The sequence below is a fragment of the Citrobacter sp. Cf072 genome (genome assembly GCF_030334485.1).
GTDB classification, from domain to species: domain Bacteria; phylum Pseudomonadota; class Gammaproteobacteria; order Enterobacterales; family Enterobacteriaceae; genus Citrobacter; species Citrobacter freundii.
This window is the reverse complement of record NZ_JAOWDX010000046.1, coordinates 288,490-337,688: the sequence shown is the minus strand read 5'-3', so window position 1 is coordinate 337,688 and position 49,199 is coordinate 288,490. Positions and strand designations below refer to the sequence as shown.

Sequence of the window (49,199 nt, the reverse complement as noted above, 5' to 3'; positions counted from 1 at the left end):
AAAAACTGGGCATGAAATACGAATGAACATTTGTTTGATATCGCGATATCAAGCGCAATAAACAGAAATGAAGCAATGGAGTAGTTATTGTGAATGTAAATTTCTTTGTCACCTGTATTGGTGACGCACTGAAATCACGGATGGCACGAGACTCCGTATTGCTGCTGGAAAAACTGGGTTGTCGCGTTAATTTCCCCGAGAAGCAAGGGTGTTGCGGTCAGCCAGCCATCAACAGCGGTTACATCAAAGAGGCGATCCCCGGGATGAAAAACCTGATCGCCGCCCTGGAAGACAACGACGATCCGATTATCTCCCCGGCAGGCTCCTGCACCTACGCGGTAAAAAGCTACCCGACGTATCTGGCGGATGAGCCCGCATGGGCGCTGCGCGCCGAGAAGGTTGCCGGACGTATGCAGGATCTCACCTCTTTTATCGTCAACAAACTGGGCGTGGTGGACGTGGGTGCCAGCCTGCAGGGCCGCGCTGTGTATCATCCTTCCTGTAGCCTGACCCGCAAACTGGGGGTGAAGGAAGAGCCGCTCACGCTGCTGAAAAACGTGCGCGGACTGGAGCTGTTGACGTTTGCCGATCAGGACACCTGCTGCGGCTTTGGCGGGACGTTCTCGGTCAAGATGGCCGAGATCTCCGGCGAGATGGTGAAAGAGAAAGTTTTACATCTGATGGATGCGAAGCCGGAGTTTTTGATCGGCGCTGACGTCAGCTGCCTGCTGAATATTGGCGGCCGACTGCAACGCGAAGGCCAGCCGGTCAAAGTGATGCATATTGCTGAAGTGCTGATGAGCCGCTGAGGGGAAAGAGATGTCGATAAAAACCAGCGATGTAGAATTTAAACTGCGCATTCGTCAGCAGATCGAAGATCCGATCATGCGCAAAGCCGTGGCCAACGCGCAGGAGCGTATTGGTGCGAATCGGCAGAAAATGGTTGATGAGCTAGGCCACTGGGAAGAATGGCGCGATCGTGCCAGCCAGATCCGCGACCACGTTCTGAGCAACCTCGATGCTTACCTGTATCAACTCTCCGAGAAAGTGACGGAAAACGGCGGCCACGTTTATTTCGCAAAGACCAAAGAAGACGCTACCCGCTACATTTTGCAGGTCGCGCAAAGTAAAAATGCGAAGAAGGTGGTGAAGTCCAAGTCGATGGTGACCGAAGAGATCGGCGTCAACCATGTGCTGCAGGATGCGGGAATTCAGGTGATCGAAACCGATCTCGGCGAATATATCTTGCAGTTGGATCAGGATCCGCCTTCGCACGTTGTGGTCCCGGCTATTCATAAAGATCGCTATCAGATCCGCCGCGTGCTGAACGAACGTCTGGGGTATGACGGCCCGGAAACGCCAGAGGCGATGACCTTATTCATTCGCCAGAAGATCCGCGAGGATTTCCTCAGTGCCGAAATCGGTATTACCGGCTGTAACTTTGCCGTGGCGGAAACCGGCTCTGTTTGCCTGGTGACCAACGAAGGCAACGCGCGTATGTGTACCACGCTGCCGAAAACGCACATTGCGGTGATGGGCATGGAGCGTATCGCGCCGACCTTTGCCGAGGTGGATGTGCTGATCACCATGCTGGCGCGCAGCGCCGTGGGCGCACGTCTGACGGGCTACAACACCTGGCTGACCGGCCCACGCGAGGCGGATAACGTCGACGGCCCGGAAGAGTTCCATCTGGTGATTGTCGATAACGGCCGCTCACAGGTGCTGGGCTCTGAGTTTCGCGATGTGCTGCGCTGCATCCGCTGCGGGGCTTGTATGAACACCTGCCCGGCGTACCGCCACATTGGCGGACACGGTTATGGTTCTATCTATCCCGGCCCTATCGGCGCGGTGATCTCTCCGCTGCTCGGCGGCTATAAAGATTTTAAAGATCTGCCATACGCCTGTTCATTATGTACGGCCTGTGACAGCGTTTGTCCGGTTAAGATTCCGCTGTCAAAACTGATCCTGCGTCATCGCCGGGTGATGGCCGAGGAGGGCATTACGCCGAAAGCCGAGCGACGGGCGATCAAAATGTTCGCCTACGCCAATAGCCATCCGGGGCTGTGGAAAGTCGGGATGATGGCGGGCGCACATGCGGCGAGCTGGTTTATCAATGGCGGCAAAACGCCGCTCAAGGTTGGCGCGATTGGTGACTGGATGGAGGCGCGCGATCTGCCTGATGCCGACGGCGAGAGCTTCCGTAGCTGGTTTAAGAAACATCAGGCGCAGGAGAAAAAGAATGGATAACCGTACCGCGTTTTTAAATACCATCGCCCAGACGCTGGGTCGCCCGCTGCGCTTCGAACCGCAAGCGGATGTCGCACCGGTTAACAACTATGCTAACGAGCGCCTGACCGAACTTAGCCCGCAGCAGCGCTGCGATGCGTTTGTCCAGTTTGCCAGTGAAGTGATGCTGGCTCGCTGTGAGCTGACTCGCGAAGACCAGGCCGCAGATGCGGCGCTCCGTCTGTGCGAAGAATTGGGCCAGCAGCCGGTGGTGCTGAGCGGCGACAGCCGGCTGGCGGCGCTGGGCATTACCGAACGCTTGCAACAGGAATGCAACGCCGTGGTCTGGGATCCGGCGCGTGGCAGCGAAAATATTACCCAGGCCGAAAAGGCGAAAGTGGGCGTGGTGTATGCCGAGTATGGCCTGACCGAGTCCGGCGGCGTGGTGCTGTTTTCCGCGCCGGAGCGCGGGCGTTCCCTGAGCCTGTTGCCGGAATCCTCAATTTTCGTGCTGCGTAAAAGCACTATCCTGCCGCGCGTGGCGCAACTGGCAGAAAAACTGCATCAGAAGGCGCAGGCCGGTGAGCGTATGCCATCGTGCATTAACATCATTAGTGGGCCCAGCTCGACGGCGGATATTGAGCTTATCAAGGTGGTTGGGGTGCATGGCCCGGTGAAGGCGGTGTATCTGATTATTGAGGATTGTTGAGGCAGGATGGATAACCGCTCTGGCGCTGCCGGCCAGAGCGGTATCGACGTTATGCAATCATGCTGATGATCAATACGATAATCAGGCCAACCACGGAGTTCACCAGCTCCAGCAGACCCCAGGTTTTCAGCGTATCCTTCACCGACAGGTCAAAGTAGCCTTTGAACAGCCAGAACGAGGCATCGTTGATATGGGTCAGGGTGTTGGAGCCCGCCGCCGTTGCCAGTACCAGTAACGCCGGATCGACGCCTACCAGTTGACCGGTTGCCGGGTCGAGAATGGCGGCGCTAATAATCCCTGCTGCCGTCATGGCTGAGACTACGCCCTGACCCGTTGCCAGACGAATCAGCACGGTTATCAACCACGCCATGATGTACGGAGAAATATTGCCGTGCGACATCAGCATGCCGATGGTATCGCCAATGCCGGTATCAATAATGGTCTGCTTCAGTACACCGCCCGCGCCGATGATCAGGATCACCATGGCGATGCTTTTCACCGCGTTTTCAAAGGCATTCATCACCCACTGCATGTCGTGACCACGCGCAGTACCAAACAGCACGAAGGCGACAACCATAGCGATAAACATTGCAATCGGTGAAGAGCCTAAGAAGTTGACCACTTCCCACGCCTGCGTCCCTTTCACCAGCCAGATGTTGGCGATGGTGGTGGAGATCATGATGATCGCCGGGATCAGCGGCACCAGGATAGAAACACCGAAGGATGGCAGGTTATTCTGGTCAACCGGTACGTCGGCCTTCATGAATGACGGCGTTGGGCGATCGAGGTTGCCGAGGAATTTCGGCAGGATAAGTCCGGCGCAGATCACGCTCGGAATGGTCACCAGAATACCGTAGATGTAAACCATGCCCATGTCCGCACCGTAGGCGTTAACCAGCGCCACCGGACCCGGCTGCGGTGGGAACAGCGAGTGAGCGGTGGTGGCGGCGGCAACGGCGGGGATCGCCAGCTTGAGGAACGGGATCTTCGCCTCCGCGGCAATGACTATCACCAGCGGCGCCAGCATAATAAATGCCACTTCATAGAACATCGCCAGGCCGAAGATCAGACCAATAATGATTACCGACAGCTGCACATAGCGCAGGCCGAGGCGCGCCAGCAGCGTATGGGCAATCTGATGCGCCGCCCCGGAATCAACCATCAGCTTACCGATGACCGCCCCGAATACCACGATAATCGCCAGTTCACCCAGCGTGCTGCCAAAGCCGGATTTCATGGTGTGCAGCAGCTCCATTAAATCCATACCCGCCAGCATACCGACCGAGAGCGCCGCCAGCAGCAGGGCGACCATCGAGTTTATTTTGAATCTTAGATTGAGCACCAGCATCAGACCGATGCCGAATACGACCCACAGAATATTGAGAACGTGCATATAACGTCTACCTTTATTGGTTGAACTATTATGATTTTGGTTGAGATGTTACATATATTGGTTAACCATTGATGCGATGAATGTCACATTGCGTTACATGTTTACATTATTACTGAGCAACAGGGCCGTAAAATGGCGATCTCAATAGAATAAATCGTGATTTGGTTAACCAATTTTAAGCTTCAGGTTGACATGTCATACCAAAAGGAGGAATTTATGTGCCATATCGTCGAGTCCATAACGTAACGAGGAATAAAACATGGAACAGACATGGCGCTGGTATGGTCCTAACGATCCGGTCACCTTAGCGGATGTACGTCAGGCGGGTGCCACAGGCGTTGTCACCGCCTTGCACCATATCCCGAACGGGGAAGTGTGGACGGTTGATGAGATCCTAAAACGCAAAGCCATTATTGAGCAGGCGGGCCTGGTCTGGTCGGTCGTCGAAAGCGTGCCGATCCACGAAGACATTAAAACCCGTTCCGGCAACTATCTGCAGTGGATCGCCAACTACCAGCAAAGCCTGCGTAACCTGGCTCAGTGCGGTATTCGTACCGTGTGCTACAACTTCATGCCGGTTCTCGACTGGACCCGTACCGACCTGGAATACGTTCTGCCGGACGGCTCCAAAGCGCTGCGTTTTGACCAGATTGAGTTTGCCGCCTTTGAGCTGCATATCCTCCAGCGTCCGGGCGCGGAAGCGGACTACACCGCCGAAGAGATTGCTCAGGCAAATGAACGCTTCGCCAACATGAGCGATGAAGACAAAGCGCGTCTGACCCGCAACATCATCGCCGGTCTGCCGGGTGCGGAAGAGGGCTACACGCTTGACCAGTTTCGCCAGCATCTGGCGCGCTATAAAGATATCGACAAAGCCGCGCTGCGTGAGAATTTTGCCGTCTTCCTGAAGGCGATTATTCCGGTGGCGGAAGAAGCAGGCGTACGCATGGCGGTACACCCGGACGATCCGCCGCGCCCGATCCTTGGCCTGCCGCGCATTGTTTCCACCGTGGAAGATATGCAGTGGATGGTCGATACGGTCAACAGTATGGCGAACGGTTTCACCATGTGCACCGGCTCCTACGGCGTGCGGGCGGACAACGATCTGGTCGACATGATCAAACAGTTTGGCCCACGCATTTACTTCACCCATCTGCGCTCCACGCTGCGTGAAGATAACCCGAAAACCTTCCATGAGGCGGCGCATCTTAATGGCGATGTCGACATGTACGAGGTGGTGAAAGCGATCGTTGAAGAAGAACAACGCCGTAAAGCCGAGGGTAAAGAGGATCTGATCCCGATGCGTCCGGACCATGGCCACCAGATGCTGGACGATCTGAAAAAGAAAACCAACCCAGGCTACTCCGCGATTGGTCGACTGAAAGGGCTGGCGGAAGTGCGCGGCGTTGAGATGGCTATCCAGCGCGCTTTCTTTAGCCGCTAAAGCGAGTTGCCGGCCACCTGTCTGGCCGGCTTTTTCTTTTCTCATCCGTTGGCCTTTCAACGGGTTCTGGAGTTCACGATGACAACGACAATTGCCAATAGCGACCTGCCGGTTGCGCGCCCTGCATGGGACCGCTCGCGCCTGCAATCCCGCATTGTTCACCTGGGATGTGGCGCTTTTCACCGCGCGCATCAGGCGCTGTACACCCATCATTTGCTGGAAACCACTGACAGCGACTGGGGGATCTGTGAAGTTAACCTGATGCCGGGTAACGACTGCGTACTGATTGAAAATCTGCGCAAGCAGCAACTGCTGTATACCGTGGCGGAAAAAGGCGCGGACAACACCGTGCTGAAAGTGATCGGGTCAATGAAAGAAGCGCTGCACCCGGATCTTGACGGCTGTGACGGTATTTTACAGGCTATGGCGCGCCCGCAGACGGCAATTGTTTCGCTGACGGTCACCGAAAAAGGCTACTGCACCGATGCGGCCAGCGGTCAGTTAGATCTCAATAACCCGCTGATTAAACACGATCTGGCGAATCCGACCGCGCCGAAATCGGCGATTGGTTACATCGTACAAGCGCTGTACCTGCGCCGTGAGCAGGGGCTGGCGGCTTTTACCGTGATGTCCTGCGATAACGTGCGTGAAAATGGGCATGTGGCGAAAGTCGCAGTTCTGGGGCTGGCGCAGGCGCGCGACCCGCAGCTGGCGCAGTGGATTGAAGCTAATGCGACTTTCCCGTGCACTATGGTCGACCGCATTGTTCCGGCGGCGACGCCGGAAACGTTGCAGGAGATTGCCGACCAGTTGGGTGTTTACGATCCGTGTGCTATCGCCTGTGAACCGTTCCGTCAGTGGGTAATTGAAGACAATTTTGTCAACGGTCGTCCTGACTGGGACAAGGTTGGCGCACAGTTCGTGGCCGACGTGGTGCCGTTTGAAATGATGAAACTGCGCATGCTCAACGGCAGCCACTCTTTCCTTGCGTATCTGGGCTATCTCGGCGGCTATGAAACCATCGCCGATACCATGACCAATCCGGCGTACCGCAAAGCGGCGTTTGCGCTGATGATGCAGGAGCAGGCGCCGACGCTCTCGATGCCGGAAGGCACCGATCTCAACGCCTACGCGACGCTGCTGATCGAGCGTTTCAGCAACCCGTCTCTGCGCCACCGTACCTGGCAGATTGCGATGGACGGCAGCCAGAAACTGCCGCAGCGCCTGCTGGATCCGGTGCGTCTGCACCTGCAAAATGCCAGCAGTTGGCGTCACCTGGCGCTGGGCGTGGCGGGCTGGATGCGCTACACCCACGGTGTGGATGAGCAAGGGCAGGCCATTGATGTTGTCGACCCTATGCTGGCTGAATTTCAACACATTAACCAACAGTACCAGGGCGCCGAGCGCGTGACGGCGCTGCTGGGGCTGTCTGGCATTTTTGGTCATGACCTGGCGGAAAACGCTGGCTTTGTGGAGACCATTATCGCGACGTATCAACAGCTATGTGAACACGGCGCACGTGAGTGCGTTGCGGCATTAAGCGCTGACGCATAACCTCCGAACTATGACGGGTCAATCAAAATATTGGTTTGGTTGACCCGTTTTCTGTTTTTGCCCTCCCGCAAATGCTATAGTTCGATACCTATTCCCCGTATCTGATTACACGCATCTGACGGACATAACACGATGAAATCGAACACTTCTCAGCAAAGACCCTACCAGGAAGTGGGTGCCATGATCCGCGATCTGATTGTCCAGACGCCGTACCAGCCCGGTGAACGCTTGCCGCCAGAGCGTGAAATTGCCGAGATGCTCAATGTCACTCGCACGGTAGTTCGCGAAGCGTTAATCATGCTGGAAATTAAAGGCCTGGTGGACGTGCGCCGCGGAGCCGGGATCTACGTGCTCGACAATGCGGATGCGCAGACTATCGACAGTACGGATGCAAATCATTGCAATGATGCGGGCCCGTTTGAACTGTTGCAGGCGCGACAGCTGCTGGAAAGCAACATTGCCGAATTTGCCGCGCTGCAGGCTACCCGCGAAGATATCGTCAAAATGCGCCAGGCGTTGCAACTGGAAGAGCGGGAGCTGGCTTCCAGCGAGCCGAACGGTTCTGAAAGCGGCGACATGCAGTTCCATCTCGCCATAGCTGAAGCCACGCATAACAGCATGCTGGTGGAGCTGTTTCGCCAGTCATGGCAGTGGCGTGAGAACAACCCGATGTGGATCCAGCTCCATAGCCACCTCGACGATACCCACTACCGGAAAGAGTGGATGGGCGACCATAAACAGATCCTGGCTGCATTAATCAAAAAAGATGCCCGCGCGGCCAAGCTGGCCATGTGGCAGCATCTGGAAAATGTCAAACAGCGTCTGCTGGAGTTTTCAAATGTCGATGACATTGATTTTGATGGTTATCTGTTTGATTCCTGGCCGCTGGATAAAGTTAACGCCTGATTTTCCTTCCTCTCATACGCGGGCTATTGCGGCCCGCACCGCGTTTTCCGCATCCTCATTCATTGCCCGGCAGGGCCGCTTTTCACGTTCTGAAAGTCACGTAAAAAATTGTTTCCATCGCCTCGGATGAACATTTTTTCGTCCCCTTTGTGCGGTGCAAATTGATTTAAATCAATTAAAAACAACTTATTTTCGCATGCGAAAAAATGTGTCATTTACCTTATTTTTACCTTTCCATGCTTATTTTTAGACAAAACGGATCTGGGTCAAGTGAGAATCAACGCGATCTCTGCAGTAATCAGGATAAGGTTTACCGGCATAACTACACATAAAAACAAGCGGTTCGCGTAAATGTAGACATTAATAACGATGCGTAACTTATTGGTCATAATGATGTTTTGATTGGTGATATGGTTGATGTAAATGTTTCATGCTTTTTTAATCAAATGAATAAAAGCCAATATACGTAAAGTTAGCATTACACATTATTCCATAATCAAGTTATCTTTCATTTGAAATATCGTTCCATTTTTCTGCTTTTTATTAACAGTTTCATTACTATTACGCCTGTATTTTGCCGTTGACATGTTTTTACACTAACTGCATATTTCATCGCCATAAGCGTGTTATTACGTTCAGGAGTTGAAAATGCCATCTCGAGACTATCCCGATATTCGAAAACCCAGAGGGACCCGATCAAAAGATATGGTTCTTTTAAGTGCCCGTGTCGATACCTCTTTGTGGGAATATGTGCGAACGCTGGCATTTGAAACCCGTAAAAGTAAACAAGATATTATTGCTGAAGCATTAATGTTGCATCGCTCAGTTAATGAGAGTCAAAGTCTCGAGTAATTATCGCTGTCCGGTTTTGATTGAAAATCCAAAAATGAATTATGTCTTGCCACTTCATTATTACCTTCATTGGTATTTTTTTGGTGTGTTATTGGTATTGCCCCTTAATCCATAGCTGTAATGGCATTAGGGGTAACCTCCGTTCATGCAGCGGAAATTTATAATAAAGATGGCAACAAGCTGGATCTCTACGGCAAAGTAAAAGCAGCCCATTCCTGGACTGATGGTACTAATGCTGATGAAACCTACGCACGTCTGGGTTTTCGCGGTGAGACGCAAATCAACGATCAACTGACCGGTTACGGGCAATTTGAAAGTCAGTTTGATGCCGCTAAAGCAGAAGGTTCTCAGAATGGCGTTAATACACGTCTGGCGTTTGCTGGCCTGGATTATGGTCATGACGTCAGTTTTGACTATGGTCGCAACTATGGTATCGCTTACGATGTGGGAGCTTATACTGATACTCTCTCAGAGTTCGGCGGTGACTCCTTTGAAAATACTGACCGCTTCCTTACTACACGCACTTCTGGCGTTGCAACACTTCGCACCAAAAATCTGTTTGGTGCCGTTGATGGTCTGAACGTCGGGGCGCAATATCAGGGCCAGGATGACACCAATTCTGATCCGTCGAAACAGCATGGCAATGGCTACGGCTTCTCCCTGGGTTATGACAACATTGCGGATTCTGGCATATCTGCAATTGCGGCCTATACCAACAGTTCTGTTACTGCTCAGCAGAAACAAAAAGGTTGGAATGGCGAAAACGCAGAGTTCTGGGGCGCGGGTCTGAAATATGATGCTAATGCTATCTATGTAGCGACTATGTACGGAGAGTCCCACAACCTGATTCAGGATGCGGACAAAGCTGAGCACTTTGAAGCGATGGCTGCGTATGTGTTTGATTTTGGTCTGCGTCCGAACGTGGCTTACGTCCACGCGCGTGATAACAACAATAATGACCTGACCGAATACGTCGCGCTGGGTACAGACTACTACTTCAACAAAAACATCGTGGCTGATGTAGGTTACAAAATTAACCTGCTCGATGGTAAAGACAGCGATAACCAGGTTGCTGCGGGTCTGACCTACCAGTTCTAACTTTTTGTTCTGGTATGAAAAAGGCGTCCTGGTTAAGACGCCTTTTTTATATCTGCCGGCGTTTAAACCGGCTGACTCTCTTCCTGCTGTACACCGCTAAACCGCCATTGCCAGATGCCCATTGCCATAAAAATGTTGTTGATAATAGGAAAATAATAAACAATCCCAGTGCGCCAAACAGGCCAAAGTCTTTATAATCCTTTAGCGTGCCAATTAAACCCACTAAAATAATCAACCCCAGTAATATTATTTTAAACCACGACATGTATTTTCCCGAAGATAGTGTTGATGTTGAATTAATATGTCCATTTTTACGCATTTTAAATTGAGTTTATAAATGAACGGACGGGAATTATAAATTGTCTGGTGGGTAATTACCGATTATTTGCGGTTTATTAAATGTTGACATTTAATTGCGGACTAATCCGAATATACCTTCTTTAGAAGGTTGCCGGTTATACCCTTTTTGGCGAGGCGAAATGCTGTTTGTATAATTGCGTGAGGCTGATAAGTGCCGCAATAAACAACGCGACGGCGCCGCACACCGTGGCGTTAACGATCGCCAGTGCGCCGCTTCCCAGCAGGCTGGTTAATAGCGGACCAAGTATTTGCCCAATGCCGTAAGTCAGAGTGACCAGGCCCAGCAGATTAATATTGCGCGGTACGCTAAGTTGTCGCGCAAGCGGCATCACCAGTGAAGTGGTTCCCATAAACGTTGCGCCAAAACCCATGCTGCTTATCACCAGCAGCGGCAAAGAGCCGCTGGCGAGCGTCATGAGCACGCAGGCGCTTTGAATCAACAAATTCGCCGTCAGGCATTGCAATACTCCCCAGCGTCGGGCGGCCCACAGCCAGGCGAAACACCCCGGAATTATTGATATGCCGACCAGCGACCAGAGATGGGCAGTCAACAGCGGCGAGCCGGCGCTTTTCGCCATTAGCGGCAGGTAGGTGGCGACAATGATGTAGCCAAATCCGGCCAGCCCGTACAGCAGCGCCAACAGCCACCAGGACATAGGCTGATGCTCTGTTTTTACCGGGGCCGCGGCGGGGAGCACGTGGTCGCGAGATGGCAGGAGTATAACCAGTAGCACAAAGAACAGAGCCGAGGCTGCCGCCGCGCCCAGCCAGAGCGTGTGCGAGGACAGCGCAAAATGCAGCCCGCTAATGACATATTCATTGCCCAGCAAAATGCCTGCGCCAACGCCGGAGAACAACGCCGCGATCACGAAGGGATGCCGGGTATGATGCAGAACGATCATCGAGCCAAAGATCATCATACCGGCACTGGCGACGCCCGCCAGAAAGCGGATCAGCATCACCAGCGCGGGCTGCGTAAAGCTGGCCATCGCCAGAATCAGCCCTGCGGTAGCGAGCGCGGACGTTAGCAACATCGGACGTAAGCGTGAGGGGAGATGAAAGAGCCCAAAGGAGAAGAGCAGGCTTCCCGCCAGATACCCGGCGTAGTTGGCGCTGGCAATCCACGAGAGTTGGTCAAACGTAAATTGACCTTCCGACAGCAGCACCGGCAGCATTGGCGTATACAGAAAGCGCCCAATTCCCATACCCAGCGTTAAGACCAGCATGCCAAAGAGCGCGACACTGATGGCATGGCGATTTGAATCTGGGCTTCCCTGGGACATACGGACTCTCATTTCGCGCTGTTAGCTGGTAATTGTTATATTACATGCGTAAATGATAATGAAAAGTAAAAATAAAACCGCGTAACGCTGAATGCCATCAAAGGTTACGGCTGTAGACCCGCGAGACTTCCCCCCACGGATGATAGCCCGGCCCGTTAAAGTAAAACCCTGCTTTCTCGTATAAACCTTCCAGGTCAGTACACAGATGGAGCTGCGTAAAACCCAGCTGTCTGGCCTGCTGTGCAATATGTTCGATCAGGCGAAACGCCAGACCGTGACCACGATAGCGAGGATCGATATAGAGCGCGCATAGCCACGGCCACAGTTCGCCGCGACTAATAAAATCATTGGTGATCAATCCAGCACAGCCAACAATGCTGCCACCATCCTGTAGCCAGTACCACTGCGGTAGCGGATTCTTTGCGCCAATACAACGGCGCAATGCATCCTCGTATACCGCCATGGAGTCTTCTGAGGCCCATTGCTGCTGAAAGTAAGCGGTGATCTCGTGCAGCTTTTCTGGCGTCTCGCGCAGGGAAAAAATGCGGATGCTCATCGTCATTGAATCTTTCTCCTTAAAAATTCGCCAGCGTCAGCAGGGACGGAATTTGCGACAACAGATATAACACCAGCCCGATTGAACCGCCAACCAACGTGCCGTTGACGCGAATAAACTGCAAATCTTTACCGATGTTTAACTCAATTTGCTGCGACATATCGCGTGCATCCCAACTTTTCACCGTGTCGCTAATATGGCGCGTCAGGAAGGTGGCGAACTCTGGCGCTACCTTATGCGCGGCCTGCTCCAGATGCCCATTTAGTGAGGCACGCAGGGCGCTGTCGGCTACCAGCGTTTCGCCGAACCACTGTCCGGCGCTGGCGATGCGCTGCTTCACGCGGGAATCATCTGCGTTAATGTCGGTTTTCACCCACTGACGCAGGTCTGCCCACAGCTCGCCAAGATAACGGTTGAAGGCTTCATCTTCCTTCAGATAGCTTTTCAGGCTTTCGGCACGCGCGGCCATTTCCGGATCGTGTTTGAGCTTATCGATGAGCTTAAATGTAGCGCGATCGAAGGCATGGCGGATCTGATGCGCGCGATCGTGGCTGATGTCATCCAGCAAGGAGTTAACGGCATCAGACACCAGCTCGGCGCTGTGCTCGCCCAGCCATTCGGTTGGCAGGATCTTCGCTTTCAGCGGATGTTCGGTTTCCAGCCAGTGCACTATTTGTCTGGCGATAAACGCTCGTGAGCTGTCGCGCTGTAGCAGGGCGATCAGTTGGGCGATCAGCGTATCGAGCAGCACCTGATGGCGATTGTTTTTGGTCATGCTTTCCAGCATCAGTGCGCTGGTTCCGGAGAGATCGACCTTGTCGATGGCCTTGTGCACCGCCCGCTTGATCAGCCGCTGAATGCGCGAGTCGTCGGTCAGTTCGAGAAAACCGCTCATGATCTGCAACAGATGCTGGCCGATGCGCTGGGCGTTTTCCGGCTGGCTGAACCAGTTGCCGATCAACAACGCCGGTTCATGGCGGCGGATCAGGGCTATCAGCGACTGGGTATCGAGGAATTTCTCTTGTACAAACTGACCAAGATTTTCGCCGATCCGATCCTTATTGCGCGGGATAATAGCCGTGTGTTGCGAGATAAACGGGATCGGCACCCGGCGAAAAAGCGCCACCACGGCAAACCAGTCCGCCAGCGCGCCGACCATCGCCGCTTCGGCGATTGCTTTGATCCCGAGCACCCAGAAGTTGGGTGGCAGAAATAGCGTGATGACGAAGGTCGCGGCAGCGATCAGCAGCAATGAGAGCGCCAGTCGCTTGGCACGTTTGAGTTCAGCAATTTTATTCATAGGCTTAAGGATAGAGCCAGACGGGGGGATCGCGCAAAAAATGTGGTGCGCCTCCCATTTTCAGGTGGGCTGGGTTTACTCCGGGATCCAGTTATCCCACGCCGGTAAGGGACCAAGTTCTGCGACCAGAAAATCGATAAACGATCGCACCTTCGGATTGCTGTACTTGCTGGGAAAGTACAGCGCATACAGGGCATGAGTTTCACAGGTGATGGTGCCGTCGAGCATCAGCGGCGTGATCTCCTCTTTTTGAATATGATCGCCAATCAAATAAGTGGGCAAATATGCCACCCCCTGATCTTCTAACACCGACTTCAACAGCACCAGACTGCTGTTGGCCTGGATCGGCATATGTAGTTTCAACTGATGCAGTCGATCCTGTTCATCTGCCACCTTCAGTACCGGCGTGAGGCCCGGGTAAACCAGGCAATCATGATCTACCAGATCGCTGCGACGCTGGGGCATGCCTTTTTTGGCGAGGTAGCCGGGTGAGGCACAGTACGCCCAGCGAACGGGCACCAGCTTGCGCATCGCATAGTTTTGCGGCGGCGCGGTGGAAATTCGCAGGGCAATGTCGAAATCCGTTTCGTTCAGATTGACGAAGTTATCGTTGAGATCGATATACAGATTCACATCCGGGAACTGGGAGCGATATTTATCCACCAGGTTCACCAGCCGGGAATAACCAAACGCAATTGAGCAGGTTATACGTAATTCACCCTGCGGGTTATGGTAATAACCGGAGGTGGTATTCAGCGTTTCATCGAATTCTTTCAACAGCTTATTAGCGCGGTTGAAGAGATATTGCCCGGCGTCGGTCAGGGTAATACTGCGGGTGGTGCGTTTAATTAATGTCGTGCCTAACGTATCTTCCATCGCTGCCAGGCTTTTGCTGACCGCAGACGGCGAGACGTTGAGCTGCGCCGCGGCTTCTGACAATCCTCCGCAGTCGACGATTTTAGTAAAAAACTCCAGATGTTTGAGTGAAATCGGCGTACTCATAATTTCCTTTAATTCACAAGTGATTTGCAAAAACGGTACGAATAGGCCGTTACATTCGCCTTTTAAACATGCAACTATTGAATCACAGGAAACAACTTGCTGGCAAAATGAAAAAATAACAACTTAGGTGAGTTACGTCACAAATTAAAAGGAGGCGAAACGGAAACTCATCACATTGTGAATTTAATCTCATTAATTATTATTCTAAAGGTACCGATTATGTGGTCACGACTCGAACCCTACAGATCGTCGATTATTTTATTAGTTGCTCTGGTGATTGGCGGCTTATTAGGTATTTATGCCCCATCGTTTGCAAGTAAACTCCAGCCAATAGGTCAGATATTCTTAAACCTGTTATTTATGATTATTGTGCCGCTGGTGGGGATCAGCGTCATGTCTTCGATCGCCAGTATGACCGACCTGAAAAGGTTGGGGCGTATTATGGCGATTATCTTTATTGTTTCGATCGCGATGGCCTTTATTCCGGCGGCCGGGATCGTCGCGCTGGCGCTCTGGTATAACCCGGCGCAGGGCGTCACTATCGATCTCTCGCAGTCGGTGCAGGCGGGCAGCGGCAAGATGGATTTTGTCAGCATGATCACCACCAGCGACTTTATTGGGCTGTTCTCTAAGTCCAATATTCTGGCACTGATCGTAATGGCGATCATCGCCGGTGTGGCGATTGGCCAGTCGGATCAGGCCGGTAAACGTATTGCGTCGCTGCTGGAAGACGCCAATACCGTGATCATGAAGATCGTTTCGATCATTATGAAGGTCGCGCCGATTGGTCTGGGCTGCTACTTCGCCGCCACCATGGCCAGTCAGGACTCTGCACTACTGTTAACCTTTGCCCGCGCCATCGGCCTGTTTATGGTTGCCACGCTGGTCTATTTTGTTTTTGGCTCGATTCTCTATTCGTATATTGGCGGCGGTATTCCGGCGGTCAAAGCCTTCTGGCGTAACGCGATTGAACCGTCTGCGACTGCGCTGGGGACCTGCTCTTCGCTGGGGACGCTCCCGGTGACGCTGCGTGCCGGTAAGGCGATGGGGATTAACCCGGAAATCGTTGATGTTTCCATTCCACTGCTGGTTAACCTGAACAAAGGCGGTGTGGCGATGATTGCCGCGCTGAAAATCGTCTTTATCTATTCCGTGCTGGGCATGGAATTCACCACCGAAACCTTCTTCCTGACGATGCTGATTGCGGTGCTCTCCGCCATTATCGTTGGTGGCGTGCCGGGCGGGGCGTTCCTCGGTGAAATCTTTATCGTCACCACGTTGGGCCTGCCGATGGAAGCAATCCCGATGCTGGTGGTGCTGGGCACCATTACCGATGCGCCGGCCACACTGATTAACGTTATCCATGATTTGAATGCGGCGCAGATTGTTGAACGGTTCGCTGGAAAAAAGCAGACCAACACTGAAATAAACTCTACTGCTGCGGTGGTATAGGTTTCACACGGATTAAGAACAGGAGATGTTATGAAAGACGCAATGAAGCTTGAGACGCAACTGGTTGTTGCTGGTCGTGACAAACGCTACACCCAGGGAGCGGTGAATCCGGTTATCCAACGTGCCTCTTCACTGGTATTTGATACCGTGAAGGACAAGAAATTTGCTACCGCCAATCGCGCGAACGGCGAGCTGTTTTACGGTCGTCGCGGAACCTATACCCACTTTGCCTTCCAGAAGGCAATGAGCGAACTGGAAGGCGGCGTTGGCTGCGCGCTGTACCCATGTGGTGCTGCGGCGGTGACCAATGCGATTCTGGCGTTTGTTCAGGGTGGCGATCATATCCTGATGACCGGCGCGGCCTACGAGCCAACCCAGGATTTTTGCAATAAGATCCTGAGTAAATTCAATGTTGAAACAACGTATTACGATCCGCTGATTGGTGCAGGTATCGTCGATCTTCTGCGTCCGGAAACGAAGGTTGTATTCCTTGAGTCACCAAGTTCTATCACCATGGAAGTCCAGGATGTGCCGGGGATGGTGAAGGCTATCCGCGCGGTGAATCCGGAGATTGTCATTATGATCGACAACACCTGGGCGGCGGGCGTGCTGTTCAAAGCGCTGGATTATGGCGTGGATATTTCCATTCAGGCGGGAACGAAGTACACCATCGGTCATTCGGACGGCATGCTGGGCACGGCGGTGTCTAACGCCCGTTGTTGGGATCGTCTGCGCGAGAACTCCTATCTGATGGGGCAAACGCTGGATGCCGATACCGCCTACAACGGCAGCCGCGGATTGCGTACCCTGGCGGTACGCCTTAAGCAGCATCAGGAAAGCAGTATCCATATTGCTCGCTGGCTGTCGGCAAGACCGGAAGTGGCGCGGGTGAACCATCCGGCGTTACCGGAATGTCCGGGCCATGAGTATTTTCAGCGTGATTTTACCGGAAGCTCAGGCCTGTTCTCATTTGTGCTGAAAAAGAGACTCACCGACGAACAGATGGCGAATTTCCTCGATAATTTCTCGCTGTTCCATATGGCCTATTCGTGGGGTGGATTTGAGTCGCTCATTCTGGCGAACCAGCCGGAAGAGCTGAACAGCATCCGCCCGGCTGGAGAGGTGGATTTCAGCGGCACGCTGGTCAGGGTGCATATTGGCCTGGAGGATATTGGCGACCTGATTGCCGATCTCGAAGCGGGATTTGCACGCATTGCGTAAGGTGATGTGAGCGTAGCCGGATGCGGCGCAAGCGCCTTATCCGGCCTACATAGTTGTCGTAGGCCGGATAAGCGGGCAGGTTAGTTTTCAGTGACTAACGTCGTTGCCTCATGTTGGCGTACCCGTTTGAGTAAGCCTGCCAGCGTGAACACGACAGCGATCCCCGCCGCAACCGCCAGCAGATGAAACGAAATCCTGCCGCCGTTAAACCATAACCAACGCCCAATTTCGACAGAAACCGCCATCACCGTCAGGATCACAATATTCAGCGATGCCGAGACCGTTCCTTTAGGTAAGTTGTTGGAAAAAAGTGTAAAGCGGAACAGCGTCGGGAAGATCATCCCAATACCAAACGCATACAGGCTGGTTCCCAGCACCGACCACAGCCAGACGTGCGGCCACAGCAAATTACCCGCGATCAGCACCGCTAACCCGCTCAGTTGAACAGGTGCGGCCCGCCAGATAAAGCGTGGTCGGGTCGGATCTTTCACGAAACGAACTACCACCATATTGGCGACGATCACTGCGCCAAACACCGGCGCCTGCGCCCAGGCAAACTGTGATGTGGTCATGCCGCCCGCATCAATCAGGATCACCGGCGAGACCGCCACCCAGCTCATCATCGGGATATAGCTTAGCGATAGCGTGGCTGCGCCAAACAGGAATACCCGGTTGCGGAAAACGTCGCGAAAATCGCGCAGTACGCCACGCGCGCTAAACGGCACCGTGCCGCGCTGGACGGTTTCTGGCATGGCTAACGCTAGCCCAATCAGGGCGATAAGCCCCATGACGGCGATAATGGCAAACAGAAACTTCCAGTGCACAAAGTGCATTAGCGCCGCTCCGGAGAGCGGGCCGATAACCGGTGCAACCAACACAATGGAAGTGATTATCGCCATTAACTTAATGGCCTTCGTTTGCCCAAACGCCTCCTGTACCGTGACATAGCCAACGGTCGCGATAAAGCAAATGCTGGTGCCCTGCACAAATCGGGCGATCAGAAATTGCGTCATTGAAGTAGTAAACAGCGTGGCAGCGCAGGCGAGGGTAAAGATTAACGCCCCCGCAATCAGCACGGGTCGACGGCCAATCCGGTCGGAAAGCGGCCCCAGCAGCCATTGCAGCGCCATGCCGCCTGCCAGATAGAGGCTCACCGCAGCGGGCGCCAGGCTGACGTCGGCGTTGAAATCGCGTACGACATTAATGATGCCGGGCTGAATCAAGTCCGTCGACAGATAGGCGGCGAAATCATACAAAATCAACGCAATAGGAAAAAATAGCGTCGTAGCGCGTTGGGAGAAAAACGCGAGAATCCGTTGCATAAAACAGCTCCTTGTCGGAGAAAACCCTCAACGGGAATAGCGAAATTCAATACCGTCTTTGAGACGTCAGGCCGATGACAGAATAAAAGCAGACTGCAAATGTACTGAATTTCATGTAATCAAAAACACTGCCTGCGTGAAGCGCAAACAGGAGAAACGCTCACTAACACGGGGTCAGAAAACGTAACGATTACAGGTAACAATCAGCACATCGCACCTCAGGAAGAGTAAGTTGAACGGGTAATAACCATCCGCAGTGTAATGCGGATTGGATATTAATTAAACGAGTTTATCCTGTTTATGTGTAGAAAATCGCACCGCAAATCAGACTACGATGCTCTGCAAAAACCGCAGCGCGATAGCACAGCCGAAGATAATCAATACACCGCCAGCGATACGCTCTACCCACAAGATCCCTATGGTTAACCGCCGCTGGATCTGCGGTAAACCGATGAACATCACGATCAGCAGATCCCAGCACAGCACCACGCTGGTCATCCAGATCCCGCTCATGGTTTGTTGTAGCAGCGTCACTGACGGGCCGAGCAGGGCGGTCATTAGCGCCAGATAGAACAGTGCATTTTTTGGGTTAAGCAGTGACGAACCCAATCCCAGCAGCAGCTGTTTACCAAATCCTGGACAGGTAGACCGGGCATCTGTTCCGGTCAGAGTTTGCGGGCGACTGCGTATCAGCAGGCTGCCTATCCACAATAAATAGAGCGCGCCCAGCAGCTCAATAATGGTAAACAGCAGGGGAAGCTGGCGCAGGATCCCCCAACCGATAATTGCCAGCAGGATATATAGCCCATTGCCGACGGCGATACCCACGCACAGCCCGGTGCTGCCGCGCATCCGGTATCGTACGGCATAACCGACCAGTAAAAAGAAGTCCGGACCGGGGCTGAGTAGTGCGACAAAATGTGCCAGCGCCAGCGCGGGAAAAGCAGACGGAAAAAGGACAGAAAGCAGCGACATAGCGACCTCAGACAATGAATCTGAGATCACCATACGCCTGACGCAGCGCTAATTATTGTCTGATATTGATCGCCCCAACGCGTACTGGCGCGGTGTGGCGGCGGTGTAGCGAACAAAGGTGCGATGGAAATGGCTCTGGTCGGCAAACCCGCTCTGATAGCCGACATCGGCAATTTCGTCCCCGGCCCGCAGCCGCTGGCGGGCATAGTCAATCCGTATGATGTTCAGATAACTTCCTGGCGTCAGCCCGGTGTCCTGCTTAAAAGCGCGGATCAGCGTCTCTTTGCGCATGTGACACTCATGTGCCAGCTCATCGAGTGAGGGCGGAGCCTGCAGGTTGGTCTGCAACCGTTCGCGCAGATACTGGCTGGCGGCGCTTAGGTTTTCCGGTGCTACCGATTGCAATGGCAGCGAACGCAGCAATGCTTGCGCGGCATCCGTTACCCGCGTCGTTTGCCGTTGCTGCATAAGTGCCACGAGGTTTACATAGTGCTGGAACAATTGCCGATCGCGGATAACGGGATCGCGCGTGCAAAGCCGCTGATTGTTGTTCTGCGCAGGCAGATGGGCAAGGCACCACCGGGCATCAAGATAAAGCATGTGATAGCTGCGAAACTGTCCGTTAACAGGATTACAGCTGTGAGGTGCCAGCGGTGGGATCACAATCAGATCGCCCACCTGCAGATGGTATTCCTTGCCATCGCACAGGCAGCACGTTTCCCCCTCGAGAATTGCTCCAATCGAGAGCTGAGAGTGGTGATGCCGCTTATAGGCCTGCTGGCTTTGCCAGGTGCTGCGCAGTTCCAGCCACGGGAGCTGTTCATCACGCCAGAACGATTGTGGAATATCCCGGGTGTGCGTCACATCGCCTCCTCCCTGAAAGTAATGATTCGTTATAGCACAGGCCGAGTGGTGAAAAAGCGGGAATGTGCATTGAGGTCGTGATTCTGCGTGACGGGTTCCAGACAAATGCAGACGTTACATAGGGACGTTTTTATCCCGGAAATCGTCTCGCAAACAGAGAAAGTTGCAGGTGAGGGTGTGGCTTCCTTATGGGGCTTGTTGAGCAAATTGTTTCCCTGCTACTTACTGGAGTGACTAATGACAGCCAGATAAAGACGCTGTTTAATTATATTTTACGCACCGGCGATGCACCTCGATTCAGTGAGTTTATTCGCGGGGTTGCCGAACGTTCACCGCAGCACAAGGAGCATTTGATGACGATCGCAGACAGATTGCATGAGGCTGGATTTCAAAAAGGGTGGCTTGAGGGTCAGCAGGAAGGCGCGCAAAAAGGCAAGCAGGAAGGTCTTATTGAGGGGCAACGTACTGAAGCGTTGCGTATTGCCCGCACCATGCTGGCCGACGGTACTGATCTCAGCACGGTGCAAAAAATTACCCGACTTTCCGTTGAAGATATTCAGGGCGTAAGCCATTAGAAATGACTTAATCCGTGCTATCGCCAGCCCGGTAGCACCGGGCGGTCTGATTTACTCTATCGCCACCTTTACCGCCTCGCCGAGCTTCTGCATCACTTCCCGATGCTTCTCGTTTGGCGGCAACGCGCAGTTGATGCGTACGCAGTTGCGATACTTTCCTGATGCGGAGAACAGCGAACCCGGTGCAACCTGGATTTTGAGGCGACAGAGCTGCTTAGCGACACAGACCATATCGACCTGGTGCGGCAGCTCAACCCACAGCATAAAGCCGCCTTTTGGTCGGGTGACGCAGATCCCGCAGGGGAAGTATTCCCGTACCCAACAGGTGTAGATCTCCATATTGCGCTGGTAGATCTGACGCATACGGCGAACATGCCGATGATAATGCCCCTCACGCACGAAAGCGGCGGCCGCCAGCTGCGTAGCAGGAACGTTAGTGCCGATGACGGCATATTTCATATGCAGAAATTTATCGTGATAACGACCGGGAATAACCCAACCGACGCGCAACCCCGGCGCCACGGATTTGGTAAATGAACTGCACAGTAGCACCCGACCATCGCTGTCCCAGGAGTGTATTGTGCGCGGACGGGGATATTCCGTGGCAAGCTCTCCGTACACATCATCTTCAAAAATAACAATATCGTGCTGCTGGGCGAGGGCGAGCACCGCCCGTTTACGCGCATCCGGCATAATAAATCCGAGGGGATTATTGCAGTTAGGAACCAGAATCACCCCTTTAATCGGCCACTGATCCAGCGCCAGTTCCAGCGCTTCAATGCTGATCCCTGTATCCGGATCGGTTGGGATCTCTATAACTTTGATCCCTAATCCGCGTAGCAGCTGCATCGTGCCGTAATAGGCGGGCGATTCTACGGCGACGATATCCCCTGGCTGGCAGACTGCCAGCAGCGCCAGTGACATCCCGCTCTGACTCCCGCTGGTGATCACAATATCATCCGCATTGATGACCGAACCTCCGTCCAGCATGAGCCGGGCAATCTGTTGACGCAATTCGCGACAGCCTGGTAATTCATCGTAGCCCAGAACCGCCTTGAGATTATGCTGCGCCACGCGGCTTAGCTCGCGCCAGAGCGGTTTCAGGCTGGGTTGATTGATATCGGGCACGCCACTGCTAAAAGGGATTATCGATTTGTCTGCATGACCTGCAAGCATGTCCAGCACCTGATCCCACTGGGTTATCTCGACTGGACGTTGGACCGGGCGCGACATCAGCGGCACCGGCGGCTGTGCTTTTTGTGGTGCGACAAAATAACCGGAACGCGGCTGCGGCGTGATCAGCCGTAGTTGTTCCAGCGTCTGATATGCCTGCTGGACGGTGCTGATGCTGACCCCGTGCTCCTGGCTCAGGCTGCGTACCGAAGGCAGTTTTTCGCCATGGCGATACAGACCTTGCTCAATGCGTTCGGCCAGCAGATTGGCCAGATGTTGGTAACGCGTCATGCTGTATCCCTCATGGGTACCATACAGATTAACAAACCGGTACAGATTGGCGTGAAAAAAGCGATGCAGAACTCTTTTTAACCAATCTGTATGTTAAATAAAAGTACTTTGTGAGTCTGTATTGTTTTGTGCCAAATCCGTGAAGATAAAGCCTCTGGCAAGGCGGGGAGGCAAGGTATGGAATTTCACGAGAATAAAGCAAAACAGCCGTTTATTGGGTTTGTACTGATCTGGCGGGCATACAAGGCGTGGCGACTGCGAGCGCAAACGCGGCGCCTGTTGCAACAGATGAGCGACGAGCGGCTGCGGGACGTCGGGCTGCGACGCGATCAGGTGGAGTGATTTTCTTTCATCGGCAGAGGCTGGGGGTTATCGCCCGGCCTCTTTTGTATTCATAGTATTTATCAATTCATGCTTCTGAATGATGTGTTTCTTGATACTTACCATGATAAGTATTATTTTCTTCTCAGCGATGAGGGGAAGGATACATGACTGAAGATGAACTGTTTGCCCGCCGTCCGATGGGGATGCGCATGGCAATGGTGGTGCGCCAGTGGCGGGCCATTATTGATGCAGCCATTACCGACACTGGCCTGACGCAGTCAAGCTGGACGGTATTGATGCAGCTGTATCAACTGGGAGACAACGTCTCGGTCAGTGAACTGGCGGAGGTGCAGGGTATTGAACTGCCGCCGCTGATGCGCACTCTCTCACAGCTGGAAAAGCACGGCTATCTGTTGCGTTCCACATCGCCTTATGACAAACGCATTCGCCTGCTCACGCTGACCGAGCAAGGCCGCGCAAGGCTGGAAGAACTAAACCGGGTGATTGAGAACTACCAACATCGCGTCACGTGTACCATCCCCGAAGCGGAGCTTGCCGCCTTCAGCTCGACCTTAAATCAACTCGCCTGCAATTTGCGGACAATCCGCGAAGAAGACAATCAACACTAAAAAACTATGATGACCCCAGAACAAAAATTTGCCCGTTGGGTAAGGGTGAGTATTGCCGCTTTCCTGGTAATATTCGCCTGGTTTATCGTTGCCGATATCTGGATCCCGCTAACACCGGACTCCACGGTGATGCGTGTAGTAACGCCCGTTTCCTCACGCGTATCCGGCTACGTCTCGCAGGTGCATGTACATAACAATAGCCAGGTGAAAAAGGGCGATTTGCTGTACGAACTGGATCCGACGCCATTTATCAATAAGGTCGAGGCTGCGCAAATCGCCCTTGAGCAAGCAAAGCTGAGCAACCAACAGCTGGATGCGCAGATCGCCTCTGTGCGTGCCAACCTGCGTACCGCGCAATTCAACGCCCGGAACGACAAGACCACCTTTGACCGCTATCAGCGCCTGAGCGCCATGCAGAACGTGTCGCAAGCCGATCTCGACAAGGTGCGCACCGCCTGGCAAACCAGCGAGCAGTCGGTGTCGGCGCTCAATGCCAGTATTCAGAACCTGCTGATCCAACGTGGCGAGCGCGATGAAAACCGCAACGTGACGCTGCAAAAATACCGTAACGCGCTGGAAGAGGCGCAACTGAACCTCGGCTGGAGCAAAGTATATGCACAGACCGACGGCACGGTGAGCAACCTCCAGCTTAGCCCCGGACTTTACGCCACTGCCGCCACGCCGCTACTGGCGCTGGTCAGCCACCAGACCGATATCGTGGCCGACTTTCGCGAGAAAAGCCTGCGCCACACCCGGGTGGATACCGATGCCGCCGTAGTGTTCGACGCCATGCCGGGCAAGGTTTTCTCTGCCCGCGTCACCAGCAGTGATGCCGGTATTCTGGCGGGTCAGGAGCAGGTTAACGGCCAACTGTCGCAACCAGAACAGTCTACCCGCTGGGTGCGCGACGCCCAGCGTATGCGTATTCACGTCGCGCTGAACGAACCGCTCGACACGCCGTTGCCGACCGGGGCACGCGCCACGGTACAGCTGTACAACAGCGAGGGGATGTTCGCCCGCACCTTTGCCGGAGCGCAGATCCATCTCGTTAGCTGGCTACATTATGTCTATTAACACCCTGGCTCACGTCTTTACGCCGCACGGGAATATTGTCTACACCGCCAATGATTTTCGCCAGACCCTGCGTATCTCGGTTGCCGGGACAATCGCGCTGAGTATCTCGACCTTTTATAACGTGCAGTACGGCGTGTTTTTTGTGGTTTATCCGCTGATGCTGTTGTCGCTGGTGCCGGTGTTCAACCGCCATGTGGCCAAGCAATTTGTGTTCAGCGCGGCAGTGAACTGCGTCGAAATGGTACTGATTGTCGGCTATCTCTCACAATGGCCGCTGATTATGACGCTGGTGGTATTTGGCCTGTACGTGGTGCGTTTTCGTTTGATGAGCAAAGGACCGCTGTTTCTGTTCGGCTCAATGGGCGTGGTGTGCCAGAGCACGATGCTCAATTTTATGAGCTATCCCACCACCAACTGGCATACGCTGATGTTCTCCAATATGGAAGCCTGCGTCATGGCGGTGGCGCTGAGCGCGTTGCTGCATTATCTGATCCCGGACGTGGAACCCCGCCAGCCGCCGCCGCGCATTGAGAAAGATGACGCCCGGGTGCGCCACGAGCCGCTGCTTTCCGGCACGGTGGCGACGATGATTTTTGTTGTCTTCCAGATCTGTGACTTGAGTGATTCGCTGTCGGCGCTGATGGCGGGCATTTTGATCCTGTTTCCGATGCATTATCGCGGCGCGGTGTTGAGCTCTCTCTGGCGCGTGGTCGGTGTGGTGCTGGCTTGTCTGTATATTCTGCTGGTGCAACTGCTTATCTATGATTTCAGCAACCATATGCTGTTGATGATGCCGCTGATTGGCCTTGGACTGGCGTTCAGCGCCCGCCTGCACGTGATGGAAAAAGTCGGTGCGGGCGTGGGTTTTGCCAGTATCACCACCATCGGCATTATGTTCGGCCAGAACCTGCATCCGGATCAGGACCTGGTGTTCAGCGATCTCTATCGCATCACTTCCGTTACCGTCGCGCTGCTGGCCACGTTAACGATGGTATTTCTGGTGCACCGCGTTTTGAACTGCTTTGCGGCGACACGATTTGTGATCACCGAGTGAGTGGGGGGCCAGTGCCGGATGGCGGCTGCGCCTTATCCGGCCTACAGAAGAAGGTTTGTAGGCCCGGTAAGCGCAGCGCGCGGGGATTATCCCTGTCTGCGTGTCTTGGCTGAAATTACGTCGATTAACTCCTGCACCTGCTGTTGCTTACGCGCGGACAGCTTGCACACCCGACGCAGCGACTGCAATAACGCCGATTCTTCCGGCTCCGGCAGTTTTGCCGTCAGTACAATGCAGCCTGGCATCACTCTGACATCGAATGGGGTTCCGGTGGTAAAACCGGCAGCTTCCAGCCACTGGCCTTTCATAATAATTGCCGGAACATGCGTGTAATCCGGATAACGACTCGCATAACTGACGGTAGCGGTGCGGTTATTTGCCGGGGAGACTTCTGGATCGGTGAATTCTGCAATAGAATGCGGGGTAGTCATGATGGCTATTTCCTATGAATAGTGATTGTGATTAGCGAGGCGCTCGTGTTGCAGCACGGGCGTCTTGCGAAAAATACCTGTATATATCATCAGGGAATAGAAGGAAAGTCCAGCTGAAAATGAATGAAAATAACGGCGTGGATGCGGGGATGGATTATTTTTGGTGATGGGAATAAAGCGGCTATTTAGCCGCTTTATTGGTTTCTGGGGGTGGGTTAATTGATGGCGGCGTCGGTGAGGGCTTCGGCCAGGTGGACTTGAGTGTTTTTTATTTTATCCATGCAATATTTTACCTGATCTAATAATGATAGAAGCAAATTAACTTTATCTACAATATTTTTTTGTTCAATGCTAGGTGGTAGAGGAATTAGTAGTTCGGTTATTTGCTGCTGATTAATTGATGCTTGGCTGATGGCTTCTTTGGCATAAAGAGATAGTTCTTTTTTTATATATTCACTTTGAAATAAAGTGTTTATGTAATGTGAACTTATAATCTCTTTGAATAAGCATGCCCTCATGTTCATACTTTCAAAAAGAAGTGGTTCGTTTATCTCTGGTATAATAGCAGTTTTTCCAACTAATTCTTTGCTGTTTACTCTGTTTATTAACAGATCGCCTTCTTCAAGAATATATTTGTATTTCTCAAGTTCAGTGACTTTAACTCGCCTAACATCGGCAAAGTCAATGATTCCATTTTGGATGTTATACATTCTTAAAGAAATTATCCCATCGTTGGAATAATGACTTTCGGATTTATATAGGCCATTTGACAAACTTTTAACGATATTACCAAACCGACACCACACCCAATTTTCTGGTAAATTAAATGGCATATTTTCACAACTGATCGGCGGTAACGATTTTTGCTTTTTCATTTTCCCGTCTTTCACCAGTTGCGCTTTTTCCTGCGCAATACGTTTGAGCAGTTCAGAGGCTGGCTCATCGCTCGGATCCTGTGGTACCAGTTTGCCCATCACCGCCAGTTGCAGAATGGTCTGTTTTAAGGCATCAATGCTGGCTTCGGTGGTAAACAGCGTGTCGAAATGCTCGCTGATACGCGCCCAGCTTTCGGCCAGTTCATCGGCGTTCTGGCTGTCGGTTAGCGTGGTTAGCAGGGTTTCAACTAGCTGTTGATGGGCGTCCAGACTGGACAGGGAGTGCTGTTCCAGTTGGTCGCAGAGGGACATGAGATCGTTTATTCTAACAACAATTTTAGATTGTTCTTTCTCTGATAAAACAGGGAGTAACTTTTCGGCAATGTCTGATTTATTAAAACCATCCTGCGCGGAACGAGATATTCCGGAAAATAAACTTTGGCCCAATGGACTTTTTAATAACCAAAACAGAAATTGATTATTATAAAGATTGTAAGAATTATCTATTTTGATTAATGCAACATTATATGCCCCATTTTTTCCCCAGAAAACTTTACCAACAGATGCACCATAGCGGCCAATCAATATATCTTCTGAAGTGCAAAGTTTAGTTACTTTATTTATAGGGACATAAACAGGTTGTGGGTATTCCCCCAAATCTCTGATTTGAATCAGTTGAACATAGCCTTCTTTTGGCTCTTCAATAAAAAATGATTTCGGTGGTTGACTCCCTCCGCTGAAATCTAGAGCTGTTTCAAATCTAGCCCATTCCCACCCCCCCGGCAGCTCAAACGGTTTCTCCTCCTCGCTAATCTCCGGCAGCGGCTTGGGCTTTTTAATTTTCCCCTGCTTCACCAGCTCGGCCTTTTCCGCCGCAATACGCTCCAGCAGTACTGACGCCGGTTCGTCGTTCGGATCCTGCGGCACTAGCTTGCCGCGCACCGCCAGTTCCAGAATCAGCTCGCGCAGCTTCTTGATGCCGTACAGGTCAATCTTGCCCGAGCTGCCACGCCCGGCCGTGGAGCGGGTTTGCAGCGCCGTGGTCCAGGTGTCGATATGGTCGACAATTAGTTTTTCCACCGCCATCAATTGGCCTCCTTACCGGAGAGCGCCGCGCCGAGGATATCGCGCAACTGGTGGCGCAGGGTCTGGATCGCTTCCTGCTGCTTCGCGTACTGTGCCAGCAGTTCATCCGGGTCGTGGCTGATGGTTTCCGCCTGGTGCGGGTTCTTGATATCGAGGTTAAAGTTGCGGGCAATCACCTCGTCGATGCTAACCTTCCACGCCTGCTCGTTCTCGACGCGGCTGGCGAAGCCGTCGGCCTCGTTGCCCCACCAGGCGATCTCGGCCTGGAATTCCTCAAATTTCATCGGTTTGGTTTTGCTGTAGTTCTTCACACCTGCAGGGTACGGGTGCTCGTAGAACCAGATTTCTTTGGTCGGCTGGCCTTTGGTAAAGAACAGCAGGTTGGTTTTGATCCCGGTGTACGGGTTAAACACGCCGTTCGGCAGACGCACGATGGTGTGCAGGTTGCACTCCTCGGTGAGCAGCTTTTTGATCTTGGTTTTCACGCCTTCGCCAAACAGCGTGCCGTCCGGCAGCACCACCGCCGCGCGGCCGTTTTTCGCCAGCACTTCAATAATCAGTTGCAGAAACAGATCCGCCGTCTCGCGGGTCTGCATCTCCGCCGGGAAGTTCTTCTCAATGCCGTCTTCTTCGGTGCCGCCGAACGGTGGGTTGGTGACGATGACATCCAGCTGTTCATCCCACGACGACAGCGGTTTGTTGAGGGTGTTGTCGTGACGAATTTGCACCGGCACTTCAATGCCGTGCAGCAGCATATTGGTGGTCGCCAGCAGGTGCGGAAGCTGTTTTTTCTCCACGCCGTGGATCTGCTGTTGCAGCGTCTGGTGATCGGCCACGCTTTTTACGTATTTGTTTTTTACGTGATCGAACGCGCAGGCGAGGAAGCCGCCGGTGCCGCAGGCCGGGTCCATAATCGACTCGCCAAGCTTCGGATCGACGCGATCGACCATAAAACGGGTGACGGCGCGCGGGGTATAGAATTCACCGGCATTGCCCGCCGATTGCAGATCTTTGAGGATCTGTTCATAAATGTCGCCGAACAGGTGGCGTTCGCTGGCGCTGGTGAAGTCGATTTCGTTCAGCTTGTTGATCACCTGACGCAGCAGGGTGCCGTTTTTCATGTAGTTATAGGCATCGCTGAACGCCTGTCTGACCACAAAGCCGCGCGGGTTCTTATCGATAGGCGCGGTGAGGTTTTTCAGCGCCGGGAACAGGTCGTCGTTGACGAACTCCAGCAGGGAATCACCGGTAATGCCTTCGGCGTTCGCCGCCCAGGTGCGCCACAGGTAGCGCTGCGGAATAGGGTACTGGTAGTTATCCTGCTCCAGTTCCAGCGCCTCTTCCTGGGCGTCGAAGATTTTCAGAAACAGCAGCCAGGAGAGCTGGCCGAGGCGCTGCGCATCGCCGTCCACGCCGGCGTCTTTGCGCATAATGTCCTGTAATGACTTGATAACTGAGCTGATTGACATGATGTGTTCCATGTTTCATTAACAATAAGGCCTTCTGCTACGCGATGGCAGCAGAAGGCGCAAAAGGGGAGTGGTTACGCGGAGCGGGGCGGTAAGTGGTAGATTTCGCTCTCCAGCTCGCTGATGGCCTGATTATACCCGTTACGGTCGCCGAATCCGCTTTTAATGATCTCCGGCAGCGTACCCATGCTGTCGAACGGCTTGAGCTTCAGCACCTGAATACTCTCTATTTCCTGCACGCCCGCGTCGGCGTATTTATCCAGCAGCGTATTCAGCACCGCCTGCGCGGCGTCGGAGTATTTGGTGAAGTAGTTGCGCTTACGCACGTTCTCCGCCCGCTCTTTGCGGGTTAACGGCGGCTGACCATACACCACGTGACACAGCATGTCGAACGGGTCGAGCTCTTTACCGACCTCTTCCGCCAGCACTTCCCAGATAATCCCCTGCTGCTCCAGTTCCTTGATGATGGCCTGTTTGCGCTCGGCGTCCTGCCATTTGCGGGTGAAATCATCCAGCGAGGCGTACTCTTTAAGCAGCGTTTTGCGGGTGTAGTCTTTGAAGGATTCGGTGACCAGCTTGCCGTCGGCATCGTAATACTGCACACGCTGGGCGATCACGCCGACGGCCACGCCGTTGACGTGGAACTTGCGCACTTTGTTCTCGTCGTCTTCCGGCAGCGGGCCGACATCGTCTGTACCGGTAACGGTATACGGCGCGGGATCTTCATCGGCACCGGTAACAACGTCCTCAACTTCTTCGTCGTGCTCATCGAACTGCTCTTCAAAATCGGAGTCCGGGTCGGCGATATCTTCCGGCGTGGTGTCCATCACCTTTTCCGGGATGCCGTCAAAGCGTTCGTCGGCGAACAGCTCGGTGGCCTTTTTGAAGTCGAGGATGGTGAACCATAGCTTGCCGTAGCGTTCATCGATGCGGGTGCCGCGGCCGATGATCTGCTTGAATTTGGTCATCGACTGAATGTTTTGGTCCAGCACCACCAGTTTGCAGGTTTTGGCATCCACACCGGTGGTCATCAGCTCGGAGGTGGTGGCGATAACCGGATACTCTTTTTTGGGATTAATAAAGTTATCCAGTTGGGCTTTGCCGATGTCGTCATCGCCGGTGATTTTCATCACGTACTTGTCGTTCTTCTTGACCTGTTCCGGGTTGAGATTGACCAGCGCGCGGCGCATCCGCTCCGCGTGATCGATGTCGTTACAGAAGATGATGGTTTTATCCATCGGGTTGGTGCGCTTGAGGTAATCGGTAATGGTTTTCGCTACCAGTTCGGTGCGTTCATCAATCACCATCGTGCGGTCAAAATCTTTCTGGTTGTAGATGCGGTCGTCGATCAGCTCGCCGTTTTTATCCGTCTGACCTTTGGTGGGACGCCAGCCCTGGAGATCGACGTCGATGTCGACGCGCACCACTTTGTATGGGGCAAGGAAGCCGTCTTCGATGCCTTCTTTGAGCGAGTAGATATACACCGGGTCACCGAAGTAATCGGTGCTGGAGACTTCATGGGTCTCTTTCGGCGTGGCGGTTAAGCCAATCTGCGTGGCGGCGCTGAAGTAGTCGAGGATTTCGCGCCACGCGCTATCTTCCGAAGCGCTGCCGCGATGGCATTCGTCGATCACAATCAGGTCAAAGAAATCCGGGGCTACCTGTTTAAAGGCTTTTTGATCTTCTTCCGGGCCGGTGATGGCCTGGTACAGCGCGAGATGGATTTCAAATGCCGGATCGATGGTGCGGCCGGTGACTTTGGTCATCGCCGTGCCAAACGGCAGGAAGTCATTATTTTTGGTCTGATCGACCAGAATGTTGCGATCGGCGAGGAACAGGATCCGCTTCTTACTTTTCGCTTTCCATAAGCGCCAGATAATCTGGAAGGCGGTATAGGTTTTTCCCGTTCCGGTCGCCATCACCAGCAGAACGCGGTTCTGCCCGGCGGAGACGGCTTCAATGGTTTTGTTGATGGCCTGTAGCTGGTAATAACGCGGTGCTTTGCCGCTGCCGTCGTCGTAGTAGTCCTGAGTAATCACCGGAAGTTGAGCTTCGGTGTAGCCTTTTGATAAGCACAATTTTTGCCACAGTTCCGAGGGAGAAGGGAATTCGCCGAGGGTAATCGGTTTTTCCATTAATTCGCCGTCAGCAACCGTGGCATCGCGGAAGATAAAGCCATCGCCGTTGGTAGCAAAGACAAAAGGAACGTCCAGCAGGCGTGCGTACTCTATGCCCTGTTGCATCCCTTTGCCGATTTCGTGTTTGTTGGCTTTGGCTTCAATGACCGCCAGCGGAATGCCCGGCTTGTAATACAGCACGATATCGGCGGATTTCACCGTTCTGCGCGCTGCGACTTTGCCGCGCACGATGACCTTGCCGTCCCGGAGTTTGACCTCTTGTCTGATTTGCGTTGTGTCGTTCCAGCCAGCATCAAGGATGGCGGGCATAACGCATTTGGTGATGATGTCTGCTTCCGTCAGGGTACTCAGGTTCAGGTCAGCCATGTCCGTTCTCTACCGATAATGGGATTGCTCTGATTTTACACAATATTGTTATGCAAGCCATGAACAGAAATGGCTTTGCTACTGCGTTTTGCACGTTACTCAATCTCCAGCTCATCAAACAGCTGTAAATCCACGTCCAGCAGCTCCACCGCATTGCTGCGTCGAATCCCGACGTTATTTTCTATCAACATTTCCAGCAGGCGGTCGCCATCAATCAACGTGATAGGGGCGGCCCCCGGAAACAGCGCTGCTTCCGCGCATTTGGCGGCAAATTTGCCAGTAGTGATCAGCGTGCCGCGAATGGCTTTGTGGTAAGGCAGTGCGCCGCGTAGCTGGTCGATATACGGACGCGTGATGGTGTTCTGCATCCGTTTTACCTGTACTACTTCGGTGATGGTGGTAATGCCAACCTGTACCTGACCAATCACGTCCACACCTTTATCGCCGGAGGCTTTGGTCACTTCAACCTGTTCGTAGCCCATGGCTTCCAGCAATTGTCCGACTAGATGCTCAAACTTGTACGGATTCATGGTGCTGATTTGCTCGCGCAGCAGCTCTTTTTGCTGCTCGTTGTAGCGCTTCACGGCGTCCAAAAGCTCTTTACGCGGATCGCTTTTTCGGGCTGGTAGCGCTTTGCCAAGCCAGCCGCGTCCGGCATCGGTGATGCGATAGCTCATGCCTTCGCGGTTCACCATCTCACGGTCGATCAGGTTATTGAGGCGAGAGTAGAGCGTGCTCTTAACGGAACTGGCAGAAGCGAATTTAGAGTGCTGGTGCAAAAAGGCTTGCCATTCGGGAAGTAAATCCGCGCGACGCGACATTTCTCGGCCTGCCAGTAGTTCCAGAAGCTGCAGGATGCCTTCCTGATCGTCAAGCGAACGCAATGTCTTTTCGTCATCATGCAGAAATTGTTGCCCACGAGGAGTGGGTTGCCAGGCATCATCTGGCGTGCTTTTCATCAGGTCGAACTGCGGGTAGTTGAGGAATAAATAGCAGCCGTAGCTGTGGCGTGGGTTCAGAATATGGTTATCGCTATCCCAGATACGGCGGGCGATTTCGGCATCTTCACCTGACAAGCGCTCGCTGATCCAGAGATCCGGTTCGGACCAGTCAACGGGTTGTTGCGGTGTTCCTGTTTGCTCGTGAATGGCGGTAATCATATCGCGCACGGCTTTCAGGGAATAGCCTGAAACGGCTTTCATCATCGCTTTTACCTGGGCGTAGGTCGGAAAAAGCGGGGTAATCACTTTGTAATTTTTCACGTTGGTCCCTTAACGAGTGCAATGGCAATAGCTTGCCACACCAGGTGAAAAATTCCATGGGATGAATCACTTATCGGAATGAAAACTGCCTGTGCCGGATGGCGGCTACGCCTTATCCGGCCTACTAAAGTTCATCCTATCAACAGCAAAATGTGATGTTATTTCCAACAATTTCGCTATAATCATAAGATAATTGTAGATACATTTTTGTATATACAATTAGGGATGAAATACATGCCAATGGAGTTTGAATGGGATGCAAACAAGGCACAAAGTAACCTGAGAAAACACGGTGTCCGGTTTGAGGATGCGGTGCTGGTGTTTGACGATCCCCAACATCTTTCGCGGCAGGATCGGCATGAGAACGGTGAGTATCGCTGGCAGACCATCGGCCTCGTTCATGGCATTGTGGTTATTCTGGTTGCCCATAGCGTTAGGTTTGAAAGTGGCTTTGAAGTCATTCGTATCATCAGTGCCAGAAAAGCAGACAGTAAGGAGAGGAGTCGTTATGAACATGGTTAAGCATAAACGCGGCAGCATATCTGCGCTGAGTGCTCAGCATGAGGCTGAACTGAAAGCGCTGGCGAATAAACCGGACGATGATATCGATTACAGTGACATTCCCGTGACCGAAGATAAGCAGTGGTCAGAGGCCACACGCGGTAAGTTTTTCCGTCCGTTAAAAACGCAGGCCTCGGTGCGTATTGATGCCGATGTGATGGAGTGGCTGAAACGTCCAGGAAAAGGATATCAGACGCGCCTTAATGCCATTTTGCGCGAAGCGATGCTGCGCGAGCAAAATAAGAAATAGTCAGAATATACTGGGGCAGTGAATGCCGGATGGCGGCTGCGCCTTATCCGGCCTACAAAAAATCTACTTCTTCAACCCCGCAAACGCGGCGCGGATCTCGTTTTCCGGCAGGTTAATGCCGATAAACACCAGTTGGCTGTACGGTTGTTCGTCGCCCCACGGGCGGTCCCAGTCGGCGCTGTACAGGCGCTGGACGCCCTGGAACAGCAGGCGGTTTGGCTCGCCTTCAATCCACAGCATACCTTTGTAGCGCAGCAGCTTCTCAGCGGATTCCAGCAGCAGGTTTTCCATCACTCGGGACACGTCGCTGATGTTCACCGGGTAATCCAGCTCGACGACGATCGAGGAGATATCGTTTTGCTTGTCGGCGATAAAGTGGAAGCGCGGTTTGGTGCTGACCACGTTCTCTTCCAGCATGAAACCGTTGGTGTCGAACAGCAGAGAGAGGTCGATATCGCCATGCGTGACGGTATACACCGGGGCGCGGGCGTTGATGCGCGCCAGGCGCTCACGCAGTTTTTCGCTTTCACCTGCTACGTCGGTTTTGGTCAGCAGGATGCGGTCGGCGTAGCCCACCTGAGACTGGGCAATGGTGAACTGGTTCATCTGCTCGTCGGCATGCACCGCGTCAACCAGCGCAATCACGCCGTCCAGCAGGTAGCGTTCGCAAATTACTTCATGGGAGAAAAAGGTCTGAATAATCGGGCCGGGATCGGCCATGCCGGTGCATTCGATCACCAGACGGTCGAAATTGATGGTGCCTTTGTCGAGGTTGTCGAGCAGATCGAGCAACGCGTCTTCCAGTTCGCTCGAACGGGTGCAGCAGATGCAGCCGTTGGTCAGGGTTTTGATCTGTGTTGCGCGATCGCCAATCAGCTGATCGTCCACCGAGACTTCGCCGAATTCGTTTTCGATAACGGCAATCTTGTAACCGTGCTGCTCGTTAAGAATATGGCGCAGCAGGGTAGTTTTACCCGCGCCAAGAAAACCGGTGAGTAGGGTAACTGCAATCGGGGTCATTCACTTCTCCTTCTAACAGCAACTGCTTCCGCCGCTACCGTAGCGGGCTTCCTGGCGCTCGCGGAAGAATTCTTCGTAGGTCATGTAAGGCTTATCGGGATGGTTGGTCTTCATGTGCTCGACGTAGTTGTCGTAGTCCGGAATGCCAATCAGCATCTTTGCCGCCTGACCGAGATATTTTTTTGCCTGACCTAAAGTACCAAACATTCTGCCGTCCTGTTAATGAATAAAGCCGGATGGCGGCTTGCGCCTTATCCGGCCTACATACTGCACATTTTGTAGGCCGGATGAGCGCAGCGCCATCCGGCAATTACGGCTTAATGATGTGAAGAGGTTTTCACGCCGCCTTCCGGCACAGGTACATACGGTGTCTCTTTATCAGAGCGACCGTTGATGGTACGGGCTTTCTGCCAGGTACGGAACCCGTAGAAAATGATGCTGTACACCACCACCAGGAACAGAATACTCAGGCCTGCGTTGGTGTAGTTGTTGATGACGATATGATTCATGTTGGCAATCTGCTGAGCGGTCAGTTCGCCGCCGTTAGCAATCTTCTCTTTGTACTGATTCGCCATGAAGAAGAAGCCTTCCATCTGCGGGTTGGTGCTGAACAGTTTCAGACCCAGCGCCCAGGTGGTGCAGATAAGCAGCCATACTGCCGGAACCACGGTAACCCAGATGTATTTGGTGCGTTGCATTTTAATCAGCACCACGGTGCCGAGAACCAGCGCCACGGCAGCCAGCATCTGGTTAGAGATACCGAACAGCGGCCACAGGCTCTTAACGCCGCCCAGCGGGTCAACAACACCTTGATACAGCAGGTAACCCCACAGGCCTACGCAGCCCGCAGTACCAATGATACCCGCAACCAGAGAGTCGGTTTTCTTCAGGAACGGAACGAAGTTACCCAGTAAATCTTGCAGCATAAAGCGGCCAGAACGGGTACCGGCGTCCAGTGCGGTCAGGATGAACAGCGCTTCGAACAGGATACCGAAGTGGTACCAGAAGCCCATGTCAGCCATCGGCAGCACTTTATGGAACACGTGGGCGATACCAACGGCCAGCGTCGGTGCGCCACCTGCGCGGTTCAGAACAGACGGCTCGCCGATGTCTTTCGCGGTTTGCAGGATCTGCTCAGGCGAAATCACAAAACCCCAGGAGCTGACGGTTGCCGCTGCGTGTGCGGTAACGTCTTTCAACTGCGCCATAATCAGCGGGGCGTTCTCACCGCTCATTTCATGCAGGTTCGGCATGGTGATGCCAAGGCCCGCAGGCGGGGTGTTCATTGCGAAGTACAGACCCGGTTCGATGATGGACGCAGCAACCAGCGCCATAATCGCCACGAAGGATTCCATCAGCATCGCGCCGTAACCAATGAAACGCGCGTCGGTTTCACAGGCCAGCAGCTTCGGTGTAGTACCGGAAGCGATCAGCGCGTGGAAGCCAGATACCGCACCACACGCGATGGTGATGAACAGGAACGGGAACAGAGCGCCTTTCCACAGCGGGCCAGTACCATCAACGTACTGGGTCATCGCCGGCATTTTCAGTTCCGGGTTGAGGATAACAATCCCCACCGCCAGACCGACGATAACGCCGATTTTCAGGAAGGTAGCCAGATAGTCGCGCGGGGCAAGGATCAGCCATACCGGCAGCAGCGCGGAGATAAACGCGTAACCGATCAGGGTGAAGGTAATGGTGGTGTCTTTAAAGGTCAGCGCCGGGCCCCAGTACGGGTCGTGCGCAATCACGCCGCCGAAGTAGATGGAGGCAACCAGCAACACAATACCAATCACCGACACTTCGCCCACGCGTCCTGGGCGCAGGAATCGCATGTAGATCCCCATGAACAGCGCGATAGGTACGGTTGAGCAGACGGTGAACACACCCCACGGGCTTTCAGCCAGTGCTTTCACCACGATCAACGCCAGTACCGCGAGGATGATGATCATGATTAAGAAGCAGCCGAACAGCGCAATGGTTCCCGGCACCGGGCCCATCTCTTCTTTGATCATCTCACCCAGAGATGCGCCGTTACGGCGAGAAGAGATAAACAGCACCATGAAGTCCTGTACCGCACCGGCCAACACTACGCCCGCCAGCAGCCACAGCGTACCAGGCAGGTAGCCCATCTGCGCGGCCAGTACCGGCCCAACCAGCGGACCTGCACCTGCGATAGCAGCAAAGTGGTGACCAAACAACACGTTACGGTTGGTTGGAACGTAGTTCAGACCATCATTATTGATGACCGCCGGCGTGGCGCGCGTCGGGTCAAGTTTCATCACCTTTTGGGCGATGTACAAACTGTAGTAACGATAAGCCACCAGATAAACAGAAACTGAGGCGACTACGATCCACAGGGCACTGATGTGCTCACCCCGACGTAATGCCACTACCGAGAGGCAGAATGCACCGATGATTCCGAGAATCACCCAGGGTATGTGCTTGAATATCTTTTTCGTATCCATAGTAAAACCTGGTATCTAATTAATAATTGGCCGAAGCCGCGTGGGTTAGATCTTGTGTTTGAGGAGGTTATTTGACTGCTATGTTGGGGGGATCTTGCCAGAGAATTACGCGCGTAAAGTAAGGTAAATAAGTGAGCGGTTGTATGTCAGCTTAAGCGGTCCCAAGTGTCAGCGAGCGGTAAGCGGTGGGGACTAACGGGTATATTTATGTGATTGAGATCACTAATAAACCCGCTTAGCGCTTTGGCAGACGGCGTAGATCGACGAATCGTCGATGCTGAGATCGATTCAACTAGCACAAATTTCATAAAGTTTTCCCTTTCCAGGCCGAAAATTCTGACATCTGTCTAGCGGAAAGAGAAAACATGTTAAAACGTATGAAGATTGTTACCAGCTTACTGCTGGTATTGGCGCTATTTGGCCTTTTACAGCTCGCCTCGGGCGGCTTGTTTTTTAACTCACTTAAGAATGACAAAGAGAACTTTACCGTTCTGCAAACCATTCGCCAGCAACAGTCTGCGCTGAACGCCACCTGGGTTGAGCTGCTGCAAACGCGTAACACCCTGAACCGGGCAGGCATTCGCTACATGATGGATCAGAGCAATATCGGCAGCGGCGCGACCGTTGCCGAGCTGATGCAGGTGGCGAGTACGGCGCTGAAGCTGACGGAAAAAAACTGGGCGATTTACGAGTCGCTCCCGCGCGATCCGCGCCAAAGCGAAGCCGCTTTCCAGGAGATCAACCGCACCTATGACATCTATCACGGTGCGCTGGCGGAGCTGATCCAGTTACTGGGTGACGGGAAGATCAACGCGTTCTTTGATCAACCGACGCAGAGTTATCAGGATGGTTTTGAGAAGCAATATATCAATTACATGCAGCAGAACGATCGCCTGTATGACATCGCGGTGGAAGATAACAACAGCTCTTACAGCCAGGCGATGTGGGTGCTGATCTGCGTGCTGATTACCGTACTGGCGGCGATTATTGCGGTGTGGTTTGGTATCAAACTGACCCTTATCTCCCCAATGAACCGTCTGATTGACAGCATTCGTCATATCGCCAGCGGCGATCTGGTGAAGCGCATTGAAGTGGAAGGTTCCAACGAGATTGGGCAACTGGCGGAAAGCCTGCGTCACATGCAGGGTGAGCTGATGAATACCGTGGGTGACGTGCGTAACGGCGCCAACGCGATTTACAGCGGGGCCAGCGAGATTGCGATGGGCAATAACGATCTCTCCTCCCGTACCGAACAGCAGGCGGCCTCTCTGGAAGAAACCGCAGCCAGCATGGAACAGCTGACGGCAACCGTGAAGCAGAACGCCGAAAACGCGCGTCAGGCCAGCCATCTGGCGCTGAGTGCGTCGGAAACCGCGCAGAAAGGCGGCAAAGTGGTGGACAACGTGGTGCAAACCATGCGTGATATCGCTTCCAGTTCGCAGAAGATCGCCGACATTATTAGCGTCATCGACGGCATTGCCTTCCAGACCAATATTCTGGCACTCAACGCCGCGGTAGAAGCCGCACGTGCGGGCGAGCAGGGCCGTGGATTTGCGGTGGTTGCGGGTGAAGTGCGTAACCTGGCCCAGCGTAGTGCGCAGGCCGCGCGCGAGATTAAGAGCCTGATTGAAGACTCGGTCAGCCGTGTGGATGTTGGTTCAACGCTGGTTGAAAGCGCCGGTGAAACCATGGATGAGATCGTCAATGCGGTAACCCGCGTGACCGATATCATGGGTGAAATCGCCTCTGCTTCTGATGAACAGAGCCGCGGTATTGATCAGGTTGGTCTGGCCGTTGCCGAGATGGATCGTGTGACGCAGCAGAACGCCTCGCTTGTGGAAGAATCCGCCGCTGCCGCTGCCGCGCTGGAAGAGCAGGCCAGCCGCCTGACTCAAGCCGTTGCCGTGTTCCGTATTCAGCATGACCAACAGCGCGCGCGTGACGTTGCGGCCGCTAAACCGGTTTCAACGGTCCAGCCGCGTAAAGCCGCGGTAGCGGATGCCGGGGATAACTGGGAAACGTTCTAAGACTGTGATGCCGGATGGCGCTATCGCTTATCCGGCCTACGGGAATGTTACGTAGGCCCGATAAGGCGTAGCCGCCATCGGGCAATTAGCGCAACATCAGGCGCATGGCGCAGCGCGATTCATATGCCAGTCCATGCGCCGCTTCCTCTTCTCTTTTCTGGCGCAACTTTGCAGGCAGCGTCTCTTCAGCCAACATTTCAAATCCCAGACGCGCGTACCATGGCGCATTCCACGGCACATCGCGGAAGGTGGTCAGCGTGAGCGACGTGTAACCTTTCTCGCACGCCTGTTCGGCAACATAGCAAATGAATCGGCGGCCAATTCCTTTTCCCTGCCACTCCTGATGCAGCGACAGTTCTGCAATGAACAGCGATGAATCCAGCGTTTCGGCGACTAAAAAGCCGACCGGATGCTCATCGGCCTGCGCCAGCCAGCTCAAGCCAGTGGCGGCAAATGCCTGATGCTGAGCAGCCGATATAATCTGGTCATCAGCAATCCACGCCAGTTCCGGGATCTGTAAAAAACGTTGCCCCGCAGATCGTTCGATGGCGGGAAGAGCGGCTGTGTCTGCCAGAGTAGTAGCGCGTAAGGTGATGTTCATACGAGGAGCATAACATGCCCGATAAGCACGGTGTTATCGGGCATCTGGAGGATTAATCTTTACGTGGATCGCTAATGGGCTGGCGAACCAGGAAGATGTAGGCAAGGGCCCCCACCATGGTGACGCAGCCACAGATGATCAGCGCCAGGCGGAAAGAGTTGGTGGTATCAACAATAAATCCGGTGACGATCGGCGCAAACGACGCGCAGATAAAGCTGGCAAAGTTCTGGATACTGCCCACGGAAGCGGTCATGCGTGAGGCGACGGCGACGTGGATCAGGCCCCAGCACGAGGTACCGGCGAAGTGGATGCAGAACAGCGCCATACCGATCAGTAACACGGCGGCCATCGACGTTGTGGCCTGCGGCACAACGAAGGTGAAGGCTGCAGAGCAGAACATCCCGGCGATTATACAAATCTTACGGCTCTTAATCGGCGCCATACCGCCTTTTACCAGCCAGTCGGTGACAAAACCGTTAATCAACATGCCGGCTGCGCCAAACAGGAACGGGATCGCCGCCATTAATCCGGTGCTTTTTAAATCCAGGTTGTAGGAGGTTTGTAGGTAGCCCGGCAGCCAGGCCAGGTATAACCATGCGGTATAGTTGATGCCGCTAAAGCCCAGCATCATGCCCCACATGGTACGGTTGCGAAACAGGCTGCGCCATTCGGCAAAGCTCAGCGGATCGCGGCGGGCATTGACGCTACCAGCGTTCAGGTACGCTTGTTCCGTGGCGCTCAGCTCAATTTGCTCGCGGTTGCGATACAGCATGTACCAGCCGATGGCGAGGAAAATACCCAGCACGCCAATGGTGATGAACATCCAGCGCCAGCCCATTACCAGCATCATGGCAGCCAGAATCGGCGGGCTAATGGCAACCCCGATGGTGGAGGCGGCGTTGAATAATCCCATCGGGCGGCCGCGCTCTTTGATGTTAAACCAGTCGTTGATGACCTTTACGCCGCACGGGTTCATTGGCGCTTCGCCGATCCCCATCCCGATACGCACCAACACAAACTGGGTGAAGCTGTGTACCATGCCGGACATCGCCTGAAACAGCGACCAGAAGAACATCCCCAGCCCCAACATAATGCGCGGACCTTTGCGATCCAGCAGCGGGCCGCAGGGCAATTGCGCAATACCATAAGCGAGAGAAAATACCGACAGCAGCACGCCGATTTGCGTGGCGCTCAGCCCCAGTTCTTCACGAATCGTTAAGTTGGCGACCGACAGAGAACTGCGGTCGAGGTAATTAATGACCGCAGCAAAAAATAATAAAATCATTGCCGTGGTCTGAATACGTTTTATTCGGCTACTGCGTTGCACCATGCCCTCAGGCGGAACATTAATATCCGCAGATGATGACGTGCCAAACGAAGAACTCGGGTCGAGGGTAATATTATTTTTTTCCACGCCGGACTCCTGAACCTCAATAATTTATTTTTCACACAGCAGAACTGTGCAGTATTGAAAAAATACCGATGATGAATCAATTTGCTCATCACCGCTCACAAAAGTTTTTAATGCAGTCGACTTAGCGTGAGCATAGGCAAGAGGTATTTTTCAGGCGTTTTTATTTTTATAAAATCGTGCTCCCGGTAATGATTTGCTGTTTTTTATCGGTACTTAATGGGCGGCGCTATGACTCTGGTTGATGGAACGAATCATTGATTGTTTGGCTGAATTCAAATGGTTACAGAGCGCCAGGGTGGCATCCAGGTCGCTGCGGCAGATCAGCGCGCTGAGGATGGTCATATGCTCATCGATGGCAATGATGTTGCGTTGTTTGAGGTCGCTCTCATCCCACTGATAGTGGAAGTGGAAAATCACGGAGATGATTTCAAGTGATTGATTGAAAAATATATTATCGGCAGCAGAGAGCAGCAAGGCATGAAACTCACGGTCTAACTGCGAGAACATACGAAAGCTGCTGCCGATGCTGTCGCGCAGGATCCGGTGGCGTTCCAGCAGCGTTTTCGCCTGCAGCCAGCGTGGGTCATCGTCGGGCAGATTGAGAAAATGCTGCAGGGAATGGGTTTCCAGCATTTCTCTGAGTTCAAACAGCTGCTCCGCATAGGCCTGATCGAACTGCTTCATGCTCCACTGACCGCGTTTTTCGTTTTTGATCAGGTTGTAACGTTCGAATTTTAAAAGATATTCCCGTACGACTACCGGACTGACGCCCGCGGCTCTGGCAAGCTGCAGTTCGGAGAAGCTCTCGCCTGCACGCAGCTGGCGCTGGTTGATCATGGTGAAAAAAGCCTGCTCAAAAATCCGGTTTTGCTCGGTCATGGAGGCGGTGGTGCAGGCAAAACCGTCGTCATGGTCGGGTTTACGCACGATAACATAGTGGCTGCCGACCTGGGTCAGCACGCCGCACTCGCCTAAGTGGCTCAGCATATGACGCACGGTGGTGCGGCTGATGTTGTACATCTCCGCTAGTGCGCTTTGCGACGGGAGAGGGGAAGGGATATGACCACGCGCCATATCATCGATAATCTGGTTAATCACATTGTGGCGTAAGTTCTGCGAACGGCTCATGGCTTCTCCTTTTTATCTATTAAAACCCGATTTAAAACATTTTTATGCGCTGGGATTCACAGATTGTGTTTCTGCTTTCTCCGTCTTTTTTATTTTCGTTGATATCTGAGGCAACAAAAAACAGGAGAGCAGAATCATGTCTACGATGAATACGTTGATTTGCCAGGAACCTAAAAAATTAGTCTGGAAAGAACGCGAAATACCTATTCCGGGTGAGAGCGAAGCATTAATAAAAATTAAATCGGTAGGGATTTGTGGTACCGATATTCATGCCTGGGGTGGCAATCAACCTTTTTTCAGCTACCCACGTGTATTAGGGCATGAAATATGCGGGGAAATTGTCGGGCTGGGTAAGAATATACAGAATCTGAAAAATGGTCAGCAGGTGGCGGTTATTCCTTACGTGGCCTGCCAGCAGTGTCCGGCATGCCTGAGCGGGCGCACCAACTGCTGCGAGAAGATTTCAGTAATTGGCGTGCACCAGGATGGCGGTTTCAGTGAATATTTGTCCGTTCCGGTGACCAACCTGCTGGATGCGCAGGGGATTGACCCGCAGGCGGCGGCGCTGATTGAGCCTTATGCCATCAGCGCGCATGCGGTACGCCGGGCGGCGGTGGCGCCGGGTGAGCAGGTGCTGGTGGTCGGCGCTGGTCCGATTGGCCTAGGGGCTGCAGCGATAGCCAAAGCCGATGGCGCACAGGTGGTGGTCGCCGATACCAGTCCCGCACGCCGAGACCATGTGGTTTCCCGCCTGGGACTTCCGGTTATCGACCCATCCGCTGAAGATTTTGATGCGCAGCTGCGCGCTCAGTTTGGCGGTTCGCTGGCGCAAAAGGTGATTGATGCCACGGGGAATCAGCATGCGATGAATAACACGGTGAATTTGATTCGTCATGGTGGCAGCATCGTTTTCGTTGGGTTGTTTAAAGGCGATTTGCAGTTCTCTGACCCTGAGTTCCACAAGAAAGAGACCACCATGATGGGCAGTCGCAACGCCACGCCGGAAGATTTCGCCAAAGTGGGCCGCCTGATGTCGGAAGGCAAATTGACCGCCGACATGATGCTTACGCACCGTTACGCGTTTGCCACACTGGCTGAAATCTACGAGCGGGATGTAATCAACAACCGTGAACTGATTAAAGGCGTGATCACGTTCTGAGAGGGAAAACAGGATGAAAACATTGAATCGACGTGATTTTCCGGGAGCCAGCTACCCAACGCGTGTGATCCAGTTTGGAGAAGGTAACTTTCTGCGGGCGTTTGTCGACTGGCAACTGGATATCCTCAACGAGCATACCGATCTGAACGCTGGCGTGACTATCGTTCGGCCAATTAATACCGATTTCCCGCCGTCGCTGAATACCCAGGACGGGCTGTATACCACGCTTATTCGCGGGCTAAACGAGCAGGGTGAGGCGGTGAGTGAGGCGCGGCTTATCCGGTCGGTGAATAACGAAATCAACCCGTACCAGGATTTCGCGGCGTATCTGGCGCTGGCGCACAATGCAGATATCCGTTTTGTGTTTTCAAATACTACCGAAGCCGGAATTAGCTATCACGCGGCAGACTGTGTGGATGATGCGCCGCCGGTGAGCTTTCCGGCCAAACTGACGCGCCTGCTGATGGAGCGCTTTAACCACTTTGAGGGCGCGGTGGATAAGGGCTGGGTAATTATTCCGTGCGAGCTTATCGACTATAACGGTGAGGCGCTCAAATCCCTGGTGCTGCGGTATGCGCAGGAGTGGCAGCTTCCTCCGGCATTTGCCGACTGGGTGGAGACGGCAAACACGTTCTGTTCCACGCTGGTTGACCGTATTGTCACCGGCTACCCGCGCGAAGAAGCCGCTGCGCTGGAGGCTACACTTGGCTATCACGATGCGTTTCTCGATACCGCGGAGCATTTTTACCTGTTTGTGATCCAGGGGCCGCAGTGGCTGGCAGAGGAGCTGAAGCTGGCGCAGTGTCCGCTGAATATCCGTGTAGTGAGCGATATCAAACCGTACAAAGAGCGCAAAGTCGCTATTCTCAATGGCGCGCATACGGCGCTGGTGCCGGTGGCGTGGCTGTGCGGGTTGGAGACCGTTGGCGAGGCGATGCAGGATGCTGATATCCGCCGCTTTGTCGAGCGGGCGATTAGTGAGGAGATTATTCCGGTGTTGGATCTCCCGGCGGACGAACTGCGAGAATTTGCCGACGCGGTGAGCGGGCGTTTTCAGAACCCCTACATTCGCCACCAGTTGCTTTCCATTGCGCTTAACGGAATGACTAAATTCCGCACCCGAATTTTGCCGCAACTGTTGGCGGGTGAGCAAAATGGGCGCTGGCCAGTGCGGTTAACGTTTGCCCTCGCTGCGCTGCTGGCGTTTTATCGCGCAGAGCGTAACGGGGAACGCTATCCGATACAGGATGATGAGCAGTGGGTAAGCCTCTATGCCAGCCTGTGGCCGCGAGTTGGCAATGATTTAACGCTGCGTGAACTGGTGGATGCAGTGCTTGGCGATGCGGCGCACTGGGGAGAGGATTTGACGTTGTTACCTGGGCTTGCCGGGCAGGTGACGGCCAACCTGGAGATGATTCTGGTGCAGGGTATACGCCAGGCGGTGAACGGTCTGGAATAAGGTTGCCATGCAGCGCCCGGTGTGGTGTTGGGCGCTGTTTTTTTTATCCCTGAGCAGCCACTATTTTGATTTCAACCATCCCGATCCCCAGCTTACGCGGCGATTGGCCGAGAATATTGCCCTCGTTGGTGGCAACCGGATCGGGCGGGACAATCACCAGCGTATCGGCGTCCGACGGATTATCAAAATGCAAGGTGGTGGTGCTGACATCATGGCCTAACACCAGCGTCTGTTCCTCGTTGCCAACGCGCACGGGGATCGGACGATTGGCATTGTCGCCGAAGGCTTTCGCGGTAATGACCAGATCGAATTTCTTCGGTAGCGGGGCTTTGTACTCAATCGTTACTTCTTCGCTGAGCTGCGCATTGGACCAGCGTCCCCAGGATTCGGGGCGTGAAATACCGCTAAATTGTTTCACCTCTTCCGGCGCGCCCGCCACGTTGAAAACGAAGCTATCTGCTTTGTAGCGAATGTCGTTATCGACAATTTTCAGCGTATCGACGTTACCTTTGTAGCGCTCCATGTCGATCACCGTATCTTTAAATACGGTTTTACTTTTCCATTTGGCTTTGTCGACGTGCTGCACAATTTGCTGCCCGCCTAACTGACCCTGTGAAACGCACCAGTCGGTAGAAAGTGCCAGCTCCGGCGCCCATAGTTGCGCCATTTTGTAGCAGCGATCGACCCAGACAAAGTTATCGCGCGGGGCGAAATCCGCCAGCTGGAAGCGCAGCGGGGCCGAGTATTCGCTTTCCGGCAGCGGCTCGACGCGTTTGTCCGATACCCGTAAAAGCAACGGCAAGCGGAAATGGCTGCCGGAGAAGGAGATCATATTTTTGTCCTGGTCGACGGTGAACTCTTTCATCTCTTTCGGGAAATTCCACAGGCGAATGATATCGGGCTTCCACGCCAGCATTTTTTCTTTAATGTTCAGGAATACTTCCGACACGGATTCGCTCGACAAGCTGCTACGGCCAAGACCGATAAAGTTATCGCCGCCGAGAATATCCAGTACCGTTGCGCCGTTATCCATCGTATTACGTTTTACCGCCAGCGTGTCCTGTTGCGGTTGGTCGCCGCGCAGCACGAAGAACAGGTTGTTACGATCCTGCTTGTTCAGATACTTCCATGCGGTGTTGTTCATCGCCAGATGATCGGAAGAAACAACGATAACGGTATCTTTAAACCACGGCGATGCTTTGATTTTATTGATAAATTCGGCAATGTTTTCCTGGCTGCAGCTGACCGCGCTGAACGACTGGTTGGCCTTCCCGTCGATGTCATAACGTTTACGGTTGCAGCTACGTGAGATAAATCCATCCGGATGATGGGTGTCCACGGTCAGGGTAAACAGTGAAAAACGCTGGCCCGAGCGCGAAAGCTCTTCGAATTTTTTCCATGCTTCGTCCAGCACGGTATCGTCGTAGAAGCCCCAGTCGTTACGATAGGCCGGGTCTGCCACCACGCTTTTTAACTCTTCCGCACCGTACAGATGGTCAAAGCCGTGAGATTTCAGGAACACGTCTTTGCCGGCAAAGCGCAGGTTGGCACCCTGCACAAAGTAGTTCTGATAGCCGGAGTTTTTCAGGATATCGCCCAGACAGATATTGTTAGGGAAGAAACTTGAGACCGACGCCGAGGCGTTGCCTTCAAATGGCGCAAACAGCGGAATACCGCACTGGGAGGCGACCATGCCAGCGATGGTGTAATCGGTACCCGGCAGTTGCATGGTATTGCTGAAATCCAGACCTTCATTTTTTAACGCGCCGAGTTCCGGGGTCAGATCCGGGAACGCGTCGTTATTAAAATAGGTGCGCTCGAGGCTCTCACCGTAGATATACACCAGGTTCAGCTTCGGGTTGGGAATGGTTTTCGACGGCTCTTTATAATACGTCGTGAAATCCGGATCGCCATCGCGCGACTGCGACTTCACCAGTTCGGTTATCTGGTGAAACGCCGGGCTGGCGTCAACGGAGGCCAGCGCCAGCAGCAGGGCCAGCAGACTGTAACCCACATGATGCGGGTGATGGCGACGGCGGCGCAGGATCCAACCGAGCGCGACAAAAACCGTCGTCAGCGCCAGCGCGATGCCGACCCCCGGCAAAATATATTTTCCAATCCCCGCGCCGGTCAGACTGTTGGTCAGCGTGTAGAGTACCGCGTCATTGATCCCGTCGCCGGTGAAATAGTCACTGGCGTACAGCGTGATATTCAGAACAATAAAAATCCCCAGCACCGATAACGTGGCGGCAAACCACCAGGTGTTGCGACCCGCTTTCCAGGCGTAAATCAGCACTGAAGCGAGAAACAGAGTGATGGAGATTAATTCTGACAACGGTCGATCCTCAGTAAACCGGGCACATGCCTGGCAGGCTAATCATTAGGGGGAAAGCACAATGTAATAGCGTTGTTACATTGCTGCAATTGTAGTGACATTAAATTACGTTGTTATTCAGAATTGGTTTAGATATGCGCGTTTTTGTGGGGAATTACTATTTATTTGAAATGTGAATGCATTGGCGGAAATAAATAGATGCCGCGCAGGTTATACGCGGCGTGTCGTGCGTCAGGAAATGAAGTTCATGCCCTGTTTTAACACCAGATCGCAGGCCTTGGTTTTAACCTGTTTCGCCAGCGAGCTGTTGCCAATCGTGTTCAGGTCCAGCTGTTGACCATCTTTGGCGTTGAGCAGACCCTGAATCCCGTCCATATAGTTGGTGTCTTGCTTCTGCTCAGGAGCACTGAGCCCCAGTTTATCCAGCACCTGGTTTTTGACGTTTTGCGTGTCGGTGACCGAGGCCAGCTTCTGTTTCGCGCAATATTCCAGGATCCCGGCGGCGTTATTCATGCTGCTGGAGGTCAACGACTGATTACTGCCATTCAGCAGGCTGGTCAGGGAAGAGAGCGACGAGCTGCTTTGCGAGCCGGAGCTTTGTTTGCTCAGCTCACTGGCCGCGCTGGAGAGCGAGTCCTGCCAGGAGGCAGCGAAAACGCTGGTGGAGATGAGCGTGCTGGCGGCAAGCGCACAGCACAGCAGACGTTTGGTAGTTTTCATCATTATATGCAACTCGTGTTATGCCTTTTCAGCGCAGTATAGCGCTGGCAGTCTTAGGAGTGGTCCTAATACGTTAATACTCTTTACCGGTGACCCGACTACGGTAGCTTTCCCAGTTAAAAATGACCCACAGGCTGTTGCCAAGGCGCATACGATCCATCACGCGCTCGCCCAACAGCTTGTTCATTTCATCCATATTGCTGTTAGTTAACATGCCGGTCGGACGTTTTGAGGATGAACGGCGATCGACAATTTGATTAATAATCACTTTTTCATAGCGGGATTCGGTCTGCATGCCGATCTCGTCGATCACCAGCAGATCCACATTGCTCAGATCGTTGAGTAGCTGTTCTTCGCTGGTTTCACGATTGCTGAACGTTTCTTTCATCGCCGACATGATATCGGCCACGGTAATGATCAGTACCGACTTGCCGCGCAATAGCAGTTCGTTGCAGATGGCGGCGGCCAGATGGTTTTTGCCGGTGCCGGGTTTGCCGGAGAAGATAAAGCTGGCGATGTTGCCGTCAAACTCTTCAACGTATTGGCGGGCTTTGCTCAGGGCGTTCATCTGACCTTCGCACTCTACCCGATAGTTTTCGAACGAACAGTTCTGATGCAGCGGACGGATACCGGATCGGTTGAATGTGCGCTGCATTTTCATGGCCCGGTTTTCGCGGGCCAGCGCTGCGGCACGAATTTCACCTTGCTCTTTTTGCCATGCCAGCAGCTCCTCGCCCGTTTTAAAGGCGGGCTCGACATTAGGTGGCATCATTTTTTGCAGACGTTTCATCAG

At 53.4% G+C, this 49,199-nt stretch carries 43 protein-coding genes and 1 pseudogene (1 of these 44 running past the window's edge); 20 read left to right on the top strand and 24 right to left on the bottom strand.

What is annotated here, in order from left to right; genetic code table 11:
* The first annotated feature begins 89 nt into the window (after positions 1 to 89).
* Genes OGX66_RS18745 through OGX66_RS18735 form a run of 3 tightly spaced genes read left to right on the top strand, consistent with a single transcriptional unit; the run spans position 90 to position 2,935 of the window.
* A complete protein-coding gene (locus tag OGX66_RS18745) occupies positions 90 to 809 on the top strand; it encodes a (Fe-S)-binding protein (RefSeq protein ID WP_088902777.1) in 720 nt (239 codons plus the stop codon).
* Positions 810 to 819: 10 nt separating this feature from the next.
* A complete protein-coding gene (locus tag OGX66_RS18740) occupies positions 820 to 2,247 on the top strand; it encodes a LutB/LldF family L-lactate oxidation iron-sulfur protein (protein WP_088902776.1) in 1,428 nt (475 codons plus the stop codon).
* Positions 2,240 to 2,935 (top strand): LutC/YkgG family protein, encoded by a 696-nt coding sequence (locus OGX66_RS18735; protein WP_088902775.1) that lies wholly within the window; start codon positions 2,240 to 2,242, stop codon positions 2,933 to 2,935. Before OGX66_RS18740 ends, OGX66_RS18735 begins: the two co-directional genes overlap by 8 nt.
* A 49-nt stretch (positions 2,936 to 2,984) precedes the next feature.
* On the opposite strand, the gene gntP is transcribed toward OGX66_RS18735, so the two are convergent.
* The gene (gene gntP, locus OGX66_RS18730) at positions 2,985 to 4,328 is read right to left on the bottom strand and encodes a gluconate permease GntP (protein WP_003033260.1); all 1,344 of its coding nucleotides are present in this window, start codon (positions 4,326 to 4,328) and stop codon (positions 2,985 to 2,987) included.
* 259 nt (positions 4,329 to 4,587) lie between these two features.
* On the opposite strand from gntP, the gene uxuA reads away from it, so the two are divergent.
* From uxuA to OGX66_RS18705, 5 genes are all read left to right on the top strand, one after another.
* Positions 4,588 to 5,772: a mannonate dehydratase gene (gene uxuA / locus OGX66_RS18725; RefSeq protein WP_003033263.1), complete on the top strand. Its 1,185-nt coding sequence runs from the start codon at positions 4,588 to 4,590 to the stop codon at positions 5,770 to 5,772.
* 78 nt (positions 5,773 to 5,850) lie between these two features.
* Positions 5,851 to 7,326 carry a fructuronate reductase gene (locus tag OGX66_RS18720; protein ID WP_032948455.1) on the top strand — a complete coding sequence of 492 codons (1,476 nt, stop codon included), beginning with the start codon at positions 5,851 to 5,853 and terminating at the stop codon, positions 7,324 to 7,326.
* A gap of 132 nt (positions 7,327 to 7,458) precedes the next feature.
* Positions 7,459 to 8,232: a Uxu operon transcriptional regulator gene (uxuR, locus tag OGX66_RS18715; protein ID WP_003033268.1), complete on the top strand. Its 774-nt coding sequence runs from the start codon at positions 7,459 to 7,461 to the stop codon at positions 8,230 to 8,232.
* A gap of 648 nt (positions 8,233 to 8,880) precedes the next feature.
* Positions 8,881 to 9,084: a hypothetical protein gene (locus OGX66_RS18710; protein ID WP_044713039.1), complete on the top strand. Its 204-nt coding sequence runs from the start codon at positions 8,881 to 8,883 to the stop codon at positions 9,082 to 9,084.
* A 120-nt stretch (positions 9,085 to 9,204) separates the two neighbouring features.
* Positions 9,205 to 10,182: a porin gene (locus OGX66_RS18705; protein WP_044713037.1), complete on the top strand. Its 978-nt coding sequence runs from the start codon at positions 9,205 to 9,207 to the stop codon at positions 10,180 to 10,182.
* Positions 10,183 to 10,228: 46 nt separating this feature from the next.
* Here OGX66_RS18705 and OGX66_RS18700 read toward each other — a convergent pair whose 3' ends face one another.
* The 5 genes from OGX66_RS18700 to OGX66_RS18680 form a co-directional block, all read right to left on the bottom strand.
* Entirely contained in the window at positions 10,229 to 10,447 is a 219-nt protein-coding gene (locus OGX66_RS18700; RefSeq protein ID WP_088902774.1) for a hypothetical protein, read from the bottom strand.
* 190 nt (positions 10,448 to 10,637) lie between these two features.
* Entirely contained in the window at positions 10,638 to 11,825 is a 1,188-nt protein-coding gene (locus tag OGX66_RS18695; protein WP_044713034.1) for an MFS transporter, read from the bottom strand.
* Positions 11,826 to 11,922: 97 nt separating this feature from the next.
* Entirely contained in the window at positions 11,923 to 12,387 is a 465-nt protein-coding gene (locus OGX66_RS18690; protein WP_044713033.1) for a GNAT family N-acetyltransferase, read from the bottom strand.
* A 13-nt stretch (positions 12,388 to 12,400) separates the two neighbouring features.
* Positions 12,401 to 13,681: a DUF445 domain-containing protein gene (locus tag OGX66_RS18685; protein WP_049000926.1), complete on the bottom strand. Its 1,281-nt coding sequence runs from the start codon at positions 13,679 to 13,681 to the stop codon at positions 12,401 to 12,403.
* Positions 13,682 to 13,756: 75 nt separating this feature from the next.
* Positions 13,757 to 14,683 carry a LysR family transcriptional regulator gene (locus tag OGX66_RS18680; RefSeq protein ID WP_005134122.1) on the bottom strand — a complete coding sequence of 309 codons (927 nt, stop codon included), beginning with the start codon at positions 14,681 to 14,683 and terminating at the stop codon, positions 13,757 to 13,759.
* A gap of 219 nt (positions 14,684 to 14,902) precedes the next feature.
* On the opposite strand from OGX66_RS18680, the gene OGX66_RS18675 reads away from it, so the two are divergent.
* Positions 14,903 to 16,135: a dicarboxylate/amino acid:cation symporter gene (locus OGX66_RS18675; RefSeq protein WP_003019196.1), complete on the top strand. Its 1,233-nt coding sequence runs from the start codon at positions 14,903 to 14,905 to the stop codon at positions 16,133 to 16,135.
* A gap of 30 nt (positions 16,136 to 16,165) precedes the next feature.
* On the top strand, positions 16,166 to 17,356 hold the full coding sequence (gene metC / locus OGX66_RS18670) for a cystathionine beta-lyase (protein ID WP_003019195.1): 1,191 nt from the start codon (positions 16,166 to 16,168) through the stop codon (positions 17,354 to 17,356).
* Between the two features lie 80 nt (positions 17,357 to 17,436).
* Here the strand turns inward: metC and mdtM are convergent, their stop codons facing one another.
* From mdtM to OGX66_RS18655, 3 genes are all read right to left on the bottom strand, one after another.
* On the bottom strand, positions 17,437 to 18,678 hold the full coding sequence (gene mdtM / locus OGX66_RS18665; protein ID WP_088902773.1) for a multidrug efflux MFS transporter MdtM: 1,242 nt from the start codon (positions 18,676 to 18,678) through the stop codon (positions 17,437 to 17,439).
* A 324-nt stretch (positions 18,679 to 19,002) separates the two neighbouring features.
* Positions 19,003 to 19,653, bottom strand: coding sequence for a LysE family translocator (locus tag OGX66_RS18660; protein WP_088903375.1), 651 nt, complete (start codon positions 19,651 to 19,653; stop codon positions 19,003 to 19,005).
* Positions 19,654 to 19,701: 48 nt separating this feature from the next.
* Complete coding sequence (locus tag OGX66_RS18655; RefSeq protein WP_088902772.1) at positions 19,702 to 20,517, bottom strand: AraC family transcriptional regulator; 816 nt, start codon at positions 20,515 to 20,517, stop codon at positions 19,702 to 19,704.
* Positions 20,518 to 20,702: 185 nt separating this feature from the next.
* On the opposite strand from OGX66_RS18655, the pseudogene OGX66_RS18650 reads away from it, so the two are divergent.
* Positions 20,703 to 21,092, top strand: a pseudogene (locus tag OGX66_RS18650) (Rpn/YhgA-type helix-turn-helix domain-containing protein); the annotation flags it as partial.
* 51 nt (positions 21,093 to 21,143) lie between these two features.
* Here OGX66_RS18650 and OGX66_RS18645 read toward each other — a convergent pair.
* Positions 21,144 to 22,556, bottom strand: coding sequence for an aminotransferase-like domain-containing protein (locus tag OGX66_RS18645; RefSeq protein ID WP_003019183.1), 1,413 nt, complete (start codon positions 22,554 to 22,556; stop codon positions 21,144 to 21,146).
* Between the two features lie 177 nt (positions 22,557 to 22,733).
* Between OGX66_RS18645 and OGX66_RS18640 the strand changes: the two genes are divergently transcribed.
* The 4 genes from OGX66_RS18640 to OGX66_RS18625 all read left to right on the top strand — a co-directional run bounded on the left by OGX66_RS18640 (position 22,734) and on the right by OGX66_RS18625 (position 25,637).
* Positions 22,734 to 22,898 carry a DUF1127 domain-containing protein gene (locus OGX66_RS18640; RefSeq protein WP_003019180.1) on the top strand — a complete coding sequence of 55 codons (165 nt, stop codon included), beginning with the start codon at positions 22,734 to 22,736 and terminating at the stop codon, positions 22,896 to 22,898.
* Between the two features lie 146 nt (positions 22,899 to 23,044).
* The gene (locus OGX66_RS18635) at positions 23,045 to 23,509 is read left to right on the top strand and encodes a MarR family winged helix-turn-helix transcriptional regulator (protein ID WP_003019178.1); all 465 of its coding nucleotides are present in this window, start codon (positions 23,045 to 23,047) and stop codon (positions 23,507 to 23,509) included.
* 6 nt (positions 23,510 to 23,515) lie between these two features.
* Positions 23,516 to 24,583 carry an HlyD family secretion protein gene (locus OGX66_RS18630; RefSeq protein ID WP_003837201.1) on the top strand — a complete coding sequence of 356 codons (1,068 nt, stop codon included), beginning with the start codon at positions 23,516 to 23,518 and terminating at the stop codon, positions 24,581 to 24,583.
* On the top strand, positions 24,573 to 25,637 hold the full coding sequence (locus OGX66_RS18625; RefSeq protein WP_270924648.1) for a DUF2955 domain-containing protein: 1,065 nt from the start codon (positions 24,573 to 24,575) through the stop codon (positions 25,635 to 25,637). The genes OGX66_RS18630 and OGX66_RS18625 overlap by 11 nt, the downstream gene beginning before the upstream one ends.
* A gap of 86 nt (positions 25,638 to 25,723) precedes the next feature.
* Here the strand turns inward: OGX66_RS18625 and symE are convergent, their stop codons facing one another.
* From symE to OGX66_RS18600, 5 genes are all read right to left on the bottom strand, one after another.
* Positions 25,724 to 26,068 (bottom strand): endoribonuclease SymE, encoded by a 345-nt coding sequence (symE, locus tag OGX66_RS18620; protein ID WP_270924649.1) that lies wholly within the window; start codon positions 26,066 to 26,068, stop codon positions 25,724 to 25,726.
* Between the two features lie 215 nt (positions 26,069 to 26,283).
* On the bottom strand, positions 26,284 to 28,029 hold the full coding sequence (locus tag OGX66_RS18615; RefSeq protein ID WP_270924650.1) for a restriction endonuclease subunit S: 1,746 nt from the start codon (positions 28,027 to 28,029) through the stop codon (positions 26,284 to 26,286).
* Positions 28,029 to 29,498: an N-6 DNA methylase gene (locus OGX66_RS18610; protein WP_270924651.1), complete on the bottom strand. Its 1,470-nt coding sequence runs from the start codon at positions 29,496 to 29,498 to the stop codon at positions 28,029 to 28,031. The genes OGX66_RS18615 and OGX66_RS18610 overlap by 1 nt, the downstream gene beginning before the upstream one ends.
* Positions 29,499 to 29,572: 74 nt before the next feature.
* Positions 29,573 to 32,002 carry an EcoAI/FtnUII family type I restriction enzme subunit R gene (gene hsdR / locus OGX66_RS18605; RefSeq protein WP_270924652.1) on the bottom strand — a complete coding sequence of 810 codons (2,430 nt, stop codon included), beginning with the start codon at positions 32,000 to 32,002 and terminating at the stop codon, positions 29,573 to 29,575.
* A gap of 95 nt (positions 32,003 to 32,097) precedes the next feature.
* Complete coding sequence (locus tag OGX66_RS18600; protein ID WP_270924653.1) at positions 32,098 to 33,264, bottom strand: restriction endonuclease; 1,167 nt, start codon at positions 33,262 to 33,264, stop codon at positions 32,098 to 32,100.
* A 234-nt stretch (positions 33,265 to 33,498) separates the two neighbouring features.
* Between OGX66_RS18600 and OGX66_RS18595 the strand changes: the two genes are divergently transcribed.
* Together OGX66_RS18595 and OGX66_RS18590 are read left to right on the top strand one after the other, a co-directional pair.
* Positions 33,499 to 33,786 carry a BrnT family toxin gene (locus OGX66_RS18595; RefSeq protein WP_003837215.1) on the top strand — a complete coding sequence of 96 codons (288 nt, stop codon included), beginning with the start codon at positions 33,499 to 33,501 and terminating at the stop codon, positions 33,784 to 33,786.
* On the top strand, positions 33,773 to 34,075 hold the full coding sequence (locus OGX66_RS18590; protein WP_003837217.1) for a BrnA antitoxin family protein: 303 nt from the start codon (positions 33,773 to 33,775) through the stop codon (positions 34,073 to 34,075). Before OGX66_RS18595 ends, OGX66_RS18590 begins: the two co-directional genes overlap by 14 nt.
* Before the next feature lie 63 nt (positions 34,076 to 34,138).
* Here OGX66_RS18590 and yjiA read toward each other — a convergent pair whose 3' ends face one another.
* The 3 genes from yjiA to btsT form a co-directional block, all read right to left on the bottom strand.
* A complete protein-coding gene (yjiA, locus tag OGX66_RS18585) occupies positions 34,139 to 35,095 on the bottom strand; it encodes a GTPase (protein WP_088902765.1) in 957 nt (318 codons plus the stop codon).
* A 12-nt stretch (positions 35,096 to 35,107) separates the two neighbouring features.
* Entirely contained in the window at positions 35,108 to 35,302 is a 195-nt protein-coding gene (locus tag OGX66_RS18580; RefSeq protein ID WP_003830038.1) for a YbdD/YjiX family protein, read from the bottom strand.
* A 110-nt stretch (positions 35,303 to 35,412) separates the two neighbouring features.
* Positions 35,413 to 37,563: a pyruvate/proton symporter BtsT gene (gene btsT, locus OGX66_RS18575; RefSeq protein WP_088902764.1), complete on the bottom strand. Its 2,151-nt coding sequence runs from the start codon at positions 37,561 to 37,563 to the stop codon at positions 35,413 to 35,415.
* A 365-nt stretch (positions 37,564 to 37,928) separates the two neighbouring features.
* Here btsT and tsr point away from each other — a divergent pair, with 365 nt between their 5' ends.
* Complete coding sequence (tsr, locus tag OGX66_RS18570) at positions 37,929 to 39,590, top strand: methyl-accepting chemotaxis protein (protein WP_257679653.1); 1,662 nt, start codon at positions 37,929 to 37,931, stop codon at positions 39,588 to 39,590.
* Positions 39,591 to 39,675: 85 nt separating this feature from the next.
* On the opposite strand, the gene OGX66_RS18565 is transcribed toward tsr, so the two are convergent.
* The 3 genes from OGX66_RS18565 to OGX66_RS18555 form a co-directional block, all read right to left on the bottom strand.
* Positions 39,676 to 40,191, bottom strand: coding sequence for a GNAT family N-acetyltransferase (locus OGX66_RS18565; protein WP_270924654.1), 516 nt, complete (start codon positions 40,189 to 40,191; stop codon positions 39,676 to 39,678).
* 52 nt (positions 40,192 to 40,243) lie between these two features.
* Entirely contained in the window at positions 40,244 to 41,605 is a 1,362-nt protein-coding gene (locus OGX66_RS18560; protein ID WP_003845612.1) for an MFS transporter, read from the bottom strand.
* A 213-nt stretch (positions 41,606 to 41,818) separates the two neighbouring features.
* Positions 41,819 to 42,733, bottom strand: a complete 915-nt coding sequence (locus tag OGX66_RS18555; RefSeq protein ID WP_003019148.1) for a GntR family transcriptional regulator — start codon at positions 42,731 to 42,733, stop codon at positions 41,819 to 41,821.
* A gap of 136 nt (positions 42,734 to 42,869) precedes the next feature.
* Here OGX66_RS18555 and OGX66_RS18550 point away from each other — a divergent pair, with 136 nt between their 5' ends.
* Both OGX66_RS18550 and OGX66_RS18545 read left to right on the top strand, forming a co-directional pair.
* Positions 42,870 to 43,892, top strand: a complete 1,023-nt coding sequence (locus tag OGX66_RS18550; protein WP_003837229.1) for a zinc-binding alcohol dehydrogenase family protein — start codon at positions 42,870 to 42,872, stop codon at positions 43,890 to 43,892.
* A gap of 13 nt (positions 43,893 to 43,905) precedes the next feature.
* On the top strand, positions 43,906 to 45,351 hold the full coding sequence (locus OGX66_RS18545) for a tagaturonate reductase (protein WP_121540734.1): 1,446 nt from the start codon (positions 43,906 to 43,908) through the stop codon (positions 45,349 to 45,351).
* A gap of 43 nt (positions 45,352 to 45,394) precedes the next feature.
* Here the strand turns inward: OGX66_RS18545 and opgB are convergent, their stop codons facing one another.
* The 3 genes from opgB to dnaC all read right to left on the bottom strand — a co-directional run.
* Positions 45,395 to 47,686 (bottom strand): phosphatidylglycerol--membrane-oligosaccharide glycerophosphotransferase, encoded by a 2,292-nt coding sequence (opgB, locus tag OGX66_RS18540; protein WP_286512048.1) that lies wholly within the window; start codon positions 47,684 to 47,686, stop codon positions 45,395 to 45,397.
* Between the two features lie 231 nt (positions 47,687 to 47,917).
* Positions 47,918 to 48,409 (bottom strand): YjjA family protein, encoded by a 492-nt coding sequence (locus OGX66_RS18535; protein WP_003830016.1) that lies wholly within the window; start codon positions 48,407 to 48,409, stop codon positions 47,918 to 47,920.
* A 70-nt stretch (positions 48,410 to 48,479) separates the two neighbouring features.
* Positions 48,480 to 49,199, bottom strand: partial view of a replicative helicase loader DnaC gene (gene dnaC, locus OGX66_RS18530; RefSeq protein WP_003019133.1) — the 3' portion only. 18 nt of this gene lie beyond the right edge of the window; 720 of the gene's 738 nt are visible here — the last part of the coding sequence; the start codon falls outside the window, past its right edge; the stop codon is at positions 48,480 to 48,482.

Excerpts from the sequence above, each read along its gene's own strand:
- OGX66_RS18740 (WP_088902776.1), top strand. The coding sequence starts at position 820 with ATGTCGATAAAAACCAGCGATGTAGAATTTAAACTGCGCATTCGTCAG.
- OGX66_RS18735 (WP_088902775.1), top strand. The coding sequence starts at position 2,240 with ATGGATAACCGTACCGCGTTTTTAAATACCATCGCCCAGACGCTGGGT.
- gntP (WP_003033260.1), bottom strand. The coding sequence starts at position 4,328 with ATGCACGTTCTCAATATTCTGTGGGTCGTATTCGGCATCGGTCTGATG.
- uxuA (WP_003033263.1), top strand. The coding sequence starts at position 4,588 with ATGGAACAGACATGGCGCTGGTATGGTCCTAACGATCCGGTCACCTTA.
- OGX66_RS18720 (WP_032948455.1), top strand. The coding sequence starts at position 5,851 with ATGACAACGACAATTGCCAATAGCGACCTGCCGGTTGCGCGCCCTGCA.
- uxuR (WP_003033268.1), top strand. The coding sequence starts at position 7,459 with ATGAAATCGAACACTTCTCAGCAAAGACCCTACCAGGAAGTGGGTGCC.
- OGX66_RS18710 (WP_044713039.1), top strand. The coding sequence starts at position 8,881 with ATGCCATCTCGAGACTATCCCGATATTCGAAAACCCAGAGGGACCCGA.
- OGX66_RS18705 (WP_044713037.1), top strand. The coding sequence starts at position 9,205 with ATGGCATTAGGGGTAACCTCCGTTCATGCAGCGGAAATTTATAATAAA.
- OGX66_RS18700 (WP_088902774.1), bottom strand. The coding sequence starts at position 10,447 with ATGTCGTGGTTTAAAATAATATTACTGGGGTTGATTATTTTAGTGGGT.
- OGX66_RS18695 (WP_044713034.1), bottom strand. The coding sequence starts at position 11,825 with ATGTCCCAGGGAAGCCCAGATTCAAATCGCCATGCCATCAGTGTCGCG.
- OGX66_RS18690 (WP_044713033.1), bottom strand. The coding sequence starts at position 12,387 with ATGACGATGAGCATCCGCATTTTTTCCCTGCGCGAGACGCCAGAAAAG.
- OGX66_RS18685 (WP_049000926.1), bottom strand. The coding sequence starts at position 13,681 with ATGAATAAAATTGCTGAACTCAAACGTGCCAAGCGACTGGCGCTCTCA.
- OGX66_RS18680 (WP_005134122.1), bottom strand. The coding sequence starts at position 14,683 with ATGAGTACGCCGATTTCACTCAAACATCTGGAGTTTTTTACTAAAATC.
- OGX66_RS18675 (WP_003019196.1), top strand. The coding sequence starts at position 14,903 with ATGTGGTCACGACTCGAACCCTACAGATCGTCGATTATTTTATTAGTT.
- metC (WP_003019195.1), top strand. The coding sequence starts at position 16,166 with ATGAAAGACGCAATGAAGCTTGAGACGCAACTGGTTGTTGCTGGTCGT.
- mdtM (WP_088902773.1), bottom strand. The coding sequence starts at position 18,678 with ATGCAACGGATTCTCGCGTTTTTCTCCCAACGCGCTACGACGCTATTT.
- OGX66_RS18660 (WP_088903375.1), bottom strand. The coding sequence starts at position 19,653 with ATGTCGCTGCTTTCTGTCCTTTTTCCGTCTGCTTTTCCCGCGCTGGCG.
- OGX66_RS18645 (WP_003019183.1), bottom strand. The coding sequence starts at position 22,556 with ATGACGCGTTACCAACATCTGGCCAATCTGCTGGCCGAACGCATTGAG.
- OGX66_RS18640 (WP_003019180.1), top strand. The coding sequence starts at position 22,734 with ATGGAATTTCACGAGAATAAAGCAAAACAGCCGTTTATTGGGTTTGTA.
- OGX66_RS18635 (WP_003019178.1), top strand. The coding sequence starts at position 23,045 with ATGACTGAAGATGAACTGTTTGCCCGCCGTCCGATGGGGATGCGCATG.
- OGX66_RS18630 (WP_003837201.1), top strand. The coding sequence starts at position 23,516 with ATGATGACCCCAGAACAAAAATTTGCCCGTTGGGTAAGGGTGAGTATT.
- OGX66_RS18625 (WP_270924648.1), top strand. The coding sequence starts at position 24,573 with ATGTCTATTAACACCCTGGCTCACGTCTTTACGCCGCACGGGAATATT.
- symE (WP_270924649.1), bottom strand. The coding sequence starts at position 26,068 with ATGACTACCCCGCATTCTATTGCAGAATTCACCGATCCAGAAGTCTCC.
- OGX66_RS18615 (WP_270924650.1), bottom strand. The coding sequence starts at position 28,029 with ATGGCGGTGGAAAAACTAATTGTCGACCATATCGACACCTGGACCACG.
- OGX66_RS18610 (WP_270924651.1), bottom strand. The coding sequence starts at position 29,498 with ATGTCAATCAGCTCAGTTATCAAGTCATTACAGGACATTATGCGCAAA.
- hsdR (WP_270924652.1), bottom strand. The coding sequence starts at position 32,002 with ATGGCTGACCTGAACCTGAGTACCCTGACGGAAGCAGACATCATCACC.
- OGX66_RS18595 (WP_003837215.1), top strand. The coding sequence starts at position 33,499 with ATGCCAATGGAGTTTGAATGGGATGCAAACAAGGCACAAAGTAACCTG.
- OGX66_RS18590 (WP_003837217.1), top strand. The coding sequence starts at position 33,773 with ATGAACATGGTTAAGCATAAACGCGGCAGCATATCTGCGCTGAGTGCT.
- yjiA (WP_088902765.1), bottom strand. The coding sequence starts at position 35,095 with ATGACCCCGATTGCAGTTACCCTACTCACCGGTTTTCTTGGCGCGGGT.
- OGX66_RS18580 (WP_003830038.1), bottom strand. The coding sequence starts at position 35,302 with ATGTTTGGTACTTTAGGTCAGGCAAAAAAATATCTCGGTCAGGCGGCA.
- btsT (WP_088902764.1), bottom strand. The coding sequence starts at position 37,563 with ATGGATACGAAAAAGATATTCAAGCACATACCCTGGGTGATTCTCGGA.
- tsr (WP_257679653.1), top strand. The coding sequence starts at position 37,929 with ATGTTAAAACGTATGAAGATTGTTACCAGCTTACTGCTGGTATTGGCG.
- OGX66_RS18565 (WP_270924654.1), bottom strand. The coding sequence starts at position 40,191 with ATGAACATCACCTTACGCGCTACTACTCTGGCAGACACAGCCGCTCTT.
- OGX66_RS18555 (WP_003019148.1), bottom strand. The coding sequence starts at position 42,733 with ATGAGCCGTTCGCAGAACTTACGCCACAATGTGATTAACCAGATTATC.
- OGX66_RS18550 (WP_003837229.1), top strand. The coding sequence starts at position 42,870 with ATGTCTACGATGAATACGTTGATTTGCCAGGAACCTAAAAAATTAGTC.
- OGX66_RS18545 (WP_121540734.1), top strand. The coding sequence starts at position 43,906 with ATGAAAACATTGAATCGACGTGATTTTCCGGGAGCCAGCTACCCAACG.
- OGX66_RS18535 (WP_003830016.1), bottom strand. The coding sequence starts at position 48,409 with ATGATGAAAACTACCAAACGTCTGCTGTGCTGTGCGCTTGCCGCCAGC.